The 54,762-nt window shown below is 71.6% G+C and carries 56 protein-coding genes (2 of these 56 only partly in view); 25 read left to right on the top strand and 31 right to left on the bottom strand.

The features are described 5' to 3' along the window. The 6 genes from ACZ3KP_RS10225 to ACZ3KP_RS10200 form a co-directional block, all read left to right on the top strand. Window positions 1–1,467: the 3' portion of an ABC transporter ATP-binding protein gene (locus ACZ3KP_RS10225; protein WP_132891301.1), read on the top strand. 204 nt of this gene lie to the left of the window's left edge; the window shows 1,467 of its 1,671 coding nt (coding positions 205–1,671); its start codon lies beyond the left edge, outside the window; it ends in the stop codon at window positions 1,465–1,467. Then, a complete protein-coding gene (locus tag ACZ3KP_RS10220) occupies window positions 1,464–2,585 on the top strand; it encodes an ABC transporter permease (RefSeq protein WP_358978695.1) in 1,122 nt (373 codons plus the stop codon). The genes ACZ3KP_RS10225 and ACZ3KP_RS10220 overlap by 4 nt, the downstream gene beginning before the upstream one ends. Continuing rightward, complete coding sequence (locus tag ACZ3KP_RS10215; protein ID WP_358978693.1) at window positions 2,585–3,847, top strand: ABC transporter permease; 1,263 nt, start codon at window positions 2,585–2,587, stop codon at window positions 3,845–3,847. The genes ACZ3KP_RS10220 and ACZ3KP_RS10215 overlap by 1 nt, the downstream gene beginning before the upstream one ends. Next, window positions 3,844–4,245 (top strand): cytidine deaminase, encoded by a 402-nt coding sequence (locus tag ACZ3KP_RS10210; RefSeq protein WP_358978691.1) that lies wholly within the window; start codon window positions 3,844–3,846, stop codon window positions 4,243–4,245. The genes ACZ3KP_RS10215 and ACZ3KP_RS10210 overlap by 4 nt, the downstream gene beginning before the upstream one ends. Before the next feature lie 71 nt (window positions 4,246–4,316). Next, window positions 4,317–5,600: a thymidine phosphorylase gene (locus tag ACZ3KP_RS10205; protein WP_360563820.1), complete on the top strand. Its 1,284-nt coding sequence runs from the start codon at window positions 4,317–4,319 to the stop codon at window positions 5,598–5,600. A 95-nt stretch (window positions 5,601–5,695) separates the two neighbouring features. Beyond that, window positions 5,696–6,280 carry a Uma2 family endonuclease gene (locus ACZ3KP_RS10200; protein WP_467497999.1) on the top strand — a complete coding sequence of 195 codons (585 nt, stop codon included), beginning with the start codon at window positions 5,696–5,698 and terminating at the stop codon, window positions 6,278–6,280. A gap of 8 nt (window positions 6,281–6,288) precedes the next feature. Here ACZ3KP_RS10200 and ACZ3KP_RS10195 read toward each other — a convergent pair whose 3' ends face one another. After that, entirely contained in the window at window positions 6,289–7,209 is a 921-nt protein-coding gene (locus ACZ3KP_RS10195) for an AEC family transporter (RefSeq protein ID WP_467497997.1), read from the bottom strand. A 143-nt stretch (window positions 7,210–7,352) separates the two neighbouring features. Here ACZ3KP_RS10195 and ACZ3KP_RS10190 point away from each other — a divergent pair, with 143 nt between their 5' ends. Continuing rightward, the gene (locus ACZ3KP_RS10190; RefSeq protein WP_467497995.1) at window positions 7,353–7,739 is read left to right on the top strand and encodes an STAS domain-containing protein; all 387 of its coding nucleotides are present in this window, start codon (window positions 7,353–7,355) and stop codon (window positions 7,737–7,739) included. Here ACZ3KP_RS10190 and ACZ3KP_RS10185 read toward each other — a convergent pair. Continuing rightward, window positions 7,623–8,636 carry a sigma-70 family RNA polymerase sigma factor gene (locus tag ACZ3KP_RS10185; protein ID WP_467497993.1) on the bottom strand — a complete coding sequence of 338 codons (1,014 nt, stop codon included), beginning with the start codon at window positions 8,634–8,636 and terminating at the stop codon, window positions 7,623–7,625. The two genes, ACZ3KP_RS10190 and ACZ3KP_RS10185, sit on opposite strands and share 117 nt — an antisense overlap. Window positions 8,637–8,837: 201 nt before the next feature. Then, complete coding sequence (locus tag ACZ3KP_RS10180) at window positions 8,838–10,106, bottom strand: MFS transporter (RefSeq protein ID WP_467497991.1); 1,269 nt, start codon at window positions 10,104–10,106, stop codon at window positions 8,838–8,840. A 62-nt stretch (window positions 10,107–10,168) separates the two neighbouring features. On the opposite strand from ACZ3KP_RS10180, the gene ACZ3KP_RS10175 reads away from it, so the two are divergent. After that, window positions 10,169–11,119 (top strand): LysR family transcriptional regulator, encoded by a 951-nt coding sequence (locus tag ACZ3KP_RS10175; RefSeq protein WP_467497989.1) that lies wholly within the window; start codon window positions 10,169–10,171, stop codon window positions 11,117–11,119. Window positions 11,120–11,202: 83 nt separating this feature from the next. Here ACZ3KP_RS10175 and ACZ3KP_RS10170 read toward each other — a convergent pair whose 3' ends face one another. Further along, entirely contained in the window at window positions 11,203–11,967 is a 765-nt protein-coding gene (locus tag ACZ3KP_RS10170) for a prolyl oligopeptidase family serine peptidase (RefSeq protein ID WP_467497987.1), read from the bottom strand. Window positions 11,968–12,090: 123 nt separating this feature from the next. Here ACZ3KP_RS10170 and ACZ3KP_RS10165 point away from each other — a divergent pair, with 123 nt between their 5' ends. After that, the gene (locus tag ACZ3KP_RS10165; protein ID WP_467497985.1) at window positions 12,091–13,248 is read left to right on the top strand and encodes an adenosine deaminase; all 1,158 of its coding nucleotides are present in this window, start codon (window positions 12,091–12,093) and stop codon (window positions 13,246–13,248) included. Between the two features lie 148 nt (window positions 13,249–13,396). Then, on the top strand, window positions 13,397–13,750 hold the full coding sequence (locus tag ACZ3KP_RS10160; protein WP_358978675.1) for an ATP-binding protein: 354 nt from the start codon (window positions 13,397–13,399) through the stop codon (window positions 13,748–13,750). An 84-nt stretch (window positions 13,751–13,834) separates the two neighbouring features. Here the strand turns inward: ACZ3KP_RS10160 and ACZ3KP_RS10155 are convergent, their stop codons facing one another. The 5 genes from ACZ3KP_RS10155 to afsQ1 all read right to left on the bottom strand — a co-directional run bounded on the left by ACZ3KP_RS10155 (window position 13,835) and on the right by afsQ1 (window position 17,751). Continuing rightward, the gene (locus tag ACZ3KP_RS10155) at window positions 13,835–14,032 is read right to left on the bottom strand and encodes a PspC domain-containing protein (RefSeq protein WP_132891288.1); all 198 of its coding nucleotides are present in this window, start codon (window positions 14,030–14,032) and stop codon (window positions 13,835–13,837) included. Between the two features lie 95 nt (window positions 14,033–14,127). Beyond that, on the bottom strand, window positions 14,128–14,679 hold the full coding sequence (locus ACZ3KP_RS10150; RefSeq protein ID WP_358978673.1) for a VanZ family protein: 552 nt from the start codon (window positions 14,677–14,679) through the stop codon (window positions 14,128–14,130). 203 nt (window positions 14,680–14,882) lie between these two features. After that, on the bottom strand, window positions 14,883–15,485 hold the full coding sequence (locus tag ACZ3KP_RS10145; protein WP_358978671.1) for a hypothetical protein: 603 nt from the start codon (window positions 15,483–15,485) through the stop codon (window positions 14,883–14,885). After that, window positions 15,485–17,077, bottom strand: coding sequence for an ATP-binding protein (locus ACZ3KP_RS10140; protein ID WP_467497982.1), 1,593 nt, complete (start codon window positions 17,075–17,077; stop codon window positions 15,485–15,487). Before ACZ3KP_RS10140 ends, ACZ3KP_RS10145 begins: the two co-directional genes overlap by 1 nt. After that, entirely contained in the window at window positions 17,074–17,751 is a 678-nt protein-coding gene (gene afsQ1 / locus ACZ3KP_RS10135; RefSeq protein WP_177232965.1) for a two-component system response regulator AfsQ1, read from the bottom strand. The genes ACZ3KP_RS10140 and afsQ1 overlap by 4 nt, the downstream gene beginning before the upstream one ends. Window positions 17,752–17,996: 245 nt before the next feature. On the opposite strand from afsQ1, the gene ACZ3KP_RS10130 reads away from it, so the two are divergent. Then, entirely contained in the window at window positions 17,997–18,731 is a 735-nt protein-coding gene (locus tag ACZ3KP_RS10130) for a SigE family RNA polymerase sigma factor (RefSeq protein WP_132891284.1), read from the top strand. Window positions 18,732–19,061: 330 nt separating this feature from the next. On the opposite strand, the gene ACZ3KP_RS10125 is transcribed toward ACZ3KP_RS10130, so the two are convergent. Then, window positions 19,062–19,706, bottom strand: a complete 645-nt coding sequence (locus tag ACZ3KP_RS10125; protein WP_358978667.1) for a uridine kinase family protein — start codon at window positions 19,704–19,706, stop codon at window positions 19,062–19,064. A 127-nt stretch (window positions 19,707–19,833) separates the two neighbouring features. Here ACZ3KP_RS10125 and ACZ3KP_RS10120 point away from each other — a divergent pair, with 127 nt between their 5' ends. Next, window positions 19,834–20,232: a hypothetical protein gene (locus ACZ3KP_RS10120; protein WP_467497979.1), complete on the top strand. Its 399-nt coding sequence runs from the start codon at window positions 19,834–19,836 to the stop codon at window positions 20,230–20,232. 64 nt (window positions 20,233–20,296) lie between these two features. On the opposite strand, the gene ACZ3KP_RS10115 is transcribed toward ACZ3KP_RS10120, so the two are convergent. From ACZ3KP_RS10115 to deoC, 5 genes are all read right to left on the bottom strand, one after another. Then, entirely contained in the window at window positions 20,297–20,548 is a 252-nt protein-coding gene (locus ACZ3KP_RS10115; protein ID WP_467497977.1) for a type II toxin-antitoxin system RelE family toxin, read from the bottom strand. Further along, window positions 20,545–20,799, bottom strand: a complete 255-nt coding sequence (locus tag ACZ3KP_RS10110; RefSeq protein WP_467497975.1) for a type II toxin-antitoxin system prevent-host-death family antitoxin — start codon at window positions 20,797–20,799, stop codon at window positions 20,545–20,547. The genes ACZ3KP_RS10115 and ACZ3KP_RS10110 overlap by 4 nt, the downstream gene beginning before the upstream one ends. Before the next feature lie 154 nt (window positions 20,800–20,953). Then, window positions 20,954–21,850: an aldehyde dehydrogenase family protein gene (locus tag ACZ3KP_RS10105; protein WP_467497973.1), complete on the bottom strand. Its 897-nt coding sequence runs from the start codon at window positions 21,848–21,850 to the stop codon at window positions 20,954–20,956. Next, window positions 21,843–23,279 (bottom strand): aldehyde dehydrogenase family protein, encoded by a 1,437-nt coding sequence (locus tag ACZ3KP_RS10100; RefSeq protein ID WP_467497971.1) that lies wholly within the window; start codon window positions 23,277–23,279, stop codon window positions 21,843–21,845. The genes ACZ3KP_RS10105 and ACZ3KP_RS10100 overlap by 8 nt, the downstream gene beginning before the upstream one ends. Window positions 23,280–23,299: 20 nt before the next feature. Beyond that, window positions 23,300–24,259, bottom strand: a complete 960-nt coding sequence (gene deoC, locus ACZ3KP_RS10095) for a deoxyribose-phosphate aldolase (protein ID WP_467497969.1) — start codon at window positions 24,257–24,259, stop codon at window positions 23,300–23,302. Window positions 24,260–24,385: 126 nt separating this feature from the next. Here deoC and ACZ3KP_RS10090 point away from each other — a divergent pair, with 126 nt between their 5' ends. Both ACZ3KP_RS10090 and ACZ3KP_RS10085 read left to right on the top strand, forming a co-directional pair. Further along, window positions 24,386–25,048, top strand: a complete 663-nt coding sequence (locus ACZ3KP_RS10090; RefSeq protein ID WP_467497967.1) for a PH domain-containing protein — start codon at window positions 24,386–24,388, stop codon at window positions 25,046–25,048. A gap of 58 nt (window positions 25,049–25,106) precedes the next feature. Next, window positions 25,107–25,730 carry a TetR/AcrR family transcriptional regulator gene (locus ACZ3KP_RS10085; protein ID WP_467497965.1) on the top strand — a complete coding sequence of 208 codons (624 nt, stop codon included), beginning with the start codon at window positions 25,107–25,109 and terminating at the stop codon, window positions 25,728–25,730. Window positions 25,731–25,859: 129 nt separating this feature from the next. On the opposite strand, the gene ACZ3KP_RS10080 is transcribed toward ACZ3KP_RS10085, so the two are convergent. From ACZ3KP_RS10080 to ACZ3KP_RS10050, 7 genes are all read right to left on the bottom strand, one after another. Continuing rightward, on the bottom strand, window positions 25,860–26,624 hold the full coding sequence (locus ACZ3KP_RS10080; protein WP_467497963.1) for an SDR family NAD(P)-dependent oxidoreductase: 765 nt from the start codon (window positions 26,622–26,624) through the stop codon (window positions 25,860–25,862). A 184-nt stretch (window positions 26,625–26,808) separates the two neighbouring features. Next, window positions 26,809–27,168, bottom strand: coding sequence for a hypothetical protein (locus ACZ3KP_RS10075; RefSeq protein ID WP_467497962.1), 360 nt, complete (start codon window positions 27,166–27,168; stop codon window positions 26,809–26,811). Continuing rightward, a complete protein-coding gene (locus ACZ3KP_RS10070) occupies window positions 27,165–27,644 on the bottom strand; it encodes a hypothetical protein (protein WP_467497960.1) in 480 nt (159 codons plus the stop codon). Before ACZ3KP_RS10070 ends, ACZ3KP_RS10075 begins: the two co-directional genes overlap by 4 nt. A gap of 104 nt (window positions 27,645–27,748) precedes the next feature. Next, window positions 27,749–28,933, bottom strand: a complete 1,185-nt coding sequence (locus tag ACZ3KP_RS10065; RefSeq protein ID WP_467497958.1) for a hypothetical protein — start codon at window positions 28,931–28,933, stop codon at window positions 27,749–27,751. A gap of 192 nt (window positions 28,934–29,125) precedes the next feature. Continuing rightward, window positions 29,126–30,757, bottom strand: coding sequence for a phospho-sugar mutase (locus tag ACZ3KP_RS10060; RefSeq protein ID WP_467497956.1), 1,632 nt, complete (start codon window positions 30,755–30,757; stop codon window positions 29,126–29,128). A 344-nt stretch (window positions 30,758–31,101) separates the two neighbouring features. Beyond that, window positions 31,102–31,926 (bottom strand): purine-nucleoside phosphorylase, encoded by an 825-nt coding sequence (locus tag ACZ3KP_RS10055; RefSeq protein WP_358978645.1) that lies wholly within the window; start codon window positions 31,924–31,926, stop codon window positions 31,102–31,104. Between the two features lie 145 nt (window positions 31,927–32,071). After that, window positions 32,072–32,512, bottom strand: a complete 441-nt coding sequence (locus ACZ3KP_RS10050; protein WP_467497953.1) for a gamma-glutamylcyclotransferase family protein — start codon at window positions 32,510–32,512, stop codon at window positions 32,072–32,074. A 97-nt stretch (window positions 32,513–32,609) separates the two neighbouring features. Here ACZ3KP_RS10050 and ACZ3KP_RS10045 point away from each other — a divergent pair, with 97 nt between their 5' ends. After that, on the top strand, window positions 32,610–34,058 hold the full coding sequence (locus ACZ3KP_RS10045) for an NAD(P)H-quinone dehydrogenase (protein WP_467497951.1): 1,449 nt from the start codon (window positions 32,610–32,612) through the stop codon (window positions 34,056–34,058). A 57-nt stretch (window positions 34,059–34,115) separates the two neighbouring features. Here the strand turns inward: ACZ3KP_RS10045 and ACZ3KP_RS10040 are convergent, their stop codons facing one another. Beyond that, complete coding sequence (locus ACZ3KP_RS10040) at window positions 34,116–35,912, bottom strand: hypothetical protein (RefSeq protein ID WP_467497949.1); 1,797 nt, start codon at window positions 35,910–35,912, stop codon at window positions 34,116–34,118. 479 nt (window positions 35,913–36,391) lie between these two features. Between ACZ3KP_RS10040 and ACZ3KP_RS10035 the strand changes: the two genes are divergently transcribed. Next, a complete protein-coding gene (locus tag ACZ3KP_RS10035) occupies window positions 36,392–37,360 on the top strand; it encodes a DeoR/GlpR family DNA-binding transcription regulator (RefSeq protein ID WP_360563845.1) in 969 nt (322 codons plus the stop codon). A gap of 664 nt (window positions 37,361–38,024) precedes the next feature. On the opposite strand, the gene ACZ3KP_RS10030 is transcribed toward ACZ3KP_RS10035, so the two are convergent. Next, the gene (locus tag ACZ3KP_RS10030; protein WP_467497946.1) at window positions 38,025–39,797 is read right to left on the bottom strand and encodes an acetyl/propionyl/methylcrotonyl-CoA carboxylase subunit alpha; all 1,773 of its coding nucleotides are present in this window, start codon (window positions 39,795–39,797) and stop codon (window positions 38,025–38,027) included. 372 nt (window positions 39,798–40,169) lie between these two features. Between ACZ3KP_RS10030 and ACZ3KP_RS10025 the strand changes: the two genes are divergently transcribed. After that, window positions 40,170–40,691, top strand: a complete 522-nt coding sequence (locus ACZ3KP_RS10025) for a hypothetical protein (protein ID WP_467497944.1) — start codon at window positions 40,170–40,172, stop codon at window positions 40,689–40,691. Here ACZ3KP_RS10025 and ACZ3KP_RS10020 read toward each other — a convergent pair. The 4 genes from ACZ3KP_RS10020 to ACZ3KP_RS10005 all read right to left on the bottom strand — a co-directional run bounded on the left by ACZ3KP_RS10020 (window position 40,663) and on the right by ACZ3KP_RS10005 (window position 43,343). Continuing rightward, window positions 40,663–41,265: a Maf family protein gene (locus tag ACZ3KP_RS10020; protein ID WP_467497942.1), complete on the bottom strand. Its 603-nt coding sequence runs from the start codon at window positions 41,263–41,265 to the stop codon at window positions 40,663–40,665. The genes ACZ3KP_RS10025 and ACZ3KP_RS10020 overlap by 29 nt on opposite strands. Before the next feature lie 37 nt (window positions 41,266–41,302). Further along, window positions 41,303–41,431: a morphogenic membrane protein MmpB gene (gene mmpB, locus ACZ3KP_RS10015; protein ID WP_358978637.1), complete on the bottom strand. Its 129-nt coding sequence runs from the start codon at window positions 41,429–41,431 to the stop codon at window positions 41,303–41,305. Window positions 41,432–41,520: 89 nt separating this feature from the next. Continuing rightward, window positions 41,521–41,733 (bottom strand): acyl-CoA carboxylase epsilon subunit, encoded by a 213-nt coding sequence (locus ACZ3KP_RS10010; RefSeq protein ID WP_358978635.1) that lies wholly within the window; start codon window positions 41,731–41,733, stop codon window positions 41,521–41,523. Window positions 41,734–41,750: 17 nt separating this feature from the next. Continuing rightward, the gene (locus ACZ3KP_RS10005) at window positions 41,751–43,343 is read right to left on the bottom strand and encodes an acyl-CoA carboxylase subunit beta (protein ID WP_467497939.1); all 1,593 of its coding nucleotides are present in this window, start codon (window positions 43,341–43,343) and stop codon (window positions 41,751–41,753) included. A gap of 110 nt (window positions 43,344–43,453) precedes the next feature. Here ACZ3KP_RS10005 and ACZ3KP_RS10000 point away from each other — a divergent pair, with 110 nt between their 5' ends. Together ACZ3KP_RS10000 and ACZ3KP_RS09995 are read left to right on the top strand one after the other, a co-directional pair. Continuing rightward, window positions 43,454–44,329: a biotin--[acetyl-CoA-carboxylase] ligase gene (locus ACZ3KP_RS10000; RefSeq protein WP_467497937.1), complete on the top strand. Its 876-nt coding sequence runs from the start codon at window positions 43,454–43,456 to the stop codon at window positions 44,327–44,329. Between the two features lie 257 nt (window positions 44,330–44,586). Beyond that, window positions 44,587–45,693, top strand: coding sequence for an adenylate/guanylate cyclase domain-containing protein (locus tag ACZ3KP_RS09995; protein ID WP_467497935.1), 1,107 nt, complete (start codon window positions 44,587–44,589; stop codon window positions 45,691–45,693). Window positions 45,694–45,807: 114 nt separating this feature from the next. Here ACZ3KP_RS09995 and ACZ3KP_RS09990 read toward each other — a convergent pair whose 3' ends face one another. Further along, window positions 45,808–46,338, bottom strand: coding sequence for a hypothetical protein (locus ACZ3KP_RS09990; protein ID WP_467497933.1), 531 nt, complete (start codon window positions 46,336–46,338; stop codon window positions 45,808–45,810). A gap of 215 nt (window positions 46,339–46,553) precedes the next feature. On the opposite strand from ACZ3KP_RS09990, the gene ACZ3KP_RS09985 reads away from it, so the two are divergent. The 3 genes from ACZ3KP_RS09985 to hutH all read left to right on the top strand — a co-directional run bounded on the left by ACZ3KP_RS09985 (window position 46,554) and on the right by hutH (window position 50,189). Beyond that, window positions 46,554–47,348 (top strand): enoyl-CoA hydratase/isomerase family protein, encoded by a 795-nt coding sequence (locus tag ACZ3KP_RS09985; protein WP_358978627.1) that lies wholly within the window; start codon window positions 46,554–46,556, stop codon window positions 47,346–47,348. Between the two features lie 80 nt (window positions 47,349–47,428). Next, window positions 47,429–48,574, top strand: a complete 1,146-nt coding sequence (locus ACZ3KP_RS09980) for a GGDEF domain-containing protein (RefSeq protein ID WP_467497931.1) — start codon at window positions 47,429–47,431, stop codon at window positions 48,572–48,574. 76 nt (window positions 48,575–48,650) lie between these two features. Beyond that, the gene (hutH, locus tag ACZ3KP_RS09975) at window positions 48,651–50,189 is read left to right on the top strand and encodes a histidine ammonia-lyase (RefSeq protein ID WP_467498089.1); all 1,539 of its coding nucleotides are present in this window, start codon (window positions 48,651–48,653) and stop codon (window positions 50,187–50,189) included. Window positions 50,190–50,280: 91 nt separating this feature from the next. Here the strand turns inward: hutH and ACZ3KP_RS09970 are convergent, their stop codons facing one another. Beyond that, window positions 50,281–51,063 (bottom strand): hypothetical protein, encoded by a 783-nt coding sequence (locus ACZ3KP_RS09970; protein ID WP_467497929.1) that lies wholly within the window; start codon window positions 51,061–51,063, stop codon window positions 50,281–50,283. A gap of 41 nt (window positions 51,064–51,104) precedes the next feature. Continuing rightward, window positions 51,105–51,422 carry an LAETG motif-containing sortase-dependent surface protein gene (locus ACZ3KP_RS09965; protein WP_360563856.1) on the bottom strand — a complete coding sequence of 106 codons (318 nt, stop codon included), beginning with the start codon at window positions 51,420–51,422 and terminating at the stop codon, window positions 51,105–51,107. Window positions 51,423–51,531: 109 nt separating this feature from the next. Between ACZ3KP_RS09965 and ACZ3KP_RS09960 the strand changes: the two genes are divergently transcribed. The 3 genes from ACZ3KP_RS09960 to ACZ3KP_RS09950 all read left to right on the top strand — a co-directional run. Then, a complete protein-coding gene (locus tag ACZ3KP_RS09960) occupies window positions 51,532–51,876 on the top strand; it encodes a hypothetical protein (protein WP_467497927.1) in 345 nt (114 codons plus the stop codon). Between the two features lie 223 nt (window positions 51,877–52,099). Continuing rightward, window positions 52,100–53,344 carry a L,D-transpeptidase gene (locus tag ACZ3KP_RS09955; RefSeq protein ID WP_467497925.1) on the top strand — a complete coding sequence of 415 codons (1,245 nt, stop codon included), beginning with the start codon at window positions 52,100–52,102 and terminating at the stop codon, window positions 53,342–53,344. 155 nt (window positions 53,345–53,499) lie between these two features. Then, on the top strand, window positions 53,500–54,762 hold the 5' portion of the coding sequence (locus ACZ3KP_RS09950) for an ABC transporter permease (protein ID WP_467497923.1). The gene runs 213 nt beyond the window's last position; 1,263 of the gene's 1,476 nt are visible here — the first part of the coding sequence; its start codon is at window positions 53,500–53,502; its stop codon lies beyond the right edge, outside the window.

Below are 54,762 nucleotides of genomic sequence, written 5' to 3'. Positions count from 1 at the left end.
GACGAGGGCACCATCGCGATCGACGGCGAGCAGGTCACCTTCTCGTCCCCGGCCGACGCCATCGCGCGCGGCATCGGCATGGTCCACCAGCACTTCATGCTGGCCGACAACCTGACCGTGCTGGAGAACGTGGTGCTCGGCAGCGAGAAGCTGTACGGCATCGGCGGCAACGCCAAGAAGAAGATCCGCGAGATCTCCGACCGCTACGGCCTCGGTATCCGCCCGGACGCCCTGGTCGAGGACCTCGGCGTCGCCGACCGGCAGCGCGTGGAGATCCTCAAGGTCCTCTACCGCGGCGCCAAGACCCTGATCCTCGACGAGCCCACCGCCGTCCTGGTCCCGCAGGAGGTCGACGCGCTCTTCGACAACCTGCGCGAGCTGAAGTCCGAGGGCCTCTCGGTCATCTTCATCTCCCACAAACTGGGCGAGGTGCTGTCCGTCGCCGACGACATCACCGTCATCCGGCGCGGTACGACCGTCGGCACCGCGATCCCCTCCGAGACCACCCCCCGCCAGCTCGCCGAGCTGATGGTCGGCAGCGAGCTGCCCACCCCGGAGACCGCCGAGTCCACGGTCACCGACCAGGCCGTCATCACCGTGCGGAACCTCACCGTCTACGCCGCCGGCGCCTCCCTCGGTCCCGAGGCGGAGCCCGCCCCCGCGGCCAGCGGCGGCACCGGCGTGTTGATCGCGGAGCCCGGCGACGGCGCCAAGCGTGTCCTCGACGACGTCACCTTCACCATCCACGCCGGCGAGGTCATGGGCATCGCCGGCGTCGAGGGCAACGGCCAGACCGAGCTGATCGACGCGCTCATCGGCACCCGGCACGCCGACTCCGGCGCGATCGAGTTCCTCGGCGAGGACATCACCGGCTGGGCCACCCGCAAGCGCCGCGAGTCCGGCGTCGGCTACATCCCCGAGGACCGGCACCGCCAGGGCCTGCTCCTGGAGTCCCCGCTCTGGGAGAACCGCATCCTCGGCCACGTCACCGAGAAGCCCAACGCGAGGGGCTTCTGGCTGGACATCAAGGGCGCCCAGGCGGACACCCGCCGGATCGTCGAGGAGTACGACGTCCGCACCCCCGGCATCGACGTCACCGCCGCCTCCCTCTCCGGCGGCAACCAGCAGAAGCTGATCGTCGGCCGCGAGATGAGCCACCGCCCGAAGTTCCTGATCGCCGCCCACCCCACCCGCGGTGTGGACGTCGGCGCCCAGGCGCAGATCTGGGACCGCATCCGCGACGCCCGCCGCGAGGGCCTGGCCGTGCTGCTGATCTCCGCCGACCTCGACGAGCTGATCGGCCTGTCGGACACCCTGCGGGTGATCTACGACGGAAAGCTGGTCGCGGACGCCGACCCGGCCACCATCACGCCCGAGGAACTGGGCTCGGCCATGACAGGTGCCGCCACCGGCCACCTGGAGCATCACGACTCCGACGATGTGTCCGGGGAGGACCAGGACCGATGAAGAAGTTCGACAAGGAGCGGGTGCTCCTCGCGCTGGCCGGCCCGGTCATCGCGCTCGTCCTGGCGATCGCGCTGACGTCGATCGTGCTGCTGGCCTCGAACCGCAACCCGTTCGAGCCGTACGTGCTGATGCTCCAGCAGCTGCCGTACTCGGACATCCAGGTCCTGATCGTCAACCAGGCGGCGATGTACTACATCGCGGCCATCGCGGTCGCCCTCGGCTTCCGCATGAACCTGTTCAACATCGGCGTCGACGGCCAGTACCGGCTCGCCGCCGTGATGACGGCCGTGGTCGGCGCCAACATCGGCCTGCCCGCCTTCCTGCAGATCCCGATGCTGCTCCTGGTCGCCATGTTCACCGGCGCCTTCTGGGCCGGCATCGCGGGTGTCCTCAAGGTCACCCGAGGGGTCAGCGAGGTCGTCGCCACGATCATGCTGAACGCCATCGCCACCAGCCTCATCGGCTACGTCACCCTCTCGAACGTGTGGGGCGTCCAGGTCGGCAACAATATGACGACCGGCGTGATGAAGAAGTCCGGGTGGTTCCCCGGCATCAACCTGGGCTCCGACGTCGGCGAGATCTACGGCATGGTCTTCGTCGCCATCGCCCTCGGCGTCGCCTACTGGGTGGTCCTCAACCGCACCCGCTTCGGCTTCGACCTGCGCGCCACCGGTGCCTCCGAGTCGGCGGCCGCGGCCTCCGGCGTCGACGCCAAGCGCATGGTCCTGATCTCCATGCTGATCTCCGGTGCCGTCTCCGGCCTCGCGGGCCTCCCGCTGCTGCTCGGCGACTCCCACACCTACAGCCTGGACTTCCCGGCCGGCCTCGGCTTCACCGCCATCGGCATCGCCCTGCTCGGCCGCAACAACCCCGGCGGCATCGCCTTCGCCGCCCTCCTGTGGGCCTTCCTCGACAAGGCCTCGCCCGCCCTCGACTACGCCACCCCGGTGGCGTACGAGAAGGAGATCGCCACGATCATGCAGGGCCTGATCGTCTTCTCCGTCGTCATCTCCTACGAAGCCGTACGCCAGTGGGGCCTGCGCCGCCAGCAGCGCCAGGTCGGCGCGGAGCTCGCCGCGGCCGCCGCCCAGAACACCAAGAAGGAGGTGGCGGCCTGATGTCCACCGCGACCATCGCCAAGCCGCAGGCGACCCAGCCCGGCAAGGGCGGCCGCCGAATGTCGCTCCCGGTACTCCTGCTGGTCATCGCGGGAGTCCTGGTCCTCACCTCGGCCGTGCGCATCATCACCGGCGCCGAGGGCATCACCTCGACCGGCCAGATGTCCACCGCGCTGCGCCTCGCCGTCCCGATCGGCCTCGCCGGTCTCGGCGGCCTGTGGGCCGAGCGCGCGGGCGTCGTCAACATCGGCCTCGAAGGCATGATGATCCTCGGCACCTGGTTCGGCGCCTGGGCCGGCTACCAGTGGGGCCCCTGGGTCGGCGTGCTCTTCGGCATCCTCGGCGGCGCGCTCGGCGCCCTGCTGCACGCCGTCGCCACCGTCTCCTTCAACGTCAACCACATCGTCTCCGGTGTGGCCCTGAACATCCTCGCCCTGGGCGCCACCCGCTACCTCTCCAAGTTCACCTTCGAGAACGCCCCCGGCGGCTCCTCCAAGCAGTCCCCGCCGATCGACTCACTGGGCACCTTCAGCGTCCCCGGCCTGTCCGACTGGCTGGACACGCTCAACGGGAAGCACTGGTTCCTGATCTCGGACGTCGCCGGCCTGATCGGCGGTCTGCTGACCGACCTCTCCCCGCTGACCGTCGTCGCGGTCGCCCTGGTCCCGATCACGTGGTGGGTCCTGTGGCGCACGGCCTTCGGCCTGCGGCTGCGCTCCTGCGGCGAGAACCCGGTCGCGGCCGAGTCCCTCGGCGTCAACGTCTACAAGTACAAGTACATCGCCGTGATCATCAGCGGCGGCTTCGCGGGCCTGGGCGGCGCGTTCCTCTCCATCGTCGCCTCCAACGTCTACCTGGACGGCCAGACGGCCGGCCGCGGCTACATCGGTCTCGCCGCGATGATCTTCGGCAACTGGATGCCGGGCGGCCTCGCCCTCGGCGCGGGCCTGTTCGGCTACACCGACAGCCTCAACCTGCGTGGCGGCACGGTGAACGTCCACGCGCTGATCCTGCTGATCGCGATCCTGCTGGTGTTCGGCGCGGCCTACCTGGCCTGGCGCAAGAAGTACGTCCCGGCCGTCGCCACGATCGTCATCTCGGCCCTGATGTTCGTCTGGTACGCCTCCACCAACGAGGTCCCGCGTCAGCTCGTGACCGCGACCCCGTACATCGTCACCCTGCTGGTGCTCTCGCTGTCCGCGCAGTCCCTGCGGATGCCGAAGGCGGACGGCCTGCCGTACCGGAAGGGGCAGGGCAAGTGACGCCCGGCGCCGGGTTCGACTGGGAGGCCCTGCGGGCCGAGGCACGGGAGGCCATGTCCCACGCCTACGCCCCGTACTCCGGCTTCCCGGTCGGCGTCGCGGCCCTGGTGGACGACGGCCGTACGGTCTCCGGCTGCAACGTGGAGAACGCGTCGTACGGCCTCGGCCTGTGCGCCGAGTGCGGACTGGTCTCCGAGCTCCAGCGCACCGGCGGCGGCCGGCTCACGCACTTCACCTGCGTGGACGGCACGGGCGGCCTGCTCGTCCCGTGCGGCCGCTGCCGCCAGCTGCTCTACGAGTTCGGCGGCCCGGACCTCCTCCTGGACACCCCGGAGGGCGTCCTGCCCCTCTCCGAGATGCTGCCCCAGGCCTTCGGCCCGGCCCATCTCACCAAGTAATCCCGTACGGCCCCTCCCCGCCCGTCCGCGCGGAGGGGCCGTGCGCTTCGCAATGCTTCGAAGGGAACGTCATGGCCATGGACGCCATCTCCGTCATCCGCACCAAGCGGGACCGCGGTGAACTCACCGACGAGCAGATCGACTGGGTCATCGACGCGTACACGCGGGGCGAGGTGGCCGACGAGCAGATGTCGTCGCTCGCGATGGCCATCCTGCTCAACGGCATGAACCGCCGTGAGATCGCCCGCTGGACCGCCGCCATGATCGCGTCCGGCGAGCGCATGGACTTCTCCGCCCTGTCCCGCCCGACGGCCGACAAGCACTCCACCGGCGGGGTCGGCGACAAGATCACGCTGCCGCTCGCCCCCCTGGTCGCCGCCTGCGGCGCGGCCGTCCCGCAGCTCTCCGGCCGCGGCCTCGGCCACACCGGCGGCACCCTGGACAAGCTGGAGTCGATCCCCGGCTGGCGCGCCCTGCTCTCCAACGAGGAGATGCTGAACGTCCTGGACACGACCGGCGCCGTGATCTGCGCGGCGGGCGACGGCCTGGCCCCCGCCGACAAGAAGCTCTACGCCCTGCGCGACGTCACCGGCACGGTCGAGGCGATCCCGCTGATCGCCTCCTCGATCATGTCGAAGAAGATCGCCGAGGGCACCGGCTCCCTGGTCCTGGACGTGAAGGTCGGCACCGGCGCCTTCATGAAGACCGTCGAGGACGCCCGCGAGCTGGCCTCGACCATGGTGGGCCTCGGCACCGACCACGGCGTGAAGACGGTCGCGCTCCTCACGGACATGTCCACCCCGCTCGGCCTGACCGCGGGCAACGCCCTGGAGGTCCGCGAGTCGGTGGAGGTCCTGGCGGGCGGCGGCCCGGCCGACGTCGTCGAGCTGACGATCGCCCTGGCCCGGGAGATGCTCGACGCGGCGGGCATCCGCGACGCCGACCCGGCGAAGGCGCTGGCCGACGGTTCGGCGATGGACGTCTGGCGCCGGATGATCGCGGCCCAGGGCGGTGACCCGGACGCGGTCCTGCCGGTGGCGAAGGAGCAGCACGTGGTGAAGGCCGCCTCCTCGGGCGTCCTGACCCGCCTCGACGCCTACGGCGTCGGCGTCGCCGCCTGGCGCCTCGGCGCGGGCCGCGCCCGCAAGGAGGACCCGGTGCAGGCGGGCGCGGGCGTCGAACTCCACGCCAAGCCCGGCGACACCGTCACCGCGGGCCAGCCCCTCCTCACCCTCCACACGGACACCCCCGAACGCTTCGAGTACGCACTCCAGGCGGTCGAGGGTTCCTACGACATCGAGGCGGCCGGTACGGACTTCACGGCGTCGCCGGTCGTGCTGGAACGTATCGCCTGACCAGGGGATTGCTCGATCGGGTGAACGGGATCGGTGGACCTGCGCCGGTCCCGTTCGGCATGCTGAGATCGGTGACGCAACCGAAGGGGACCGCCATGAGCGCACTCACCGTGGGCCACGACCCCGAGCAGAGCTGGGACGAACTCGTCCAGTTCTGGGAGGAGATGGAATGGCCCGAGGGCAGCAAGGTGGAGATCATCGAGGGGATCGTCACCGTGTCACCTGCTCCTGCCTCCCGCCACAACGTGATCGCGGCGCGCATCCAGCGCCGCCTCTACAGCGTGGTTCCCGAGGATTTGGGGATCTTCCAGACTCTCGCCATCGCGGTGCCGTCGCGTCTGGGCATGCTCATCCCGGACCTGGTGGTGGCACCCGTGCAGGACTGTGCGGAGGCGGAATCCCACATCCCGGCCGCGCTGGCCGAGTTGGTCGTCGAGGTGACCTCCAAGTCGAACGCCCGCCACGACCGCGTCAGCAAGCCCGCCGCCTACGCCACCGCGGGCATCCCGCTCTACCTCCTCGTCGACCGCTGGGCCCCCGGCGGCCCCACCGCGACGCTCTACGGTGAGCCGAAGGGTGATGTCTGCCGGGTCCTCAGCGCGGTCAAGTTCGGCGACCCCATCAAGCTGCCGGAGCCGTTCGACCTCACGATCGACACCGCGGAGTTCCCCGCCGACTGACCGGCGCGTCACCCCAGCAGCGCCGCCACGACCACCAGCACCGGCACGGCCAGCACCGTCGACAGCAGGATCGAGTCGCGGGCCAGTTCCTCGCCGACCCGGTAGGTGCCGGCGTAGGTGTACAGGTTCTGTGCGGCCGGTAGGGCCGAGGTCACCGTCACGTCCAGCAGGGGTGCGCCGTGCAGGTCGAAGACGGTCGACGCCAGGGCCCAGGCGGCCAGCGGCTGGCCCACCGACTTCAGGGCCACGGACAGGAACACCGGGTGGCGTTCGCGGCCCCGGCCGGGGAGCGTGCTGCCCCGCAGGGAGATGCCGAAGGCGAGCAGGACCGCCGGGACGGACATGTTGCCGATCAGGGTCAGGGGGTCCATGACCGGGCCCGGGACGTGGATCCCGAGACCCGAGACCGTGACTCCGGTGAGGGAGCCGACGGCGATCGGGTTGCGCAGCGGGGTCAGCAGGCGACGCCACCAGGGGCCCTTCTCGCCCGCTCCCGACAGGTCGAGAACCGTCAGGGCGACCGGAGTGAGCAGCACCACCTGGAACAGCAGCACCGGGGCCACCAGCGACGCGTCGCCCAGCACGTACACCGCGATCGGGATACCGAGGTTGCCGGAGTTGACGTAGCTGGAGCACAGCGCGCCGATCGTCGTACGGCCCACCCCCCAGCCCCGTACGACACCCACCGTCACGAACGCGCCCGCCGCCGCTGCCGTGGACAGGGCCGTCACCAGGAGGCGGCTGGAGAAGATCACCGCCAGGTCGGCCTTCGCGAGGGTGGTGAACAGGAGGGCGGGGGAGGCGACGTGGAAGGCGAGCTTCGTGAGGACCTCGCGGCCGTTCGCCCCGAGGTGGCCGCCGCGGCCGAGGACGTAACCGACGGCGATCACGATCGCGATCACCGCGAAGCCGCTCAGCACCCCTTGCACGGAACCCCCTCGGCGCGCGGAAGGCCGTCGGGTATGCGGGTGGGTGCCGGAGTGGGTGAGGATCTGTGGGGCATACACCTGACCCTCTGGTGCCGGTCAGGTGCAGGTCAACTTTGTGATCCTTGCGGGCACCGCGCGTACCGATGAGTTGCCGGGCCCTCACCGGTCTACCGCTCGTGGATGCCGTGACCCCCGCCGTGCTCGTGCTGGCCGGCCCCGTCGCCAGGGACGAGGTGCCGGGGCTCTGCGACGACCTGCGGGCGCTGCTGCGGGGCGACGGCACCCGGATCGTCGTCTGCGACGTCGGCGGCCTGGGACCGCCGGGCCTCGCGGCCGTCGACCTGCTGGCCCGGCTGGAGCTGACCGCCCGCCGGGCCGGTGGCCGGATACGGCTGCGCGACCCCGACCCCGCGCTACGCTCCCTGCTCCGGTTCGTCGGACTCCGCATCCAGCTGGAGGGGGAGGTCGAAGAGCGGGAACCAGCGCTTGGTGTCGAGGAAGAAGTGGAACCCGGTCAGCCGTCCGTCTGAGATCTCCAGGACCTGGATCGACCACGGGGTCCAGCCGCCGGTGTCCGGGTCGGGCTTGTACTGGGCGAACCCGGGCAGGCCGTTGACCTGGACCGGGAACAGCCGGGAGCCCTCGCAGGCCGAGCCGAGGGTGGTCATGAAACCGGCGATGTCGTCGTGACCGGTGAGCCACAGGTCGAACGGCGGCATCGTCATGATGGCGTCCTCGTGGAGGAGCGCCGTCAGCGCCGTCATGTCGTACCCCTCGAAGGCCGCGACGTAGCGCTCCAGGAGCTTCTGCTGCTCCTCGTCCAGCGGGTCGGAGACCTCGGCGGCGGCGCCCGACTGCTGCTGCTCCGCGAGCGTGGCCCGGGCGCGCTGCAGGGCGCTGTTCACCGAGGCGACCGAGGTGCCGAGCAGTTCGGCGACCTCGCTCGCCTTCCAGGCCAGTACCTCGCGCAGGATCAGCACCGCCCGCTGCTTGGGCGGCAGCTGCTGGAGCGCGGCCATGAAGGCCAGCCGGATGGACTCCTTGGCCACGGCCGCCTCCGCCGGGTCGTCCACGGTGGGCAGCACGCGCGCGTCGGGCACCGGCTCCAGCCAGGTGTTGTCGGGCCGGGGGGAGAGCGCCGCCTGGGCGAGCGGCGTCGACTCGCTGAGGTCCATCGGCCTGGCCCGCTTGTTGCCCGCGTTCAGCATGTCCAGGCAGACGTTGGTCGCGATCCGGTACAGCCACGACCGCAGGCTGGAGCGGCCCTCGAACGTGGCGTAGCTCCGCCAGGCCCGCACCAGGGTGTCCTGCACGGCGTCCTCGGCCTCGAAGGAGGAGCCGAGCATCCGGTAGCAGTACCCGGTCAGCTCGGTCCGGTGCTTCTCCAGTGCGACGTCCAGCTCCGCGGTCGCCGTGCTGTTGCTCATGCCGTCCACCCACCCCACGTGGCCTTCTCACGCGCCTTCGCGCTCCAGCACCTGAAAGCTAGCGCAGGGGACTGACAACGGCGTCCGAAGTCGCAGAACGTGCAGGTGGGGGTGGGTCGCCTAGGAGGGTGGGGTGCGGGGTGCGGTGGCGGGTGCGGTGCCGCCGGCCGGGGGGACCCCCAGCGCCCCTTCAGGAGCGCTTCAGTGGGCGTTGGCCATGACACTGCGGCGGGCTGCGAGTGAGCCGAGGACCGTGATGGTGACCACACCCGCTATCGCCAGGAGGCCGACGCTCACCGTGCCCGACCAGCCCTGGGCGTGGAACGCCAGCGCGCCGACCGTGCTGCCCGCGCTGGAGCCGATGTAGTACGCGGACTGGTAGAGGGCCGAGGCCTGGGCGCGGCCGTGGGTCGCCGTCCTGCTGACCGCGGAGGAGGCCACCGCGTGGCCCGCGAAGAACCCCGCGGTGATCAGGACGAGGCCGAGCAGGACCAGCGGGAGCGAGTCGGCCAGGGAGAGCAGCAGGCCGGTGGCCGTCGTACCGCCGCCCAGGTAGAGGGCGCCCCGGCGGCCGAGGCGGCCCACCAGCCGGCCCGCCGCGGACGCCGACACCGTGCCGACCAGGTACACCAGGAAGATCGAGCCGATGATGCCCTGGGGGAGCGAGAACGGCTCCTCGGTCAGGCGGTAGCCGATCACCGTGTAGACGCCGCCGAAGACGGTCATGAAGAGCGCGCCGATCGCGTACAGCCGGCGCAGCAGCGGGTTGGCGAGGTGGTCGCGGACCGTGCCGAGCAGGCGGCGCGGGTGCAGCGAGCCCGCCGTGAAGTGCCGCGGGGCGGGCAGCAGCAGCCGGAAGGCCACCGCGCAGCCGACGGCGACCACGCCGATGGTGCCGACGGCGACCCGCCAGCCCCACTCCTGTGCCACCCAGCCGGTGATGACCCGGCCGCTCATCCCGCCGACGCTGTTGCCCGCGACGAACAGGCCGATGGCCGTCACCAGGGCCTTCGGGCGGACCTCCTCCGCCAGGTAGGCCTGCGCCGAGGCCGGCAGGCCCGCCAGTGCCGCGCCCTGGACGCCGCGGAGCACGACCAGTACGCCCAGCGAGGGCGCGAAGGGGACCAGCAGGCCGACGGTCACCGCCACCGCCAGCGACGCCGTCATGACCGTACGGCGCCCGAAACGCTCGGACAGGGCGCTCATCGGGATGACGAACAGCGCCAGACCGCCGGTCGCCGCCGCCACCGTCCAGCTGGCGTCGCTCGCGGTCACCCCGAAGCCGTCGGAGATCAGGGGCAGCAGCGCCTGCGTGGAGTAGAGGAGGGCGAAGGTCGCGACACCGGCGAGGAAGAGCGCGAAGCTCATCCGGCGGTAGCCGGGACCGCCCGGGGTCAGCCGGGAGTCGGCGGGGGGAGCGGACGGGACGGCGACCACGGTGGTGGACGCCTCGGTACTGGCGGGAGACATGCTTCGAACGTACGGACCCCCTCTTGATCCGTCCAATGCATGGAATTGCCATAATCGTTCCCATGGAGCATCAGCACAGGTCGGCGGAGCGGCTGTCACCGTTCAGTGACACAGAAGACATGACGATGTCGCTGGCTCCCCGCCTCGCGTACTTCGCCGGAGTGGCCCGCACGGAGCACGTCACCAGGGCCGCGCAGGAACTCGGCGTCCCCCAGTCCACCCTCTCCCGCGCGGTGGCCCGCCTGGAGGAGGACCTCGGCGTCGACCTCTTCAGCCGCCACGGCCGCACCGTCTCCCTGACCCCCGCCGGCCGCACCTTCCTCACCTCGGTCGAACGTGCCCTCGCCGAGGTGCGGCGCGCCGCCGACGAGGTACGTGCCGACGCCGACCCCACCACCGGCAAGGTCGCCTTCGGCTTCCTGCACACCATGGGCGCGGAGACGGTGCCCGGCCTGCTCCAGGCGTTCCGGCTCGACCACCCCCGGATCCGCTTCAGCCTCGTCCAGAACTACGGCGAGGCGATGCTCGAGAAGCTCCGCGCGGGGGAGCTGGACCTCTGCCTGACCTCCCCGGTCCCGGACGCGCCCGACCTGGTGGCCCGCCGCCTGGACGAACAGAAACTCCGGCTGGTGGTCCCGGCCGACCACCGCCTGGCCACCCGCAGACGCGTCCGCCTGGCGGAGGCGGCCGACGAGACCTTCGTGACCCTGGAACCGGGCTACGGCCTGCGCCGCATCACCGACGACCTCTGCGAGGAGGCGGGCTTCCGGCCCCGTATCGCCTTCGAGGGGGAGGAGGCGGAGACCCTGAGGGGCCTGGTGGCCGCCGGGTTGGGGGTGGCGTTGCTCCCCCCGCCCGCCTTCCCCCGCCCGGGGGTCGTGGAACTGACGGTCACGGCCCCACGGGCGGCACGCGAGATCGGCGTGGCCTGGCTGGAGGGCCACCCGGACACCCCGCCGGTGGCGGCTTTCAAGAAGTTCCTGCTTTCAAGGCGGGGGAGTCTCCTTGCCTAGGGGCGTTGGGGGTCCCCCCGGCCGGAGGCTGGGGGAGGAACTGCGCGACCAGCCACGCACCACCCGCACCCCGTAACCGGACATCAGCCCTTACGGAGCGACCGCCCGAAGCCCGCGGCAAGTGGCATCCGCAACCCGATCGGCGGCGGCGCGGCCAGCGCGTCCTCCACCGGCCGCGACAGCGCACACCCGTACAACGCCCCCATCACGAAGTCCGAGGCCAGCGCGAGCACTTCGTCCCGGTGCTGATGCAACCCGTGCCCGTCGGAGTGCACCTCGAACCGGCACACCTCCCGGTTCGCCTTCTTCGCCCGCGCCGCCAGCCGGAACGACAGCTCCGGATCGGTCCGTTCGTCGTTCGTGCCGTGCACGATCAGCACCCGGCGGCCCGCCAGCTGCCGAACCGGTTCCTCAGGCGCCGCCACATCCGCCTCCGGCAGCCAAGGGGCGATGGACACCACCGAGTTGACGGCCTCGTGGCCCCCCGCACGCAGCGCCGCCCGGCCGCCCATCCCGACGCCCAGCAGGCAGACGGGCACGTCGCCGTAGCGTCGTACCACCTCGTCGGCCGCCCAGTTCGCATCGCACGCCAGGTGCGCCTCGCTGCCGTTCCAGCCGCGGTAGCGGTAGTGGACGACATGCGCGGCGAGGCCCTCGTCGCGGCCGTCGCGGGCGAGCCTGCGGCCGACCGCGCGGACGAACGCCGTCGCCCATACGAGGGACGGCTTGCGCGCGGAGTTCTCCTCGCCGCCCGGGAGCAGCAGGACCGCTCCGCTCACCGCCCTCGGCTCCTGGCCGACTACCCTGCCCAGTCTGGCCGTTCGCACCGGTGTCGCTTGCTGTGCCATGACAGAACAGTGTCAGAAGTCGCGGTGGACTTGACCCGTCCGTGGGGTCACCGTTGCGTATCGACGGAGAGGGAAAAAGTCGAGTGCCGGGTGATCTACGCGCGTAGGAGTTAGAGTGCGGAAATGACGAGCCAGAGCACCGCGAACACCCCGACGCCGGACCAGATCCGCCGGGCGCCCAAGGTTCTGCTGCACGACCACCTCGACGGCGGCCTGCGTCCCGGCACGGTCGCCGATCTCGCCCGGGAGACCGGGTACACCCACCTCCCGGAGAGCGACCCGGACAAGCTCGGCATCTGGTTCCGGGAGGCCGCCGACTCCGGCTCGCTGGAGCGGTACCTGGAGACCTTCTCGCACACCGTCGGCGTGATGCAGACCCGGGAAGCACTGGTCCGGGTCGCGCGCGAGTGCGCCGAGGACCTGGCCGAGGACGGCGTCGTCTATGCCGAGGTGCGCTACGCCCCCGAGCAGCACCTGGAACGGGGGCTGACCCTGGAGGACGTCGTCGAGGCCGTCAACGAGGGCTTCCGGCAGGGCGAGGCCCTCGCCCGGGAGAACGGCCGGCGGATCCGGGTCGGCGCCCTGCTCACCGCCATGCGGCACGCGGCCCGCTCCCTGGAGATCGCCGAACTCGCCAACCGCTACCGGGACCTGGGCGTCGTGGGCTTCGACATCGCGGGCGCCGAGGCGGGCTACCCGCCCACCCGGCACCTCGACGCCTTCGAGTACCTCAAGCGCGAGAACAACCACTTCACCATCCACGCCGGCGAGGCCTTCGGGCTGCCGTCCATCTGGCAGGCGTTGCAGTGGTGCGGCGCCGACCGGCTCGGGCACGGCGTCCGGATCATCGACGACATCCAGGTCCACGAGGACGGCACGGTCAGGCTCGGCCGGCTCGCCTCCTACGTCCGGGACAAGCGGATTCCGCTGGAGCTGTGTCCCAGCTCCAACCTCCAGACCGGAGCCGCCGACTCCTACGCCGGCCACCCGATCGGGCTGCTCCGCCGGCTCCACTTCCGCGCCACCGTCAACACGGACAACCGTCTCATGTCCGGTACCAGTATGAGCCGGGAATTCGAGCACCTCGTCGAGGCGTTCGGTTACACGCTCGACGACCTCCAGTGGTTCTCCGTCAATGCGATGAAATCAGCGTTCATTCCTTTCGATGAACGCCTTGCCATGATCAATGACGTCGTCAAGCCCGGATATGCAGAGCTGAAATCCGAATGGCTGTTCCGGCAGACCGCTTCCACCAGCGGCTCTGCCGACACGGAGGGCTGACGGGGCATCCGGGCGGGGTGCGGAATGCGGACGCGCTTTCACAAGCCGTCCGCATTTCGATGTTTGCGGTGGGCGGTCCGCCATGTTTACGGTCGTGGACCGCTCAACATGTTGTCGATCCCCACCGCATTCCAAGGACGCATTGACGATGAAGCAGTCTGCTGCCAAGACCCTCGGTGTCGCCGCCCTCGGTGCCGCCTTCGCCGCCGTCGGCGCGGGCGCGGCCAACGCGGCCCCGGCCGTCCCGGACTCCTCCCAGGCCCTGGACACCGTCACCAAGACGCTGCCGGCCGAGAACGTCTCCAAGGCGCTGCCGGGTGCCGGGGAGGCCGTGACGCAGGGGCAGAGTGCCCTCGGTGCCGGACTGACCGCCGTGCAGCCCGCCGTCCAGCAGGTCCTCGCGGGCGGCCCGACCAAGCCGGTGGCCGGCCTCCTCGGCGGACTGCCGGTGCAGGGCCTGCCCACCCACGGCCTGCCGGTCAACGGGATTCCGCTCGGCTGACCCTCTCCCCGGCCGGGCGGTGACACCGTCGGGGCGCCCCGGACCGCTCCGGAGCGCCCCGACGGCGTTGTCGTACCCGGGGGATCACCAGGCGGTGGCCTTCTCCTCCGAGGGGAGGAGGATCCACAGGGCTATGTAGAGCAGGAACTGCGGGCCGGGCAGCAGGCAGGACAGCAGGAAAACCACCCGCATCGTGGTGGCGGAGGTGCCGAAGCGCCGGGCCAGCGCGGCGCACACTCCGCCGATCATGCGGCCGTGGGTGGGGCGGGCGAGGCTGGACATCTGCGGCTCCTTCGTGAGCGTCCGGTGCGAGAGGACCCGTACGGCCCCTCGTCTGCCCACCACGGTACGGAGACGAACCGGGTCGAAGCGTCGCTCTACGGGGCGATCCCGACCCTGGGAATCGTCGGGGTACGACCCTGAGCCGGGTCCTCCTGGAGGACGGCGGCCGACCGCTCCCGCCGGTCCCTGCGGCGGAGCCGGGCACGGGCCGCCGGGACCACCGCGAGGTGCGCGACGACCACCCCGACGGTGTTCAGCAGGATCGAGTCGACGTCCACCACCCGCCCGGGCACCCCGGTCTGCAACAGGGCGATGCCCAGGGAGAGCAGGGCGGCCGTGGTGGCCGTACCGACCAGGGACCCGAGCGGGGAGACGCGGACCCTGCCGTGCGCCATCGGCAGCAGCACCCCCAGCGGCGCGAGCAGCGCGAGCCCCTCACCGATGCGGTGCGCCGCCTCGCGGGGTCCCAGCGCCAGGTCGGCCCGGATGCCGGCGAACGGGTGCAGGTTGGCGGGCATCACCCAGGGCACGTCCAGCGGGCGCAGCATCAGCCAGGCGACGAGCGCGAGGTGCGCGGCGAGGAGAACACCCCCCGCCGCACGGACCCGAATCCCGGCGCTCCCGCCGATGAACCCTTGACGCTGCACGCCCCCCAAGACGCCCGCGCGCACCCGAACGGTTCCGGACAGGGGCGTGAGCCCGCCAACACGCGCCCCCGACAGCGCCCCTGAAAGGGGCGCTGGGGGTGCCCCCGGCCGAAGGCTGGGGGAGGAACTGCGCGATCAACCGAATGCGACCCGCACCCGCCCCACAACCCGAGGTGGCACCCCACTGGGCGCCCCGACCCCCCTCACCCGGAAGCGACCTCACCGGACGGCGGCCGGTTCCCGCTCGGAGCGTTCCGCACCGCGTCCGTGCACGCGTACCGCCGCAACGGCTCCGGCCCCGGCCCCCCGAGGATCACCGACCCGTCGCCCTCCGCGGCCGCCGAGTCGGACAGCGTGCACACGATCTGGGCGAGGGCGTACGACGTCAGCTGCGGCGGCGACGTGCTCAGCCGCAGCGTGTCGTCGGGGTCCCCGCGCCGCGGCCCGCCGACGCTCATCCCGCCGCGCACGTACGTCGTGTAGCCCGCCTCCTTCTCGGCGGCCGACGGCGTCTCGGCGAGCTGGTCCAGCAGCCCCTGGGCGACGATCACCCGCCGCTTGGCGTCCGCCGTGCCGTCGGGGACGCGCACCTCCCGGTCGACGGTCACCAGCGAGGCCCCGCACAGCAGGAACACCTGCACCGGCACCCCCCGCGAGGACTGCGCCGACAGATCGGGCTGGGGCATCGAGCACGGCACCCGCGACGGCGCCCCGCCGAAGTCGGTCGGTACCTCGGTCGCCCGGATCCCGCACCCGGCGAGCGCGAGCGCGAGCGCGGCGACGCCCAGGAGTCTCGGTACGTGCATCACGCGCCCTTCTCCCCGGTCCTTCCGGCTTCCCCGGAGCCTCCGGCATCCTTCGTCTCCTCGGTCAGCGCCGAGGCGTCCCGGGGCAGCCGGAGCGTGAACACCGCGCCGCCCTCGGGGGAGTTGGCGGCGGTGATCGAACCGCCGTGGATACGGGCGTTCTCCGTCGCGATGGACAGGCCCAGGCCGCTGCCCTCGGAGCGCGGCCGGGAGGCGCTGGCCTTGTAGAACCGGTCGAAGACGTGCGGGAGCACGTCCTCGGGGATACCGGGACCGTGGTCGCGGACCGCGATCACCAGTTCGCCGCCCTCCTGCTGGTCCATCCGCACCGACACCCGTACCGGGGAGCCGCCGTGCTTGAGCGCGTTGCCGATCAGGTTGGCGAGGATGACGTCGAGGCGGCGCGGGTCGAGACGGGCGTGGATGCCGCGCTCGGCGTCCAGGTCCACCGCGTCCAGCCAGGCGCGGGCGTCGATGCAGGCGGTGATCTGGTCGGCGATGTCGACGTCGTCGAGGACGAGACGGGCCGTGCCGGCGTCGAAGCGGGTGACCTCCATCAGGTTCTCGACGAGGTCGTTGAGGCGGCGTGTCTCGCTGACCACCAGCCGGACGGCGGGCTCGATCATCGGGTCGATCGAACCGGACTCCGCCTCCAGCTCCTCCTCCAGGATCTCCGTCACGGCGGTGATCGCGGTGAGCGGGGTGCGCAGCTCGTGGCTCATGTCGGCGACGAACCGCCGGGACGCCTCGTCCCGGGCGGCCATGTCGTCGACCCGCTTCTCCAGCGCCTCGGCGGCGTCGTTGAACGTCCGTGACAGGTCCGCGAGTTCGTCGGTGCCGGAGACCCGCAGCCGGGTGTCCAGCCGGCCCTCGCCGAGCCGCCGCGCGGCGACACCCAGCCGGTGCACCGGCTTCAGCACGGTCGTGGCGGCGGCCTGCGCGAGCAGCGCGGAGCCGATCAGCGCCAGCGCGGTGGCGATACCGAGCGACCAGGCGAGGGAGTTGAGGTCCTTCGCCTCCGGTTCGAGGGACTTCATCATGTAGCCGGTCGGTCCGCCGCCGCTCAGCCGCGTGCCGGCGACGAGATACGGCGTGCCGTGGTCGACGACCCGCTGCCAGTACAGGTGGTACGCCGACTTGTTGGCGTCGGTGATCTTCTGCTGCTTGTCGACGGCCTTGCGCAGCGACGCCGGCACCTCGTCCAGCGCGAACCCGCTGAGCCCGCCCGAATTGCCGTACACCACCTTGCCGTCGGCGCCGTCGCCGACCAGCAGGACGCTGAAGCGCTGGCTGCTGTTGGCCATCTGCCCGGCCGTGCGCTGCAGTTCGTCCTGGGTGGGGTGGACGGGCAGGGCGCCGGCCCGGTTCTGCATCTCCTGCTGGAAGTCGCGCAGCACCGCGTCCTGGGTACGGGTGAGCACGGCCTCGCGGTTGAGCCAGTACGCGATGCCGGACGCGGACACCGCGGCGGTCAGCGCGACGAGCCCGAAGACGACCACGAGCCGCAGCCGCAGACTGGTGAAACGCAGCCGGGACACGGCTCCCTTGCGATCCGCGGCCCAGCCGCGGAAACCCTCCTGCCGGTCCGTCACTGAGGGGCGTCCAGGCGGTAGCCGACACCACGCACGGTACGGATCAGGGTCGGGGACGAGGGCACGTCCTCCACCTTGGCGCGCAGCCGCTGCACGCACGCGTCCACCAGCCGGGAGTCACCGAGGTAGTCGTGCTCCCAGACCAGCCGCAGCAACTGCTGCCGGGACAGCGCCTGACCGGGACGCCGGCTCAGCTCCAGGAGCAGCCGCAGCTCGGTCGGGGTGAGCTGGAGGTCCTCGCCGTTCTTCGTCACGGTCATCGCCGACCGGTCGATGACGACGTTCCCGAACGTCGCCGAGTCGGTGGACTCCCGCTCCCCGCGCCGCAGCACCGCCCGGATCCGGGCGTCCAGCACCCGGCCCTGGACGGGCTTGACGACGTAGTCGTCGGCACCGGACTCCAGGCCGACCACCACGTCGATGTCGTCGCTGCGCGCGGTCAGCAGGATGATCGGCAACTGGTCCGTGCGCCGGATGCGCCGGCACACCTCGAACCCGTCGATCCCGGGCAGCATGACGTCGAGGACGATCAGATCGGGCCGCTGCTCACGCAACAGCTTCAGACCGTCCTCACCGGTCGCAGCGGTGGCCACCCGGTGTCCCTGGCGCGTCAGAGAGAGCTCCAGGGCCGTACGGATGGCGTCGTCGTCCTCGATCAGCAACAGGGAAGGCACGGGCTCATTCTGGCCCATGAGGGCCCTGTCGTACGACCTGTGCTGTTCGGAGCCGCCGGGATCGCATAGCCCCACCTCCTGTGCGCCCGCTGGGGACCGCCCGTGCCGGACCCCTGTGACAGGTCTGTGACAGTCGGCGGATACGGCCGTGAAGGTGGCCCGGCAGAGTTCTCGGCACGGGCAACCGAGCAAGTGGGAAGCCCGGGCAGACCGAACTACCGGAAGTCCACGACGGGGGGCGCGAGATGAACACGCTGATCGGTCACAGCACCAGCGCAGTGATCACGCGTCTGCACGACGTGCACCGGGGTTCCGAGAAGTCCGGTGCCGTGAGCGGGCGGGGGTGCGCTCGCGGCACCGGGCGGCAGCACACCGCCTACATGACGGTGGTCGACGGGGGGACGGGGGAGACCGGCGCAGCCGCGTACGGGGAGGACCAGGGGGAGCGCCGCTCGCTGACGGAGGCGGAGTTCACCGCCTACGTCCAGGAGCGCCGCGCCTCCCTGTACGCGACCGCCTACCACCTGACCGGCGACCGCTTCGAGGCCGAGGACCTGCTGCAGAGCGCGCTGTTCTCGACGTACCGGGCGTGGGAGCGGATCAGCGACAAGGCGGCCGTCGGCGGCTACCTGCGCCGGACCATGACCAACCTGCACATCAGCGCCTGGCGGCGCCGCAAGCTCAACGAGTACCCGACCGAGGAACTGCCGGAGACGCCCGGCGACACGGACGCGATGAGCGGCACCGAGCTGCGCGCGGTCCTGTGGCAGGCGCTCGCCCGGCTCCCCGAGCTCCAGCGCACCATGCTGGTCCTGCGCTACTACGAGGGCCGCACGGACCCGGAGATCGCGGAGATCCTCGACATCAGTGTCGGCACGGTGAAGTCCAGCATCTGGCGGTCGCTCCGCCGGCTGCGTGAGGACGAGGTCCTCAGCTTCGGCCGTGACGAGGAGGACGCCTTCGGGGAGCTCGTCGCCTGAAGGTAAGGGGATCCGGGGGGATCCCGACGGGGAAACCGGGGGAAACGGGGGCCCGGTGGAGGGTCCGGGGGGACCCACGGGGGAAACGAGTCCGGGGGGGGGCTCGAAAGCACGGGGGAGCTCCGCAACGGGGGACACGGGGGTGTTCGGCGGAGCGACGGGGGAAGCGGGACTGGAGGGCCGGGGGGTCCGTCCAGTCCCGCTTTCGTCATGCCTCGCTGTCGGCCCACTGCGGCGGTGGCCATCCGGCTGAGCGCCTCGTCGCGGTCGCAGGGATGCGCCGCGGGGCACTTGGCGGGCCACGTCTTTCCTTCGCCCGCCTGCGAACGGTCAGGCCGCCGGGGTCCGGGTGTGGTCCCTGCTCTGCCGGCCCACCGCGGCCGCCGCCATCCGGCTCAGCGCCTCGTCCCGGTCGCACGGGTGGGCGCCCAGGGACACCTGGCGGGCCACGATGGTGCGTTCCGCGCGCATCAGCCGCCAGCCGCGGCGCAGCAGGAACGGCACCGACTTGCGGCCCTCCCTGAGGTCGCGCAGGAAGCGGCGCCGGAAGGTCTTCAGCGGACCCCGGCTGAGACACAGCGCGTCGGCCAGCAGCCCCAGTTCGCGGCAGCGCTCCACGATCTCGGCGGCGAAGATGCCCTCCGCGATGAACAGCGGGGTGCGGCCGATGTGCAGCGTCTCCTCGCCGGTGCGGGCGCTCAGCGAGATGTCGTACACCGGCACACCCGCCGAACCCGTCGCGCACAGCCGGCCGATGGCCTCGACCGCGACCTCCGCGTCCCAGGACTGCGGGTGGTCCCAGTCGATGTCCGAACTCCCCGCCACGAGCGGCAGGGTCGGGTCGTCGCCCTCCTTGTAGAAGTCGTCGAGACGCAGCACGGGAAGCCCGGAACGGGCGGCGACGAGGGACTTGCCCGAGCCCGAGGGGCCGCACAGCAGCACGACGCGGGCGGGGGGCGGAGGATGAATGCTCACGGAACACCAGTTTGACGTATGGGGAGCCTCCTGCCGACCCCGCGGGTCGGCTTTTGAGCGTGAGTCTCACCTCAACTACCCTGTGTGCCGACACGATCACCCTGCGCACCCGAAGGTGGCACCTGCGATGTCCCGACCCGCGTCCTCCCCGAACCCGACCGTCCAGCGCGCGCTGATCGCTCTCGCGACCGCCTCCGTCGCGCTCGGCGCGGGCGCCGCGACGGCCGCCGCGGCCCCGCAGCCCGCGCAGGACGCGGTACGGCACCGGCCCACCTCCGTCGGCCCCGTCGACCCGCAGGCGGGACTGACCGCACTGGGCGGTCTGCTGCCCTACGTCACGGGACCGGTCGCGGGCCTGAAGCCCAACCCGCTCGCGGGCACGGGCGTCGACCCCCTGGACAACGGAGTCGGCACCCAGCTGGCCGACTTCAAGCCGCTGACCTCCAAGCCGCTGACGGAACCGGTGGCGGAGGCGCCGTCGATCGGGGACCTGCCGGTGGTGGGGCAGTTGCTCCTGGGAGGCTGAACGCAGGGGGAACCGCGGGCCCGTCGTGACCGGCCGACGGTTCCCCACGTCCCTGACGGGTGCTTCAGGCCGTACGTCCGAGGTGCGTCACCATGATGTGGATCACCCCTTCGTCAATGACGTACAGGACGCGATAGTCGCCGACACGGAGCCGGCGGATGTCGGCCGATCCGTACGGAGTCGACGCCGCCGGACGGGGGTCATCGGCCAGTTTGTCGATGGTGTCCAGGACCAGGGGCAGGCCGCTCGGATCTTCCTTCAGGGACCGAGCTGCCGAGTCGAGGGCGTGCGGCTCGAAGACGATCTCGTACTTCACCGCTGTTCGAGCCCCAGCCGTCGGCGAACCTCTGCCATCGGGATGCCGGGGCCGAGTGTTCCCTCGGCCTTGCGCCGCTGGTAGTCCGCCACCGCCAGGGCATCTTCGAAGTCCTCTATCACCTGCGGCGATACGAGGAGTGCGGCGACGTGGCCGTGGTCGGTGAGGGCGATGGTCTCGCGGCCGTGGGCGGCACGGCGGACCAGGTCGCCGAGCTGGGAACGGGCTGCGCTGATGGCGATCTCAACCATGTGCACATGGTTTCACATGATGCATCTTGTGAGCAATTCAGTCAGCGGTGTCGGGCTGTGGAGTCCCCCGGCGGCGCCGAGGGTGCGGGAAGGCGAAGAGCCGTGCTCCCCCTGGATGCGCGGGAAGCACGGCTCGCCGGTTTCGGGCTCGGGGTCAGTACGCGGAGCCCGACGCGCCCAGGGAACCCGTCGGGTGCCACACCGTCTTCGTCTCCAGGAACGCCGTCATGCGGTCGGTCCCGGGTGTCGCCGTCCAGTCGTCCACAGGCTGTGGACGCAGGACGCGCTTGAGGTTGTCGGCCGCCGCGATCTCCAGCTCCTTGGCCAGCGCCTCGTCGGCGCCCGCGAGGTCGATCGCGTTGACGTCCTGGTGGGACGCCAGGGTCGGCGCGATCTCCTTGGTACGGCCGGAGAGGACGTTGACGACACCACCGGGGACGTCGGAGGTGGCCAGCACCTCGGCGAGGGAGAGGGCCGGGAGCGGCGCCCGCTCGCTCGCCACCACCACCGCCGTGTTGCCGGTCGCGATCACCGGGGCGATCACCGACACCAGGCCGAGGAACGACGACTCCTGCGGGGCCAGGACGGCCACCACGCCGGTCGGTTCGGGGGAGGAGAGGTTGAAGTAGGGCCCCGCGACCGGGTTGCCGCCGCCGACCACCTGGGCGATCTTGTCGGTCCAGCCCGCGTACCAGACCCAGCGGTCGATCGTCGCGTCCACGACCACGGCGGCCTTGGACTTGCCGAGGCCCTCCGCGTCGGCGACCTCGCGCACGAACTGGTCCCGGCGGCCCTCCAGCATCTCCGCGACGCGGTAGAGGACCTGGCCCCGGTTGTAGGCGGTGGCCCCGGCCCAGCCGCCGAACGCCTTGCGGGCGGCGACGACCGCGTCCCGGGCGTCCTTGCGGCTCGACTGCGGCGCGTTGGCCAGCCAGTTGCCCTTTGCGTCGGTCACCTCGTACACCCGGCCGCTCTCGGAACGCGGGAACTTCCCGCCGACGTACAGCTTGTAGGTCTTGAAGACGCTCAGACGGTCGTTGCGGTCAGACATCGAGGTATGCCTCCAGGCCGTGACGACCGCCCTCGCGGCCGAAGCCCGACTCCTTGTACCCGCCGAACGGCGAGGTCGGGTCGAACTTGTTGAACGTGTTGGACCAGACGACGCCCGCGCGCAGCTTGTTCGCGACCGCAAGGATCCGCGACCCCTTTTCCGTCCAGATGCCGGCGGACAGGCCGTACTGCGTGTTGTTGGCCTTCGCCACCGCCTCGTCCGGGGTGCGGAAGGTGAGGACCGACAGGACCGGGCCGAAGATCTCGTCGCGGGCGATGGTGTGCGCCTGGGTGACGTTCGTGAACAGCGTCGGGGCGAACCAGTAGCCGGCGGACGGGAGTTCGCAGGTCGGGGACCAGCGCTCGGCACCCTCCGCCTCGCCCTGCTCGGCGAGCGCGGTGATCCGGGCCAGCTGCTCGGCCGAGTTGATCGCGCCGATGTCGGTGTTCTTGTCCAGCGGGTCGCCGAGCCGGAGCGTCGACAGGCGGCGCTTGAGGGAGTCGAGCAGCTCGTCGTGGATCGACTCCTGGACGAGCAGACGGGAACCCGCGCAGCAGACCTGGCCCTGGTTGAAGAAGATGCCGGTGACGATGCCTTCGACGGCCTGGTCGACGGGAGCGTCGTCGAAGACGATGTTCGCGCCCTTGCCGCCCAGCTCCAGCGTCAGCTTCTTGCGGGTGCCCGCGACCGTGCGCGCGATCTCCTTGCCGACGGCGGTGGAACCGGTGAAGGCGACCTTGTTCACGTCGGGGTGGGCGACGAGCGCGGCGCCCGCGTCGCCGTACCCGGGAAGGATGTTGACGACGCCCCTGGGCAGGCCCGCCTGGCGGCAGACGTCCGCGAAGAAGAGCGCGGACAGGGGGGTCGTCTCGGCGGGCTTGAGGACCACCGTGTTGCCGGTGGCGAGCGCCGGGGCGATCTTCCACGCGAGCATCAGCAGCGGGAAGTTCCAGGGGATGACCTGGCCGGCGACGCCCAGCGGCCGCGGGTTCGCGCCGTAGCCCGCGTGGTCGAGCTTGTCGGCCCAGCCCGCGTAGTAGAAGAAGTGCGCGGCGACCAGGGGGAGGTCCGCGTCGCGCGTCTCCTTGATCGGCTTGCCGTTGTCCAGTGTCTCCAGGACGGCCAGCTCACGGCTGCGCTCCTGGATGATGCGGGCGATGCGGAAGAGGTACTTGGCCCGCTCGGAGCCCGGCAGCGCGGACCACTTCTCGAACGCCTTGCGGGCGGCCTTGACGGCCCGGTCCACGTCCTCGGCGCCGGCCCGGGCGACCTCGGAGAGGACCTCCTCGGTGGACGGGCTGACCGTCTTGAAGACCTTGCCGTCGGCCGCGTCCGTGAACTCGCCGTCGATGAAGAGGCCGTAGGAGGGCGCGATGTCGACGACGGAGCGGGACTCGGGCGCCGGTGCGTACTCGAATGCGGTGGTCATCTTTTCCTTGGCCATGGTGATCAGTCCACCGTCACGTAGTCGGGACCGGAGTAGCGGCCGGTGGCCAGCTTCTGACGCTGCATCAGCAGGTCGTTCAGGAGCGAGGAGGCGCCGAAGCGGAACCAGTGGCTGTCCAGCCAGTCCTGGCCCGCGGTCTCGTTGACCAGGACGAGGAACTTGATCGCGTCCTTGCTGGTACGGATGCCGCCGGCGGGCTTCACGCCGACCTGGACGCCCGTCTGCGCACGGAAGTCGCGCACGGCCTCCAGCATCAGGAGGGTGTTCGCGGGGGTGGCGTTGACGGCGACCTTGCCGGTGGAGGTCTTGATGAAGTCGGCGCCCGCCAGCATGCCGAGCCAGGAGGCCCGGCGGATGTTGTCGTACGTCGACAGCTCGCCGGTCTCGAAGATGACCTTGAGTCGGGCGGCGGCCCCGCAGGCCTCCTTCACGGCGACGATCTCGTCGTACACCTTGCGGTAGTTCCCCGCGAGGAACGCGCCGCGGTCGATGACCATGTCGATCTCGTCGGCGCCCGCGGCCACGGCGTCCCGCACGTCGGCGAGCTTCACCGGCAGGGCCGCGCGGCCCGCGGGGAAGGCGGTGGCGACGGAGGCGACCTTGACGGACGAACCGGCGACGGCCTCCTTCGCGGCGGCCACCATGTCGGGGTAGACGCAGACGGCGGCCGTGGCGGGGGTCGTACGGTCCGTGGGGTCCGGGTGGACCGCCTTGGCGCCGAGCGCCCGGACCTTGCCCGGGGTGTCCGCGCCTTCCAGCGTCGTCAGGTCGACCATCGAGATGGCGAGGTCGATGGCGTACGCCTTCGCGGTGGTCTTGATCGAACGGGTGCCGAGGGAGGCGGCGCGCGCCTCCAGGCCGACCGCGTCGACGCCGGGCAGCCCGTGGAGGAAGCGGCGCAGCGTGCTGTCGGACGCGGTGACGTCAGCAAGTGCGTGGGGTGCGGTGGTGGGCATGGTCACCAGCCGAGCATATCTACGCGCGTAGCGGCTGTACACCCCGAGGGAGTGGTTCTTGTGCGGGGCGAAGGGGCGCGGGGAGTGGAGGCGATCGGCCGTCCCCCGGCGGGCTGAGGCAGAATCGGCGGCATGACCACGCCCCTCGTCAAGGACCGCGTCTACCGCTCACCCATGGCGGTGGTCGGCGGTGTCCTGCTGCTCGCCATCATCTGCTGGCTCGGCGTCGACGCGCTGATCCGCGGGCACGGCCGCACCCCCTGGCTCGCCCTGGCCGGGATGATCCTCGTCGTGCCGCTGGTGATCGCCTTCACCCTGCGGCCCGCGGTGTTCGCGGGCGAGGACCGGCTGCGGGTGCGCAATCCGTTCCGGGTGGTCACGTTGCCGTGGGGGGAGGTCGCCGCGCTGCGCTCCGGCTACTCGAACGAGGTGATCGCCAAGTCGGGTACGAAGTACCAGCTGTGGTCGATCCCGGTGTCCCTGCGCGGCCGCAAGAAGGCGGCGCGCCGCACGGCCAAGGCGGAGGCGGACGCGCAGCGCGGGCGGCAGGGGGCCGCGGGGCGGATGCCCGGCGGGTTCGGCGGCGGGTTCCGGGCGCTGCGCGACACCGACGGCGCGACCGGGCCGACGCGCGCGGAGACCGACCGGGTCATGGACGACCTGCGGGAGCTGCTGGAGAGCAGGGAGGCGGCGGAGTCGGCGCAGGGCGAGGTGACGGTGCGGTGGGCCTACGAGGTGACCGCGCCGGTCGTCGCGGGCGCGGTGCTGCTGGCGATCCTGCTGGCGGTGGGGTAGGTCCGGGCGACCGGCCCGTACGGTGGACCGTACAGTCCATTCTCCGGAGGGCCGGTCGATGCGCAGGGAACTCACGGTCAAGGGCAAGGCCACCCGGCACCGGATCGTCGAGGGGGCTGCCGAGGTACTGCGGGAGCAGGGCGTCGGCTCGGTCACCCTCGACGACATCATGGCGCGCACCGGCACCAGCAAGAGCCAGCTCTTCCACTACTTCCCCGGCGGCAAGGACGAACTGCTGCTCGCCGTCGCGCACTACGAGGCGGACCAGGTGCTGGAGGACCAGCAGCCGTATCTGGGGTGCCTCGACTCCTGGGAGAACTGGGAGCGGTGGCGGGACGCAGTGGTTGCCCGCTACGAGATCCTGGGGGACACGTGTCCCCTCGGGTCGCTCTTCCTCCAGGTCGGGCGCTCGACGCCGGGGGCGCGGGCGATCGTCGCCGAGTTGATGCGGCGCTGGCAGGAGAGCCTGGCGGCCGGGATGCGGGCGTTGCGGGCGGCCGGGGGCCCGTCGGCCGAGTTCGACGTGGAGGCGCGGGCCGCCGCGCTGCTGGCCGCGATCCAGGGCGGGGTGTCCATCCTGCTGGCGACGGGCTCGTCCGCCCATCTGCGCGCCGCCCTCGACCAGGGGCTCGCGGACCTGCGCCGCGACCTGACCCCGGCGGAGGCCGTCGCGCCGAGGTGACCGCCGGACCGCGGGGCTCGGCACGCTGCGACGGCCGCGGGGCCGCGGGGCCGCCGGACCGCCGGACCGCCTGGTCGTAGGGCTCGTCGCGCCGCGACGGCCGCCGGGGCGGCCCGGTCGCGGGGATCGTCAGGCGGCGACGACCGCGACACCGGTACGGCCGCCGTCCACGTCCAGCACGGTCCCGTGCACGAACGTCGACTCGTCGGCGGCCAGGTACACCGCCGCGCTCGCGATCGCCTCCGGCGTGCCCATCCCGCCCGCCGGTGTCCCCTTCATCATGGCCCCGCCGATCTCGGCCACCTCGGCGTCCGACGGCAGGACCGCGCCCGGCGAGATCGCGTTCACCCGCACCCCCTGCGGCCCGAACTCGGCAGCCCAGGCGCGGGTCAGGGCCTCCACGGCCCCCTTGGTGGAGCTGTACAGCGCGCCGACGGGGATGCCCAGGCGTACGATCCACGAACTCAGGTTGATGATCGCGCCCGCGCCCGCCTCGGCCATGGCGGGTGCGACGGCCCCCGTCAGGAAGAAGGGGGCCTTGACGTTGACCGCGTAGACCCGGTCGAAGGTCTTCTCGTCGGTGGCGGGGGTGGGGTCGGCCGGGTAGATGCCGGCGTTGTTGACGAGTACGTCGATACGGCCGCCCAGCACCCGGGTCGCCTCCTCGGCCAGCCTGTGCGAGGCGGCGGCGCTGCCGTCCAGGTCGGCCCGCACGAACTCGGCGCGGCCGCCCCGTGCCCGGATCCCGTCGACCACCTCCGCCCCGCGCTCGGCACTCCGCCCCGAGACGACGACATGCGCGCCCTCGGCGGCGAACGCCTCCGCGATCGCCCGCCCGATGTTGCTGGTGGATCCGGTCACCAGCGCGGTCTTTCCTGCCAGTCGCGTACCCATGATCAGCCTCCGTGTGCTCGGTTTCCCGGTCAGGTGCGGACCACTGTGCGCTCAGAAAAATGGACCAGCAAGTCCAGAAAACGAGGCCTCGGCGGGGCGTGTCCGGGCAGGGAACAGACGGCTCCCTCGCTGGCCGACTCCCGCTACGGGCGGCTGGCGGGCGGCGTCGCCGTTCGGCGGGCTGTCAGCGTCGGTCCGTGGCCCGAGGGTGTCCTGTGCCCGCGAAGGTGATCCAGCAGGTCTCCTTCGCGACGTCGAGGAGATACCAGATCCGGCCCCCACCGGTCACCTCGATCTGCCATTGCTCACAGGTCTGCCCGCGGTGGGTGCCGTGCGCCAGGCTGCCCTTGAGGCGATGGTGCCGAGGTGTCTCGGCGGCCGGTCTCGGGGTGGTGCGTAAGGCGATCCAGGCGCGGTACGTGTTCTCGCGGGCTTGCTGGGCGAGGCTGTCCCAGCCTTTGGCGGAGGCGGCGTCGGCGAAGCGGACTTCCCAGTGGCCCTCGGGTGCCGGTGGTGCGGCGCGGTCGCCGCGGCCCGCGGTCATGCCGGGTCCCTGGGGTCGGGGGCCGGGCCGTAGTCCTCGTCGTGATCCCTGGTCAGTGCGGCCAGGAGTGCGGGGTCGGAGTAGACCTCGGCCGTGTGCTGCCAGGCGATGAGCAACTGGGCGACGGAGGCGACGTTGCCGACCGAGTCGGCGGCCCGCATGGTGTCGACCAGTTCGACGGCGAAGCCGTGGAGGTCGGGCTCCGGCAGGAATCTGACCCACGGGAACGCGTCGGGCAGTATGTCGAGGAGCAACTCCATGCTGCCGGGCTCCCGGCGGGCCAGCGCGACCAGCATGCGGGTGGCCGCCGACACCACGGTCCGGTCCTGCTCGGCCCGTGCGGCGGTGGTGAGGACCAGGTCCTCACCGTCTCTGCGGTGCAGGAGCAGTCTCGGAGATTCCTGGAGCCGGGCAAGTGTCTGCTTGTTCTTGTTCACCAGCTCGGAGAAGTTCACGGCTGCGCTCTCGGCACTCATGATTTTGAAAGTACTTCGAAACTCACTGCAGTGCCATCACCCGCACGGGTGGGGAACCGGTATGCAGGTGCGCTGTTGACGACGACGCCGGCGCCGTTGACCGCTCACGGCGCGCTCGGCCACACCAGCAGCATGTACGCGCCGCAGTACGCCGACCCCAGCACCGCCGTCGTCAGCACGAGCAGCCGCAGGCGGCGGGAGGCGCGGGCCAGATATCCGGCGAGCGGCAGCAGCAGCGGGAAACCCGGGAGGAGGAAACGGGCGCGCGGGAAGTACACCCCGCCGCTGGTCAGCACGATCACCAGCAGCACCCCGCCGAAGAGCAGCAGCGGCACCGGCTGCCGGTCCGCCAGCGCGCACCCGAACAGCACCACCGACACGAGCATCGTCACGCTCACCACGACCAGGAACAGCTCCGGCCGTGACACCTGCCCGAACAGCTGCCGCAGCCAGCGCACGGTCTCCGCGCCGCCGTCCACCTCGTTGTGCCACAACCGCTGGACGGCGAAGTAGCCGTCCCAGCGGCCGAGTCTGACGCCCACCCAGCCGACGTAGGCACACCAGCCGAGGGGGGCCAGCAGGGCCGCCGCCAGGGCGCGGGATGAGAAGCGGGTGCGCAGGGAGAGCAGCGCGGTGACCGTGACGGCCGCGGCCACGGCGATGCCCGTCGGCCGGGTCAGCCCGGCGAGCACCGCGCCCGCCGCCGCCCACCACCAGCGCTCGGCCAGCACCGCGTACAGCGTCCACGCGGCGAACGCCGTGAAGAGCGACTCGGTGTAGCCCATCCACTCCACGAGGCCCACCGGGTACGCCGCCCAGAGGACCGTGAGCAGGACGCCGACCCGGCGGCCTGCCAGCCGGTCGCCCACCGCGAACACCCCCCAGGCGGCGACCAGCGAGGCCAGCCACGCGAGCCCGAGGCCGGTACTGGCCCGGGTGCCCGGGGTCAGCACGGCGACCGCCTTGACCAGCAGCGGGTAGAGCGGGAAGAAGGCCAGGTTGTTGTGGTCGTAGGCCACGCCCAGGGTGTGCGCGTACCCGTGGTCGGCGATCCCGAGGTACCAGCGGGAGTCCCACTGCGTCGCCAGCATCGGCCAGATCCCGTGGTGCCGCCGGTGCGCCCAGACGGCCAGGAACGCCAGCCCGGTGAGCCGTACGGCGAGGTACCCGGCCAGGGCCGGGACCGCCCGGCGCAAGGCGGGGCGCGGCGCCGCCGCGGTCGGCGGGCCGGGTCGCCGGGTGCCCGGGATGTGCCCGCTGGGGACGGTGTCGGAGGCGGTCGAGGACACGGCGGCGGCTCCTGTACGACGGCGGGCGGGGCGGGCGTTACCGCACCACCGTTTCCCGGTCGTCGGGGCCGGACGTGGAGCCCGGGTCACCTACTGGTGGGAAATCACCCGATGGGGTGCCCCGGACTCGTACCTGGGTCCGTGGGGGAACCGGTCCGGTCGCCCGGCGGCGTCCCCGGCGGCCTCCGCCGGTCAGATGCCCGCCGCCGCGGAGAGGTCCCGCTTGATCGCCGCGAGCAGGTCGGCCGCCCTGGTGCGGGCCGCGGGCAGCTCGTGGTGGTCCGCGACGGGGACGACCACCTCGAGGTAGCACTTCAGCTTGGGCTCGGTGCCGCTGGGGCGGACGATCACCCGGGCGCCGGTCAGGGTGTAGCGAAGGCCGTCGGTGGGCGGGAGCGTGTCCGTGCCCCGGGTGAGGTCCTCGGCCCTGGTGATCGGGAGGCCGGCCAGTTCGGTCGGGGGGTGCTCGCGGAGGGTCCGCATGGCCTGGGCGATGACGGAGAGATCCTGGACGCGGACCGAGAGCTGGTCGGTGGCGTGCAGGCCGTGCTCCACGGCGAGGTCGTCGAGGAGGTCGAGGAGGGTACGGCCCTCCTCCTTGAGGACGGACGCCAGCTCGGTGATCAGGAGGGCCGCGGTGATGCCGTCCTTGTCGCGGACGCCGTCGGGGTCGACGCAGTAGCCGAGGGCCTCCTCGTAGCCGTAGCGCAGGCCGTCGACGCGGGCGATCCACTTGAAGCCGGTGAGGGTCTCCTCGTAGGGGAGGTGCGCCTTCTCGGCGATGCGGCCGAGGAGGGAGGAGGAGACGATCGACTCGGCGAAGACGCCGGTGGCGCCGCGGCGGACCAGGTGGGCGGCGAGGAGGGAGCCGACCTCGTCGCCGCGGAGCATGCGCCAGTCGCCGTCCTGCTTGACGGCGGCGGCGCAGCGGTCGGCGTCGGGGTCGTTGGCGATGACCAGGTCGGGGTCGGTCTCGCGGGCCTTCGCGAAGGCGAGGTCCATCGCGCCGGGCTCTTCCGGGTTGGGGAAGGCGACGGTCGGGAAGTCCGGGTCCGGGTCGGCCTGTTCGGCGACGAGGGTGGGGGTGGGGAAGCCCGCGCGGGCGAAGGCGGCGAGGAGGGTGTCCTTGCCGACGCCGTGCATGGCCGTGTAGACCGTGCGCGCCGTGCGGGGGGAGCCGGGGGACAGGACGGCGTCCGTACGGGCCAGGTAGGCCTCCAGGACGGTGTCGTCGAGGGTTTCCCAGCCGGTGTCGGGGCGGGGGACGTCGTGGAGGGTGGTGATGGTCTGGATCTCGGCTGCGATCTCCGCGTCGGCGGGCGGGACGATCTGGGAGCCGTCGCCGAGGTACACCTTGTAGCCGTTGTCGCGCGGCGGGTTGTGGCTGGCGGTGACCTCCACGCCCGCGACCGCGCCGAGGTGCCGGATGGCGAACGCGAGCACGGGGGTGGGGAGGGGGCGGGGGAGCACGACGGCCTTGAGGCCCGCGCCGGTCATGACCGCGGCGGTGTCGCAGGCGAAGTCGGCGGACTTGTGACGGGCGTCGTAGCCGATGACGACGGTGCCGGTGCCGTGGCCCTGCTTCTTCAGGTAGGCGGCGAGGCCGGCGGCGGCGCGGATGACGACGGAGCGGTTCATGCGCATCGGGCCGGCGCCGAGTTCGCCGCGGAGGCCGGCGGTGCCGAACTGGAGGGTGCCGCTGAAGCGGGCCTCCAGTTCCTCGGTGTCAGCTGCGTCGATGAGCTTGGCCAGCTCGGCGCGGGTGTCCGGGTCGGGATCCTCGGCGAGCCAGGTCCTGGCCCGGGCGGTGAGATCGTCGTGCACGGTCGGTCTCCTGGTCTCCGGTGGTGCGGGTGGATGCCTGCGGCGCATCCGCGGCTTCGGTGGGGGTGCGCGTAGCGCCTACGGGTGGTGCTGCGTCGGGGCCGGGGCGGGGAGTCCCCGTCCTCGGACCGGCGGTGTTGCATCTCGTGCCGCGCGGGTCGGCCGACGCCGGCCGCTGCGGGCGGGAACTCCCCACCCCGTCCCCTTCCCGCCCACGGCGGCCGCAGCGCCCCGAAAGGGGCGCTGGGGGTCCCCCGGCCGAAGGCTGGGGGAGGAACTGCGCGAGCGGGCGCGACGGGCCCGCGGACGCCGTCACAGCGTGGGTGGCGACCCGGACGGCGTCCTCAGAGCCTGCCCAGTACCTGCGTCAGCAGGGCGCCCATGCGTGCCGCCGAGTCGCGGCCCGCCTGGAGGACCTCCTCGTGGTTCAGCGGCTCGCCGGTCATCCCCGCGGCGAGGTTGGTGACCAGGGAGATGCCCAGGACCTCGGCGCCGGCCTCGCGTGCGGCGATCGCCTCCAGGACCGTCGACATGCCCACCAGGTCGGCGCCGATCACGCGGGCCATGCGGATCTCGGCCGGGGTCTCGTAGTGCGGGCCGGGGAACTGGGCGTAGACGCCCTCCTCGAGGCTCGGGTCGACCTCCTTGCACAGGGCGCGCAGGCGGGGGGAGTAGAGGTCGGTGAGGTCGACGAAGTTCGCGCCGACGATCGGGGAGGTCGCCGTGAGGTTGATGTGGTCGCTGATGAGGACCGGCTGGCCGGGACGCATCCCCTCGCGCAGGCCGCCGCAGCCGTTGGTGAGGATGATCGTCTTGCTGCCGGCGGCGACGGCCGTGCGGACGCCGTGCGCGACGGCGGCGACGCCTCGGCCCTCGTAGTAGTGCGTGCGGCCGAGGAAGACCAGCGCGCGCTTGTCACCGATGGAGTACGAGCGGATCTTGCCGCCGTGCCCCTCCACGGCCGGCGGCGGGAAGCCGGGCAGCTCGGTGACCTGGAACTCGGCGTCGGGGGCGCCCAGGGCGTCGACGGCCGGGGCCCAGCCGGAGCCCATCACGAGGGCGACGTCGTGGGTCTCGGCGCCCGTGAGCTCGCGCAGGCGAGCGGCGGCCGCGTCGGCGGCGGCGTGCGGATCGCCCTGGATGTCGTCCGGAAGAAGAGATGCGTTCACGCGGACGAGAGTAGCCGGTCTGGGCCTACGCGCGTAGATGACGGAGCTCACGGGTTGGCGATCGTTGTCTTGTCGTTTCCTGTGAGGGGGGCGACGATGAAGATCAGCCGGCGATGGCGGGCGGCTGCGGCCTGCACGCCGGCCGTCAGCAGGGGCGCTTGCGCAGCTCCATCACGTAATCGTGAGGTGCGCCCGCGGACTCGGCGGCGTCGGCGATCTCGCCCAGGTAGCGGGCGGACGGGAGGCCGCCCTCGTAGCCGTCCAGGACGTAGAGCCAGGCCGTCTCCTCGCCCTCCAGGGTGTGCACGCGCACCCGTGCCCGGCGGTAGATGCCCAGGCCGACGCCCTCCCAGCGGTCCATGGCCTCCTCGTCCATCGGCGCGATGTCGTAGAGGCCGACGAAGACCTGGGAGAGCGGGTCCTCGACGATCGTCGCCAGGGCGCCCTCCCAGCCCATCTGCTCGCCGCCGAAGGTCAGCCGCCATCCGTTCAGCCAGCCGGTGGCGCGCAGGGGCGAGTGCGGGGCGCGGCGCGACATCAGCCGTGCGTCGAGATTGCCGGCGTACGCGGCGTAGAGCGACGACATGGGGAGAGGGTACGGCAGCCGTCCCGTGCGCCACTCCTGTCCCAGGCGGCGCCGGGTGGCGGCCCCCGGGCAGTAGCACCTTGAAGCGTGCGGGACAATGGAGTACGTGACTCGGATCGTGATCATCGGTGGCGGACCCGGCGGCTATGAGGCGGCGCTGGTGGCCGCGCAGCTCGGCGCGGAGGTGACCGTCGTCGACTGCGACGGTCTGGGCGGGGCGTCGGTGCTGACCGACTGCGTGCCGTCGAAGACCCTTATCGCTACGGCCGAGGTCATGACGACCTTCGATTCGTCGTACGAAGAGCTGGGGATCATCGTCGCCGACGACACGCCGCCGCTGGAGCAGGCGGCGCGGGTGGTGGGGGTCGACCTGGGGAAGGTCAACCGGCGTGTGAAGCGGCTCGCGCTGGCGCAGTCGCACGACATCACCGCCTCGGTGACGCGCGCCGGTGCCCGGGTCATGCGGGGGCGGGGGCGGCTGGAGGGCATGCAGGCCCTCGACGGGTCGCGGAAGGTCGTCGTGAGCGCGGCGGACGGCAGTGAGGAGACGCTCGTCGCCGACGCGGTGCTGATCGCGACCGGCGGGCATCCCCGTGAGGTGCCCGACGCCCAGCCCGACGGCGAGCGCATTCTGAACTGGACGCAGGTGTACGACCTCGACGAGCTGCCCGAGGAGCTCATCGTGGTCGGGTCGGGTGTGACCGGTGCCGAGTTCGCCGGTGCCTACCAGGCGCTGGGGTCGAAGGTCACGCTGGTGTCGTCGCGGGACCGGGTGCTGCCCGGTGAGGACCCGGACGCGGCCGCCGTGCTGGAGGACGTGTTCCGGCGGCGTGGCATGAACGTCATGGCCCGGTCGCGGGCGGCCGCGGCCAAGCGGGTGGGGGACCGGGTGGAGGTGACGCTGGCGGACGGCCGCGTCATCAGCGGTTCGCACTGCCTGATGGCCGTCGGCGCGATTCCGAACAGTGCCGGGCTGGGACTGGAGGAGGCCGGTGTCAAGCTGCGCGACTCCGGGCACATCTGGACCGACAAGGTGTCGCGGACGACCGCGCCCGGTGTGTACGCCGCCGGTGACGTGACCGGTGTCTTCGCGCTCGCGTCGGTGGCCGCCATGCAGGGGCGCATCGCCATGTACCACTTCCTCGGGGACGCGGTGGCGCCGCTGAATCTGAAGACCGTCTCGTCGAACGTGTTCACCGACCCGGAGATCGCCACGGTCGGCTACACGCAGGCCGACGTGGACGCCGGGAAGATCGACGCCCGGGTGGTGAAGCTGCCGCTGCTGCGCAACCCGCGGGCGAAGATGCAGGGCATCCGGGACGGCTTCGTGAAGATGTTCTGCCGGCCGGGCACCGGGATCGTGGTGGGCGGGGTGGTCGTCTCGCCGCGGGCCTCGGAGCTGATCCATCCGATCTCGATCGCCGTCGACAACAATCTGACGGTCGAACAGATCGCGAACGCGTTCACCGTGTATCCGTCCCTTTCGGGGTCGATCGCGGAGGTGGCGCGACAGCTGCACACGCGGAAGACCGGCGCCGAACTCTGACCTCGCGGTGTGCAGGGACCCGAGCTTTGGGTCCCTGCGCCCGGTATGAAGCGTGGTTCAGTCTTCTTCTCGAACGTATTTGTCGATGTTTTTGGACAACCGGCTCGCCGTCCTGGCCTCCTCCCGCCACCTGTCGTCGGTGAGGGAGTCATAGGCCGGGTCCTTCAGCTCCCGGTACCGCTCAAGCGCGTCCCACGCGGACCGGAGCGACCGGAACAGCACCTGCTCCGGTTCCTCGGCCTCGGTGACCGGCGTGGTCACCTCGTCCCTCAGTACCTGTTCGCGCAGCCAGTCGTTGTTGTGCGAGGGAGTATTGCGCTGCGGGTCCGCGGGCAACTCCGTGCCTTGGGGGTCCAGCCGGGGGAACGCACGGCCGTCGCGCGAGGCTCGTACCGTGGCCATCAGTTGCCGGATTCCCCACTCGTTCTTCAGCATCCGGCTGATCACCACTGCCGGCTGGCCTCGGTAGCGGGCGGAACCCCGGTCGACACCAAGGCCGCCGAGCGCGAGGAGCGGCACGATGCCCCGCGCGGCGACCTCCTGGCAGTGGGGGCCGGGTTGGCCGTTGCGCACCTCGGCCAGCGCCTTGGCCTCCAACTCGTCGAGGGCGGCGTTGTCGGGGCGCGCGTCAACAGTCCAGGACGCGCTGCCCACGTCAGTCCACAGGGCGTTCACGGCGGCGTTGCGGGCGCGGGCCAGGTACTGGTTGTCATGTCCGGAGAACGAGCGCAGGGCCAGTTCGATGGTGGGACGGGAACGGTTCTTGGCTGAGAACGCCTTCGTGTTGAGGGCCTCGTTCAGTACCTTGCGCAGTCTCGGCTCGGGGGTCGTCATCAGGCGGATGAGCCAGGCGCAGCGCTCATCGCGGTGCTGGCTGAAGCCGAGCTTTCGTGCGACCTCCGCCACGTCCTCCCGGCCCAGGGCGTACACGAGCTCGGCCGGGTTGATCAGACCGTAGTCCGCGAGGGTGTTCACGGACCGCTCCGCAAGAAGGGTTCCCTGAGCCTCGGCCGAGAAGGATTTGGGCTCGATGTTCTGGGCGCCGAGGGCCAGATTCAGTGTGCTGGCATACGACGGCTCGTTATCAGAAGGGTGGCCGGCGACGCGGTCGTCCCAACCCCAGCCGACGATCAGGTCGGCCTCTGCGGTCAAGGCGTTCACCAGGCTCTCCGCCGCCAGAAGGCCCGTCGGATCCGGTTCGGTGACGGAGGCAAGCGCCTCGACGTCGTCCGAAAGCCTTTTCAGCAGTGCGGTGAGCCACTTGCGCTGGGACTCGGGTGCGGCTGCGTGCTCCGTCATGCCGCCGATTGCAGCGTTGTACGCGCCGGCTGCGATGTCAGCGGACCACAGCGCCGGCTCATCACCGCCGGGCTTGTGGTGCACGCGCAGCGTGGACGGCAGTATTCCGGACCGGCGCAGCCCTGCCAGCGCGGCCACGTCGGCTCGGTCCCGCTCGGGCCCACGCGACTCGAACAGCGCGTCACCCACGTGGCGCCTGCCCAGATCCAGCAGGAGGGGCTCCATGGCCTTGCGCCGGGCGCGCTCCTGCTTGTCAGGGCTGGTCCCGCACCAGGTGGCGACCACGATGTCGGCGCGCAGCGCGGCCAGGCCGGCGGCCGCCAGAGCTCGCCGGGGCGCCGATTCGTCACGCCAGTGCAGTTTCTTTCGCTGTCCGGGCGCTCGCAATTCGCTCATACGGTCACGGACGGCTGCCAGTGCGGCCGACGGCACGATGACCGCGGACAGCAGATAGATGGCGACAGCGCCGTAGCCACGGCGCATCGACCCGTCGCACAAGGCGATGGTCCCCGATTCGGGGTGTTCGGGGACGTGGTCCGCGTGGACGGCACGCATGCTGAGCCTTCTCGGAGCACATGGCGCTCGCGCATTCCAGTGATGGACCGAGGGAGTCGTACGCCTGCAACAGGCCCGATGAGAGCGGTTCCGTCAGGAACCGGTACGCCGAGCGTGCCGGAGAAGGAGTCTGACCGTGCGGATCCTTCTGGATCCGCTGGTGGGACTACCTCTTGCGGACGAGGTAGTCGCTCCAGGATGTGACGCTAGCCAACTAGCGTACAGCTGAAGGAGTTTGTGCGGGAATCGTTGATCGGTGGGGTGCGATTCGACGACGCCGGCCGAACATCCGGAGACCGGCGGCGACCTCTGACGGCCGGATTCGACTCCCCGCTGGTCACGGGGAGTTGTCGGACATGTGTACGGCATAGTCGGGTGGGTTAGGCCTTATATCACTCCCGGCCCTGCCGTGCGAACAACTTCTGCTATTCGGCGCAAACTGCTGAAAGCAGACGGTCGTTGGGGTTACTGTCAGTTTCGTGTTCGCTGCAGAACGTCGCCAATTGATCCTCGAAATGGTGCGAGCGAACGGGGCCGTGTCGCTCCGTGAGCTCGCCCGCGTCGTCCAGACCTCCGAAGTGACCGTACGGCGGGACGTGCGCGCACTGGAGGCAGAAGGACTCCTCGACCGCCGGCACGGCGGTGCGGTATTGCCGGGCGGGTTCACGCGGGAGTCCGGCTTTCCGCAGAAATCTCATCTCGCGACCGCCGAGAAGACGGCCATCGCCGATCTCGCCGCGGGTCTCGTCGAAGAAGGCGAGGCCATCGTGGTCGGAGCGGGTACCACCACGCAGGAACTCGCACGTCGGCTGGCGAGAGTGCCCGGCCTCACCGTCGTCACCAACTCGCTGCTGGTGGCGCAGGCCTTGGCGCACGCCAACCGGGTCGAGGTCGTGATGACCGGCGGCACCCTGCGGGGCTCCAACTACGCTCTCGTCGGCTCCGGCGCGGAGCAGTCCCTGCAGGGGCTGCGCGTGTCGCGGGCCTTCATCTCCGGGAGCGGTCTGACGGCCGAACGGGGGCTGTCCACGTCCAACATGCTGTCGGCGTCCGTCGACCGGGCGCTGGTGCAGGCCGCCGCGGAGGTGGTGGTCCTCGCCGACCACACCAAGCTCGGTACGGACACCATGTTCCAGACGGTGCCGACCGACCTCATCACCCGGCTGGTCACGGACGAGCCGCCGGCCCATGACGACCGCGCCGCCACCGAGCTCCAGGCCCTCGCCGACCAGGGGGTGCAGATCGCCGTGGCCGGGGCGGCCGGGAACCCGGGGGGTGACCAGGTCCCGACGCGACAGCAACAGCACCAGCAGCGTCGGGACGTGTCCCTTCCGGGGCCGCGACGGGGAGTGCCCGGGGCGGGCCTGCGGTCGGCCTCGGTGCTCGGGGCGGAACAGCCGACGGGGGCCGAACAGCGGGGTCGGGTCGCCGACATGCGGCGGCGATGAGGGACGGGCGCGCGGTTTCCGGTGCTCCCTGCGGGTGCGCCGGCCCCTGAGCCCCGGGGCGTCTCACCTGCCAGGGCGATGGCAGGGGTGAGCAAGCGTCCTGAGCGCGGCGCGTGGCAGGGCCAGCGGGGTAGGTGTCGGGGCGGCGCGCAGACAGCGGTCCCGGGTGAGGAGCCCGGCCACCTGTCTTTCGAAGACCCACGCTCGGCAGAGTGTGCCGGTTCGGGAAGCGGTGGTGGAGGGGCCCGGCGCCCACCAGCAACCGGCGGGCCGGGTCCTCCAACGAGGCGACGGTGCCGCGCTCGGCACGGACGGCGCAGGCTTCGGTGCGCGGCTGGTCGCGGCTGCGGTCGGCGTGGGCGCGCGGGGCTTGGTGGGGGCCGGTCGCTTGTCGGTCGGTGCGGTAGGCGCGGGGCTCCTGGTGAGCGGCCGGGTGTGGTTGTGGCCGGCGGGGGGCGTGCGGGCCTCAGTGGGCAGTCGGTCGTGCCGTATCGGCCGTGCGTGCCGACGCGCGCCGCGATCACGGCCGGCGGGTTGCGCCGGCCGGGTGAAGCGGCTGATTCCTGGGCGAGCTGTCCTCCGACGGGGGCATGACCCGGCGTGCACACACCGACGCCCGGCGAACGGTGGGTGTCGTTCGCCGGGCGTCAGGGGTCGGGCTTCGTCAGTCCTTGATCTCGCAGATCACGGCGCCGGACGTGAGGGACGCGCCGACCTCGGCGGCGAGGCCCTTGACGGTGCCGCTGCGGTGCGCGTTCAGGGGCTGTTCCATCTTCATCGCCTCGAGTACGACGATCAGGTCACCCTCCTTGACCTCCTGGCCCTCCTCGACCGCGACCTTGACGATCGTGCCCTGCATGGGCGAGGCGAGGGTGTCGCCGGAGGCGACCGGGCCGGACTTCTTGGCGGCGCGGCGCTTGGGCTTGGCGCCGGCGGCCAGACCGGTGCGGGCCAGGGTCATGCCCAGGGAGGCGGGCAGGGAGACTTCCAGGCGCTTGCCGCCGACCTCGACGACCACGGTCTCGCGGCCGGTGTCCTCCTCGGCCTCCGCGTCGGCGGGGGCGGCGAAGGGCTTGATCTCGTTGACGAACTCGGTCTCGATCCAGCGGGTGTGGACCGTGAAGGGGTCCTCGGAGCCCGTCAGCTCGGGAGCGAAGGCCGGGTCACGGACGACGACGCGGTGGAAGGGGATCGCCGTGGCCATGCCCTCGACCTGGAACTCGTCCAGCGCGCGGGCGGCCCGCTGCAGCGCCTCCGCACGGGTGCGGCCGCTGACGATCAGCTTGGCGAGGAGGGAGTCCCAGGCGGGGCCGATGACCGAGCCCGCCTCGACGCCCGCGTCCAGGCGGACACCGGGGCCGGTGGGCGCGTCGAAACGGGTGACGGTGCCGGGGGCGGGCAGGAAGTTGCGGCCCGGGTCCTCGCCGTTGATCCGGAACTCGAACGAATGACCCCGCAGCTCGGGGTCGTCGTAGCCGAGCGCCTCGCCGTCGGCGATGCGGAACATCTCGCGGACCAGGTCGATGCCGGCGACCTCCTCGGTCACCGGGTGCTCGACCTGGAGGCGGGTGTTGACCTCCAGGAAGGAGATCGTGCCGTCCTGGCCGACCAGGAACTCGCAGGTACCGGCGCCCACATAGCCGGCCTCCTTGAGGATGGCCTTGGAGGCGCGGTACAGCTCGGCGACCTGGGCCTCGGAGAGGAACGGCGCCGGGGCCTCCTCGACGAGCTTCTGGTGCCGGCGCTGGAGCGAGCAGTCGCGGGTGGAGACGACGACCACGTTGCCGTGGGTGTCGGCCAGGCACTGGGTCTCCACGTGCCGGGGACGGTCCAGGTAGCGCTCCACGAAGCACTCGCCGCGACCGAACGCGGCCACCGCCTCACGGACGGCGGAGTCGTAGAGCTCCGGGACCTCTTCGAGGGTGCGGGCGACCTTCAGGCCGCGTCCGCCACCGCCGAAGGCGGCCTTGATGGCGATCGGCAGGCCGTGCTCCTCGGCGAAGGCCACCACCTCGTCGGCGCCCGAGACCGGGTCCGGGGTGCCGGCCACCAGCGGGGCGCCGGCGCGCTGGGCGATGTGACGGGCCGCCACCTTGTCGCCGAGGTCACGGATCGCCTGCGGCGGGGGGCCGATCCAGGTCAGCCCCGCGTCCAGGACGGCCTGCGCGAACTCCGCGTTCTCGGAGAGGAAGCCGTAGCCCGGGTGGACGGCGTCCGCCCCGGCCTCGCGGGCCGCGTTCAGGATCTTGTCGATGACCAGGTAGCTGGTGGCCGGGGTGTCACCGCCCAGGGCGAACGCCTCATCCGCGGCGCGGACATGCAGAGCGTCCCGGTCCGGGTCCGCGTAGACGGCCACGCTCGCGATCCCAGCGTCCCGGCAGGCCCGGGCCACGCGGACAGCGATTTCGCCACGGTTGGCGATGAGCACCTTGCGCACGATTGAGGCTCCCTCCTTGAAACAAGCCGAGTTTAGGGAAGGCCGACACGGCACTTCGACCCGTCCCCAATGGTGAGCTTGCCCACACGGAGCGTGATGCGAGGCTCGCCCGACCCGCGAAAGCCCTTGTCGCACCTTGGTACGCAGGACTCCTTCGGGAAACCCTAGCCCCGCCGTGTGGTCAAGGTCTCTGTGAGAGCGTGCCGCGCCCCACTCCGTTTCTTTGTTGAGTCCCTACGAATGGCCCAACGATTCTTTGCCGGCGACCGGACCCTTGTCCCCGGGTTTACCCGTTAGTAGCGTTCGCGATGTCTTGAACGAACTTCAAGGAACGCCGGCTCGGTCGGGTCGGGGACGAAAGTGGGTGGACCGGTGGTGCGCAGACCGGTGGCGTGGATCGTGGCGGTCGTACTCCTCGGCGAGGCGCTCGGCATCGCGGCGCTGAACTGGTTCATGGCGACGGCCGTCGACCGCCAGCACATGTCCCTGGCCGGCCTCGACCCGGACCGGATGTCGATGTCCGCGCGGATCGGCGCCGTGGTCTTCGGCCTCTACTTCGCGCTGTGCGCCCTGGTGGCCCTGCTGGTGGCGGTACGCAACCGCCCGCCCGCCGGCCTCGGCCGCGTGCTGCTGGTCAGCGCGGCGGTCGTGCACGCCCTGCTGGGCGCCGTGCTGTGGGGGCTGAGCGGGTGGCCCGCGTTCCTGTACATGGTGGCCGTCCTCGCCCTCATCGTGCTGCTCCTGATGACGTACGACCACCCGGACGGCGTAGGGGCGGAGGACGGCGGGGACGCTTCCGGGCCGGGCCCGCAGGAGGGCCCGGAACCGGAGCACCGCGAGGACGACACGCCGGCCGCCGGACCGGTCATCCCGCCGGCGCCCACAACTCCGTGATGCCGACGCCCAGCTCGGCGAGCAGCCGCCGGACCAGGGGCAGGCTGATGCCGATGACGTTGCCGTGGTCGCCGTCGATGCCCTCGACGAACGGCGCGCTGCGGCCGTCCAGCGTGAAGGCCCCCGCCACGTAGAGGGGTTCGCCGGTGGCGACGTACGCGGCGATCTCCTCGTCGGTGGGCTCGCCGAACCGTACGACGGTGGACGCGGTCGCCGACACCCAGCGCTCGGCCGCCGTGTCCCACACGCAGTGCCCGGTCTGCAGGGTGCCCGCCCGGCCGCGCATCGACTTCCAGCGGGCCGTCGCCTCCTCGGCGTCGCCCGGCTTGCCGAGCGCCTGCCCGTCGAGGTCCAGCACCGAGTCGCACCCGATCACGATCGCGCCCCGCACGTCCGGGCGGGCGGCGACCACGGACGCCTTGGCCTCGGCGAGGGCGAGCGCCAGGTCGGCCGGGGTGGGGGCGGTGACGGCGTCCTCGTCGACGCCGCTGACGATCACCTCGGGGGCGAGGCCCGCCTGACGCAGGAGGTTCAGCCGGGCGGGGGACTGGGAGGCGAGGACGAGTCTGCGCATGGGTGCAGCGTATCGGTGGGGCCCGGCGGGGCGTTCGTCATCTCACGCCCAGGACGAACATCAGTACCAGCATCACCAGCGCCAGGAAGACGCCGAGCCGCCGGAGGGTGTTCTGCATGTCCCGCAGTTCCTTCGGCGGCTCGTCCTCGGGGTCCGACCAGAGCATGGCACCAGCGTGCGGCCCGGACGGGGGCGGGCGCCTGAGTAGGGATACTCAAATCGGAGCCCGATCTCGCACTTCCGGCCGTGTCGCTCCTAGCTCGGCCAGTACGTGCGGGTCCACGCGGTCTGGCTCGGCAGCGGGATCCGGCGCTGGGCGATCCGTGCCGGGTCGGACCACGCGTCCTTCGCCCCCGTGCCCTGCTCGGGTACGGCCGCCGCCATGGCCGCCGCGCGTGCCCTTACGACCGCCAGTGCGGCGGCCAGCTCCTCCGGGGTGGGGTTGCCCCGTACGACCTTGATCGTCACCGTGGCTCCTTGGGTCCTTAGAGGGGGATGTTGCCGTGCTTCTTCGGGGGCAGGGACTCGCGCTTGGTGCGCAGCTGGCGCAGGCCCCGTACGACGTGGCGGCGGGTGTCCGAGGGCATGATCACGGCGTCGACGTAGCCGCGTTCGGCCGCCGTGTAGGGGTTGAGGAGGGTGTCCTCGTACTCCTGGATGAGCCGCGCCCGGGTGGCCTCACCCTTTTCTGAGTCCTCCGCCTCGGCGATGGTGCGGCGGTGCAGGATGTTGACGGCGCCCTGGGCGCCCATGACGGCGATCTGGGCGGTGGGCCAGGCGAGGTTGAGGTCGGCGCCCAGGTGCTTGGAGCCCATGACGTCGTAGGCGCCGCCGAAGGCCTTGCGGGTGATCACGGTGATCAGGGGGACGGTGGCCTCGGCGTAGGCGTAGATCAGCTTGGCGCCGCGGCGGATGATGCCGTCGTGCTCCTGGTCGACGCCGGGCAGGAAGCCGGGGACGTCGACGAAGGTGAGCACCGGGACGTTGAAGGCGTCGCAGGTGCGCACGAAGCGGGCCGCCTTCTCGCTCGCCTTGATGTCCAGGCAGCCGGCGAACTGCATCGGCTGGTTGGCGACGATGCCGACCGGGTGGCCCTCGACGCGGCCGAACCCGGTGACGATGTTCGGCGCGAACAGGGCCTGGGTCTCGAAGAACTCCCCGTCGTCCAGGACGTGTTCGACCACCGTGTGGATGTCGTACGGCTGGTTGGCGCTGTCCGGGACCAGGGTGTCCAGCTCCAGGTCCTCGGCGGTGACCGAGAGGTCGGCCTCCTCGGGGAAGAGCGGGGGCTCGGAGAGGTTGTTGGACGGCAGGTAGGAGAGCAGCTGCTTGATGTACTCGACGGCGTCCTTCTCGTCGCCCGCCATGTGGTGGGCGACGCCGGAGACCGCGTTGTGGGTGCGGGCGCCGCCGAGCTCCTCGAAGCCGACGTCCTCGCCGGTGACCGTCTTGATGACGTCCGGTCCCGTGATGAACATGTGCGAGGTCTGGTCGACCATGACCGTGAAGTCGGTGATGGCCGGGGAGTAGACCGCGCCGCCCGCGCAGGGACCGACGACGAGGGAGATCTGCGGGATGACACCGCTGGCGTGGGTGTTGCGGCGGAAGATCTCACCGTAGGCGCCGAGCGAGGCGACGCCCTCCTGGATGCGGGCGCCGCCGGAGTCGTTGATGCCGATGACCGGGCAGCCGGTCTTCAGGGCGAAGTCCATCACCTTGACGATCTTCTGGCCGTAGACCTCGCCCAGCGCCCCGCCGAAGACGGTGAAGTCCTGGGAGAAGACGGCGACCGGGCGGCCGTCCACCGTGCCGTAGCCGGTGACGACACCGTCGCCGTAGGGGCGGTTCTGCTCCAGGCCGAAGTTGGTGGAGCGGTGCCGGGCGAACTCGTCCAGCTCGATGAAGGAGTCCTCGTCGAGGAGCAGTTCGATCCGCTCACGGGCCGTCAGTTTGCCCTTGGCGTGCTGCTTCTCGACCGCGCGCTCCGAACCGGCGTGTGTCGCCTCGTGGACACGACGCTGGAGATCCGCGAGCTTCCCCGCGGTCGTGTGAATGTCGATCTCTTCCGGCTCGGACATCGGGATGCGGCTCCCTGCCTGCTCAAAAGGGGGGACGGTTACTCATCCGTAGCGTAGTGGGGCACCTACCAAACGGCAGTGCGGCGTACAACACACCTAGGGTGGCTTGCATGACGCCGCGAGACGCAGCAGACGAGAACAACAATCGCTGGTCCGACCTGGACCGTCCACCGCTCCAGCGGACCGGGCTGCGCAGGGCCCTGGTGCGGGACGGCGGCCAGGGGGGTCTCTACCGCGACGTCGTGGTCGTGCAGCGCACCGGCTCCACCAACTCCGACCTCGTCGCCCGCGCCCTCGCGGGGGAGGCGGACGAGGGTGTCGTCCTGGTCGCCGAGGAGCAGACGGCGGGGCGCGGGCGGCTGGACCGCCAGTGGACGGCGCCGGCGCGCTCGGGGCTGTTCTTCTCGGTGCTGCTGAAGCCCGCGGAGGTGCCGGTGGCCCGCTGGGGCTGGCTGCCGCTGCTCACGGGCGTGGCGGTGGCGACGGGGCTGGCGCGGGCGGCGGGCGTCGACACGGCCCTCAAGTGGCCGAACGACCTGCTGGTCACCGTGGGCGGCGAGGAGCGCAAGGCCGGGGGCATCCTCGCGGAGCGGGCCGGCGAGGACGGTGTGGTGGTGGGCGTCGGCATCAACGTCACGCTCCGCGCGGCGGAGCTGCCGGTGCCCCAGGCGGGGTCGCTGGCGCTGGCCGGGGCGGTCAGCACGGACCGGGAGACCCTGCTGCGGGGCGTTCTGCGGTCCCTGGAGGACTGGTACGGCCGCTGGCGGGCGGCGGGCGGCGATCCGGGCGTGAGCGGGCTCCAGGAGGCGTACGCGGCGGGCTGTGCGACGCTCGGCCGGTCGGTGCGGGCGGAGCTGCCGGGGGACAGGTCGCTGACCGGTGAGGCGGTGGCGATCGACGGCGACGGGCGACTGGTGATCGCCACGAAGGAGGGCGTGCAGGAGCCGGTGGGGGCCGGGGACATCGTGCACCTGCGTCCGGCGTGAGGGTTGCGGCGGCGGTGGGGACGCTCACCGGTGCTGTGCAGCCGACGCGGCTGCGGCGTCCCGTGAGGGGCGCTGGGGGTCCCCGGGCCGAAGGCTGGGGGAGGAACTGCGCGAGCGGCCCCCCACCCACCCGCGACCGGGAATCCACCCCTCACCACCCCGAGGTCGGCTTACCTCACGAAGTGAGCTACCGCACACCTGCCGTAGAGTTGAGGCCGGTCGGTATGCGACCGCGGTAGATCGGAAGGGCAGCAGGCGTGACCGTCGACGACACGGGCTCCGGCGAGGGCGCGGACGCCGCCGACTCCGGCGAGGACCCCCTCGCGCTGCGCCTCGAAGGCCTGATCCTCGGGGCCGAGCGCCGCTACACCCCGTTCCAGGCGGCCCGCAGCGCGGGTGTCTCCATGGAGCTTGCGTCGAGGTTCTGGCGGGCGATGGGCTTCGCGGACATCGGGCAGGCCAAGGCGCTCACCGAGGCCGACGTGCTGGCCCTGCGCCGGCTCGCGGGCCTCGTCGAGGCGGGGCTGCTCAGCGAGGCCATGGCGGTGCAGGTGGCGCGGTCGACCGGGCAGACCACCGCCCGTCTGGCGGAGTGGCAGATCGACTCCTTCCTGGAGGGGCTGACCGAGCCCCCGGAGCCGGGCATGACCCGCACCGAGGTCACGTATCCCATCGTCGAGCTGCTGCTGCCCGAGCTGGAGGAGTTCCTCGTCTACGTGTGGCGCCGCCAGCTGGCCGCCTCCGCGGGCCGGGTCGTGCAGGCCGCCGACGACGAGGAGATGGTCGACCGGCGGCTGGCCGTCGGCTTCGCCGATCTCGTCGGGTTCACCCGGCTGACCCGGCGGATGGAGGAGGAGGAGCTCGGCGAGCTGGTCGAGGCCTTCGAGACCACCGCCGCCGACCTGGTCGCGGCCCGTGGCGGCCGGCTCATCAAGACCCTCGGCGACGAGGTCCTGTACGCCGCCGACGACGCCGGTGTCGCCGCGGACATCGCGCTGCGCCTGGTGGAGACCATGGCGCACGACGAGACCATGCCGGAGCTGCGCGTCGGCATGGCCTTCGGCACCGTCACCACCCGGATGGGCGATGTCTTCGGTACGACCGTGAACCTCGCCTCCCGGCTCACCTCCATAGCCCCCCGCGACGCCGTGCTCGTCGACTCCGCCTTCGCCGAGGAGCTGATCCGCAGCGGCGAGGCGCCCGCCTCGGAGGCGGAGGCCGCCGAGGCCGCCGCGGCGGCGGAGAAGGAGGGCGAGGAGCCGCCCACCTACCGCTTCGCGCTCCAGCCGATGTGGCAGCGTCCGGTACGCGGCCTCGGCGTCGTGGAACCGTGGCTGCTGAACCGCCGCGACGTGGAGCCCTAGGGGCTCCGCCAGGTCCCGTCTCCGGCCCCCGCCCGGTGCGCCGGGCCCCCGTGCCGTGACCGGAACGGTCCCGCGGCCCCCTCCGGCCGGTAGCACCTCTTTCCGGTGACAGCCTCAGCCTGCCGCGAGCGGGGTCACGCACAGTCCCACGATCGGCAGGCAGACGTCGTCGGCCGGCGGGTGCGTCCCCGGTGCCGGGGTGGCGGGCGGGGCGCTGGTGGCCGGTGGGGGCGGTGGGTCCGCCGGCCCGGTCGGGGCCGCCGGGGCGGCCGTCGGGACCGGGACCGTGCGGGGTACGGCGGTGGGGGAGGTGGAAGGCGACGCGGCGGGCGTGGTGCGCGCCGCGGTGGCCGAGGGTGTGGGGCTCGCCGCTTCCGTCGTGGCCGCCGCGGAGGGAGCGGCCGCGGGCGCCGGACCGATGGTGGCGGCCGCGTTCGCCGAGCGGGCCGTCGTCGCGTCGGCGGTCGGATCCAGCCGGGGCTCGGCCTCCGCCGCGCCGGGCGCGCCGCCCCCGCCGTCGGGCGCCAGCCGTACGAGGCTCAGCACACCGGCGGCCAGCGCGAGCCCTCCGGAGGCGAGCAGCGCCTTGCGGGGGCGGGGCTTGCGGTGCCGCCCCCGGCCACCGACTGCGGACGTCACCGTCATGACCTTCCCCTCCCCGCCGTGTCCCCCGATGCGCCATGGCGAGCGCACGTTATGCGTTCCTGTGGGGTGTGCGCCGGGAGTCTCCGGGGATGTCACCCGAACGGGGGTCTGCCGGGCCGATCGGTGCCCGGGACCCGCCGCTGCCCCTTTCCCCGGCCCGCCCCGGCTGCGATGATCGGGCCCAAGCTGTTAACCCGCGTTAACCGGAGGATGTCGTGAGCGAGGAGCGGTTCGGGGAGTTCGTGCTGGTGCGACGGCACGGTCAGGTCGCGGAGCTGGTCCTGGACCGGCCCAAGGCCATGAACGCGGTGTCGGCGGACATGGCTCGCTCGATCGTGGCCGCGTGTGCCGCGCTGAGCGCCGACCGGGACGCCCGGGTGGTGGTGGTGACCTCCTCGCACGAGCGGGCGTTCTGTGTCGGCGCCGACCTCAAGGAGCGCAACTCCATGACCGACGCGGAGCTGGTCCGGGCGCGGCCGCTGTCGCGCGGGGCGTACACGGGCGTGCTGGAACTGCCGATGCCGACGATCGCCGCCGTGCACGGCTACGCGCTCGGCGGGGGCTTCGAGCTGGCGCTGTCCTGCGACGTGATCGTGGCCGACGGCACGGCCGTGGTGGGCCTGCCGGAGGTGTCGGTGGGCGTGATTCCGGGGGGCGGCGGCACGCAGCTGCTGCCCCGCCGGGTCGGCGCGGCCCGCGCGGCCGAGCTGATCTTCTCGGCGCGGCGGGTGGAGGCGCCGGAGGCGCACGAGCTGGGCCTGGTCGACCAGCTGGTGGAGGCGGGGCAGGACCGGGCGGCGGCGCTGGCACTGGCGGCCCGGATGGCGGCGAACTCGCCGGTGGGGCTGCGGGCGGCCAAGCGGGCGCTGCGGCTCGGGCAGGGGCTGGACCTGAGGGCCGGCCTCGAGGTCGAGGACGCGGCCTGGCGGTCGGTGGCCTTCTCGGGCGACCGCGCGGAGGGCGTCGCGGCCTTCAACGAGAAGCGGAAGCCGCAGTGGCCGGGCGAATAGGCGAACGATGCCCTCGTCCGGCAACACCTGTTCGCCGCACCCACGTCCCGAATGCATCAAATCATCCCTAACCTGGAGTAATGGGTGATGACAACCGCCTCGCCGCCATAGTGGCGCTGGCGCAGGGCATGGCCGCCGCGCACACCCCGCGTGAGTGCTGGCACGCCGCCGCGACCGGTGCCTGCCGCGCCCTGGACGGCAGCTTCGCCGCACTCTCCGTGTGGGAGCGCGAACTCGGCCGGCTGCGGGTCCTCGTGAACGTCGGCGAGCGCGCCCCGGACGAGGAGGAGTTCCCGGAGACCGAGGCCTATCCGGTGCACCAGTTCCCGGAGATCACCGAGTTCCTGCACGAACGCTGGGCGGGCGGCGGCAGCCCCAACGCCTGGGTCGAGACGGCCGAGGGCACCGCCGCCGGCCGCCCCGGCTACTCGCACCGCCGCGTCGACGCTCTGCGCCGCCGGGGCCGCGGCTGCTGCCTGGTCGCCCCGATCGTGCTGCACGGCAGGGCCTGGGGCGAGCTGTACGTCGCCCGCGCCGTGCACGCCCCCGTCTTCGCCCGCGCCGACGCCGGCTTCGCCACCGTCCTCGCCTCCGTCGTCGCCGCCGGGATCGCCCAGACCGAGCGCCTTGAGGAGGCCCGCAGGCTCGCCTACACCGACGCCCTCACCGGGCTCGCCAACCGCAGGGCCGTCGACGCGCGCCTCGACGAGGCGATCGACCGGCATCGCGCGGACGGCGCCGTGGTCAGCCTGGTCGTCTGTGACCTCAACGGGCTGAAGATGGTGAACGACACCCGCGGGCACGCCGTCGGCGACCGGCTCCTCGAACGCTTCGGCTCGGTGCTGTCCCTGTGCGGGGCGATGCTGCCGGGCGCCCTCGCCGCGCGGCTCGGCGGTGACGAGTTCTGTCTGCTGACGGTCGGCCCGCCGGCCGACGACGTGGTCAAGGCGGCCGACGAACTCTGCCGCCGCGCCGGGGAGCTGGAGCTGGGGGAGGGGGTCGCCTGCGGGGTCGCCTCGACCGCGGACCCGATCGGCCCCGTGCGGTCCGCCCGCCGTCTGTTCCGGCTCGCGGACGCCGCCCAGTACCGCGCCAAGGCGCTGCGCGCGGACCGCCCGGTGGTGGCCGGACGGGAGGGGCCGGACGACCCCGTCGTACGGCTGGCGGACGCGCCCCCGCCGGAGCGGGCCGAACGGCGCAGCTTCCGCGGACGCCGGGGGCTGTGACGTAGAAGTAAGGGGCAACCCCATACCCCACTAGTGACAGCGGCCGCATTCAGTGCTTACGATCCTGAATATGGATATGCACACTGTGGTGGTGGGGACGTCCGGTGTCACCGCGTCCGACGTTCTCGCCGTGGCACGCGGCGGCGCCCGCGTCGAGCTGTCGGCGGAGGCGGTCGCGGCGCTCGCGGCGGCCCGGGAGATCGTGGACGCGCTGGCGGCCAAGCCGGAGCCCGTCTACGGCGTCAGCACCGGCTTCGGCGCCCTCGCGACCCGGCACATCAGCCCGGAACTGCGGGCCCAGCTGCAGCGCAACATCGTCCGCTCGCACGCCGCCGGCATGGGGCCGCGGGTCGAGCGCGAGGTCGTACGGGCCCTGATGTTCCTGCGGCTGAAGACCGTCTGCTCCGGGCACACCGGTGTGCGTCCCGAGGTCGCGGGGACCATGGCCGACGTGCTCAACGCCGGCATCACCCCCGTCGTGCACGAGTACGGCTCCCTCGGCTGCTCCGGCGACCTGGCCCCGCTGTCGCACTGCGCCCTCACGCTCATGGGGGAGGGCGACGCCGAGGGCCCGGACGGGGTCGTACGGCCCGCCGGTGAGCTGCTCGCCGAGCACGGGATCGCCCCCGTCGAACTGCGCGAGAAGGAGGGGCTCGCCCTCCTCAACGGCACCGACGGCATGCTCGGCATGCTGGTCATGGCCCTCGCCGACCTGGACATGCTGTACAAGTCGGCCGACGTCACGGCCGCGTTGAGCCTTGAGGCACTGCTCGGCACGGACAAGGTGCTCGCGCCCGAACTGCACGCCATCCGCCCGCACCCGGGGCAGGGCGACAGCGCCGCCAACATGCTCGCCGTGCTGCGGGGGTCCCAGCTGACCGGGCATCACCAGGACGACGCGCCGCGCGTCCAGGACGCGTACTCCGTGCGGTGTGCTCCGCAGGTGGCCGGGGCGGGCCGGGACACGCTCGCGCACGCCCGGCTGGTCGCGGAAAGGGAACTGGCCGCCGCCGTCGACAACCCGGTCGTACTGCCCGACGGGAGGGTCGAGTCCAACGGCAACTTCCACGGGGCGCCGGTCGCCTACGTCCTCGACTTCCTCGCCATCGCCGTGGCGGACCTCGGGTCCATCGCCGAGCGGCGGACGGACCGGCTGCTGGACAAGAACCGCAGCCACGGGCTGCCGCCGTTCCTCGCGGACGACGCCGGTGTCGACTCGGGTCTGATGATCGCCCAGTACACGCAGGCCGCGCTGGTCAGCGAGTTGAAGCGGCTGGCCGTTCCGGCGTCGGCCGACTCGATCCCCTCCTCGGCGATGCAGGAGGACCACGTGTCCATGGGATGGTCGGCCGCGCGCAAGCTGCGCACGGCGGTGGGGAACCTGGCGCGGATCATCGCGGTGGAGCTGTACGCGGCCGGCCGCGCGATCGAGCTGCGCGAGGGGCTGTCGCCGGCGCCGGCGTCGCGGGCGGTCATCGAGGCGGCGCGCTCCGCGGGGGTGCGGGGGGCCGGGCCCGACCGGTTCCTGGCGCCGGACCTCGCGGCTGCGGAGGAGTTCGTGCGGGGTGGGGGAGTCGTCGCTGCGGCGGAGACGGTGACCGGGCCGTTGCGGTAGGTCGTTCCGTGCGGGTGCGTGGGAGCTGGTCGCGCAGTTCCTCCCCCAGCCTTCGGCCGGGGGCACCCCCAGCGCCCCTTGAGAGGTGCCGTCAGTTCAGCTTTGCCGACTGGGCCTTGATGACCGGCAGCGGGATCGTGTACGTCTTGCCGGCCATCATCGCGCCGATGTTCATCGTGAAGTACGTCGCGAGGGTGTTGCCGTGGCGGACCACCTCCGCGTGCAAGGGGGCTTTGTCGCCGTCCATGTCGGTGGTCGCCGTGAAGGCCACCGCATCGTCGCCCGTGCCCGAGGGCTTGACCGCCGTCACCTTCGTGATCTTCTGCTCGTCGCCGGCGGTGCCGCCCGTGAAGCCGGTGGCGCAGTCCTTCAGCGCGGCGGAGACCGCCTTGACGGCGTCCTCGGCGCCCCGGCCGTCGTACGACGACAGGTCCAGGGACGTCACGTCCAGGTTCAGCGAGTCCTTGAGCGCGCTCGTGAACTTGCCGTCGGACAGGTCGTCGAGGGAGGTCGCGTCGTCGGTCGGGTCCTTCCTGTCCTCCCGTACGGTGCGGCCGATCTCGGCGGGCGCGTCGGTGGGGGCGAGGCCGGTGAGGACGTAGGCCAGCGGACGGCACTTCTCGTCGCTGGTCTTTATCTTGCCCCTGACCGCGGCCCCCTCGCCGACCGCGTTGACCTTGTAGCCGTCCACCTCGCCCTGGGTGAGGATCCGCTGCTTCAACTGCGCGGCGGTCAGGGCCCGTACGGACGGCGAGGCGGCCTTCGAACCGGGGTCGTCCTTCGAACCGCCCCCGGAGCAGCCCGTGATGAGGGCGAGGGACAGTGCGCCGCCGACGGCGAGGACGCGGATCCGCACGCCCGATGATCTCTTCATGTGAGGACTGTGGGACCCCGGTCAAGGGACGGTCAAGTTCTTTAGAACTCCAGCCGTTCCCGGCGTACCGAATAGACCACGAAGCCCGCGCCGACCGCGAGGAAGAGGCTGCCGCCGACGACGTACGGGGTGGTGTTCGGGCTGCCTGTGTCGGCGAGCCGGGAGGCGTCCCCGGTGGCCTCGGACGTCGCCTCGGACAGCGCTCTGGCCTGCTGCGTGACCTGGGTCGCGGCGCCCTCCGACGTGCTGGTTCTCGCCGGGGCGTCCTGCGACGCGTGGGCGGACGGGACGAACCACAGGGCGCACAGGAGCGTGCCTGCGGCGGTGGCGGTCAGCAACGGGCGGCGAGCGGATGACACGGAATATCGATCCCCTTGTGACGCTGGCGAATTGGCCGTGTGGGCAGATGTTAGTGAAAATCGCGGGTCACAGGAAAGTCACGGGAGGTTTCAGTCGTACGCTCCGGAGATGAGCACTCCAGAGACATCGCGTTTTGTACGGCTTCGGGTGGAGCTGGTCCTCGAGGTCGAGGACGCCGGCGAGGTCGCCAAGGCCGCGTTGCGCCGTATCGCCGAGGACCCCGAGCTGCCCGCCGAGGAGCGGACGCACGCCGAGGCCGCTGTGACGGAAGACACCGCCGAGGCCGTTGCCTATCTGGTGGATCCGTTCGACCTGGTCAGCGAGGTGCCCGGCGTCGAACTCCAGCAGGCGTCCTGGTCCAGCGAGCGGATTTCCTACGATCCGGATTCGCCGGAGTGGGATCTCGACGAGGATGATGACGAGGGCGACGAAGAAGAGGACGGCATCGGCTGAGCGATCCGGGGAACCAGTGACCCCGGACGGCGGTCGCCGTCCGGGGTCTTGTCGTCCCAGAGGGCGCTCGGACCGGCCCCTCGCGCACCAGCCGCCCCCGCGGACGTGGTGTGCCCCACAGATCCGAAGAATGCGGAACGGGACGACGCAGCCGTAGCGTTGAGACTTTCCGGCGGGGACTCCCGGTGTGTTCGCGGACTCGGCAACGATGGAGAAGCGTGTGATGACGGACAGTAAGCGGCGCAAGAGCCTGATGGCCGCGTCCGCACTGCTCGGTGGTGTTCTGGTGCTCACGGCGTGTTCCGGGAGCGACGACAAGGCGTCCGGCGGTGGCAGCAGCACCCAGGCCCAGGCGGACGAGGCAGCGGCCAAGAAGTCGTCGCAGGCCGACATCACGATCACACCCAAGGACGGGTCGAGCAACGCGTCCATCAACAACTCGGCCGCCGTCACCGTGAGCAAGGGCACCCTCACCGGTGTCACCATGACCACCGCCGACGGCAAGGCGGTCTCCGGCACGCTGTCCGCCGACAAGAAGAGCTGGAAGCCGTCCGTCCAGCTGGAGCGGTCCACCACCTACAAGGTCGCCGCCGAGGCCAAGGACTCCGCCGGACTGGTCGCGCACGAGAACGCGTCCTTCACCACGGTCTCCCCGGCCAACAGCTTCATAGGCACCTTCACGCCGGAGGACGGTTCGACCGTCGGCGTGGGCATGCCCGTGTCGATCAACTTCGACAAGCAGATCACCAACAAGGCCGCGGTCCAGAAGGGCATCACGGTCAGCACCACCAGTGGCCAGGAGGTCGCTTGCCACTGGTTCTCCACCCAGCGCATGGACTGCCGTCCCCAGGACTACTGGAAGGAGAACTCCACCGTCACGCTGAAGCTGGCGCTCGACGGTGTCGAGGGCGCCTCCGGTGTCTACGGCGTCCAGCAGAAGACGGTCACCTTCCACATCGGCCGCAACCAGGTCTCCTACGTCGACGCGAAGACCAAGGAGATGAAGGTCACCCAGGACGGCAAGACCATCAAGACCATCCCGATCTCCGCGGGTTCGCCGGAGCACAAGACGTACCAGGGCGTCATGGTGATGTCCGAGAAGTTCAAGGAGACGCGCATGAACGGCGCGACCGTGGGCTTCACCGACAGCGACGGCAAGGGCGAGTACGACATCAAGGACGTGCCGCACGCCATCCGCCTCACCAGCTCCGGCACCTTCCTGCACGGCAACTACTGGGGCGCCAAGTCCGTCTTCGGCAGCGTGAACACCAGCCACGGCTGCGTCGGTCTGTCCGACACCAAGGGCGCCAACGACACCAGCACGCCGGCCTACTGGATGTACAGCCACTCGATCGTCGGTGACGTCGTGGTCATCTCCCACACCGGCGACAAGACCGTGGCCCCCGACAACGGCCTCAACGGCTGGAACATGAACTGGGCCGCCTGGAAGGCCGGTTCGGCCGTCTAGACCCGTCCGGGCGGCCTCGACGCACAGCCGCCGCACAGCTCGCCGGTGCCGCCCCCAGGGGCGGCACCGGCATTTCCAGGGTTCGTCACAGCCTTCTCATGGTTCTTTTATTTCGGCCTTAGTGAGCCATCACGGTGCGTCCCTACCGTGCGGGCATGTTCTTCACCTACCTGAGGCGCGAACTGCGCCGCCGCAGAAAGGCGGCTCTCGTCGTCGCCTCCGGCCTCGCGCTGGGCATCGCACTGGTCATCGTGGTCACCTCCGTGTCCAACGGCATGGGGAAGGCGCAGGACAAGGTCCTCCAGTCGCTGTACGGCCTGGGTACGGACATGACGGTCACCAAGGCCGCCTCCGCGACCACGGGCAGCTCCCAGCGGCCGCGTTTCAACTTCGACGCGCAGAACAACGGTTCGTCGAAGACGCAGAGCAGCGACCGCGTCCTGGTGCAGGGCTTCACCACCCTCGCCTCCTCGACCGTCAGCAAGGTCGCCGGCCAGAAGGGCGTGTCGACCGCGGTCGGCGGACTGAGCCTCAACGTGGTGAAGATCAGCGGTCAGTTCACCCGCGGCCAGTTCCAGCAGAACCGGAACTCCGGTGGCGGCGGGGGGTTCGGCGAGCGCGGCGGTGGCACCGGGGCGCCGCAGGGTGAGGTCCGCGGCGGCGGCGCCAATTTCGACGTCAACAGCTACAGCGTCTTCGGCACCGACGTCGCCCACGCCGACCTCGGCCCGCTGACCTCGTCGAAGATCACCAGCGGCCGTACCTTCAGGACGAGCGAGGCCGACGCGAAGGTCGCCGTGGCCGACTCGGCCTACGCCAAGGAGAAGAAGTACAAGGTCGGCTCCACGGTCACCGTCAAGGGCGTCACGTTCAAGGTGATCGGCATCGCCACCGCCACCTCCGGTGACTCCGCGGCGAACCTCTACATCCCGTTGCAGCAGGCGCAGACGCTGGCCGCCGAGAAGAACAAGGTCACCACGATCTACGTCAAGGCGACCGACTCCCAGCAGATCGACAGCGTCAAGAGCGCGATCCAGAAGAACGTCTCGGGTACGACCGTCACCACCTCCGCCGACCTCGCCAAGACGGTCTCCGGCTCGCTGTCCACCGCCTCCACCCTCGCCACCAATGTCGGCAAGTGGCTGTCCGTCGCGGTGCTGGTGGCCGCGTTCCTGGTGGCCGGTCTGCTCACCTCCTCGGCGGTCTCCCGGCGCGTCCGCGAGTTCGGCACGCTGAAGGCGCTGGGCTGGAAGTCCGGCCGCGTCACCCGGCAGGTCGTCGGCGAGGCCATGGTCAACGGCCTGGTCGGCGGCGCCCTCGGCATCGCGCTCGGCCTGGCGGGCGCGTACGTCGTCACCGAGATCAGCCCCACCCTGCAGGCCTCCCTCGGCGGCGGGAACGCGGGCGGCGGCCCCGGC

The sequence above is a fragment of the Streptomyces sp. NPDC020958 genome, assembly GCF_055562175.1.
The sequence above is the reverse complement of the archived record's forward strand: the minus strand, read 5'-3'. Positions and strand labels throughout refer to the sequence as shown.

What these genes read in the sequence shown, in the direction of transcription:
- ACZ3KP_RS10220 (WP_358978695.1), top strand. Translation starts at nt 1,464, where the DNA reads ATGAAGAAGTTCGACAAGGAGCGGGTGCTCCTCGCGCTGGCCGGCCCG.
- ACZ3KP_RS10215 (WP_358978693.1), top strand. Translation starts at nt 2,585, where the DNA reads ATGTCCACCGCGACCATCGCCAAGCCGCAGGCGACCCAGCCCGGCAAG.
- ACZ3KP_RS10205 (WP_360563820.1), top strand. Translation starts at nt 4,317, where the DNA reads ATGGCCATGGACGCCATCTCCGTCATCCGCACCAAGCGGGACCGCGGT.
- ACZ3KP_RS10200 (WP_467497999.1), top strand. Translation starts at nt 5,696, where the DNA reads ATGAGCGCACTCACCGTGGGCCACGACCCCGAGCAGAGCTGGGACGAA.
- ACZ3KP_RS10190 (WP_467497995.1), top strand. Translation starts at nt 7,353, where the DNA reads ATGAGTTGCCGGGCCCTCACCGGTCTACCGCTCGTGGATGCCGTGACC.
- ACZ3KP_RS10185 (WP_467497993.1), bottom strand. Translation starts at nt 8,636, where the DNA reads ATGAGCAACAGCACGGCGACCGCGGAGCTGGACGTCGCACTGGAGAAG.
- ACZ3KP_RS10180 (WP_467497991.1), bottom strand. Translation starts at nt 10,106, where the DNA reads ATGTCTCCCGCCAGTACCGAGGCGTCCACCACCGTGGTCGCCGTCCCG.
- ACZ3KP_RS10175 (WP_467497989.1), top strand. Translation starts at nt 10,169, where the DNA reads ATGGAGCATCAGCACAGGTCGGCGGAGCGGCTGTCACCGTTCAGTGAC.
- ACZ3KP_RS10170 (WP_467497987.1), bottom strand. Translation starts at nt 11,967, where the DNA reads ATGGCACAGCAAGCGACACCGGTGCGAACGGCCAGACTGGGCAGGGTA.
- ACZ3KP_RS10165 (WP_467497985.1), top strand. Translation starts at nt 12,091, where the DNA reads ATGACGAGCCAGAGCACCGCGAACACCCCGACGCCGGACCAGATCCGC.
- ACZ3KP_RS10160 (WP_358978675.1), top strand. Translation starts at nt 13,397, where the DNA reads ATGAAGCAGTCTGCTGCCAAGACCCTCGGTGTCGCCGCCCTCGGTGCC.
- ACZ3KP_RS10155 (WP_132891288.1), bottom strand. Translation starts at nt 14,032, where the DNA reads ATGTCCAGCCTCGCCCGCCCCACCCACGGCCGCATGATCGGCGGAGTG.
- ACZ3KP_RS10145 (WP_358978671.1), bottom strand. Translation starts at nt 15,485, where the DNA reads ATGCACGTACCGAGACTCCTGGGCGTCGCCGCGCTCGCGCTCGCGCTC.
- ACZ3KP_RS10130 (WP_132891284.1), top strand. Translation starts at nt 17,997, where the DNA reads ATGAACACGCTGATCGGTCACAGCACCAGCGCAGTGATCACGCGTCTG.
- ACZ3KP_RS10120 (WP_467497979.1), top strand. Translation starts at nt 19,834, where the DNA reads ATGTCCCGACCCGCGTCCTCCCCGAACCCGACCGTCCAGCGCGCGCTG.
- ACZ3KP_RS10110 (WP_467497975.1), bottom strand. Translation starts at nt 20,799, where the DNA reads ATGGTTGAGATCGCCATCAGCGCAGCCCGTTCCCAGCTCGGCGACCTG.
- ACZ3KP_RS10105 (WP_467497973.1), bottom strand. Translation starts at nt 21,850, where the DNA reads ATGTCTGACCGCAACGACCGTCTGAGCGTCTTCAAGACCTACAAGCTG.
- ACZ3KP_RS10100 (WP_467497971.1), bottom strand. Translation starts at nt 23,279, where the DNA reads ATGACCACCGCATTCGAGTACGCACCGGCGCCCGAGTCCCGCTCCGTC.
- ACZ3KP_RS10090 (WP_467497967.1), top strand. Translation starts at nt 24,386, where the DNA reads ATGACCACGCCCCTCGTCAAGGACCGCGTCTACCGCTCACCCATGGCG.
- ACZ3KP_RS10085 (WP_467497965.1), top strand. Translation starts at nt 25,107, where the DNA reads ATGCGCAGGGAACTCACGGTCAAGGGCAAGGCCACCCGGCACCGGATC.
- ACZ3KP_RS10080 (WP_467497963.1), bottom strand. Translation starts at nt 26,624, where the DNA reads ATGGGTACGCGACTGGCAGGAAAGACCGCGCTGGTGACCGGATCCACC.
- ACZ3KP_RS10075 (WP_467497962.1), bottom strand. Translation starts at nt 27,168, where the DNA reads ATGACCGCGGGCCGCGGCGACCGCGCCGCACCACCGGCACCCGAGGGC.
- ACZ3KP_RS10070 (WP_467497960.1), bottom strand. Translation starts at nt 27,644, where the DNA reads ATGAGTGCCGAGAGCGCAGCCGTGAACTTCTCCGAGCTGGTGAACAAG.
- ACZ3KP_RS10050 (WP_467497953.1), bottom strand. Translation starts at nt 32,512, where the DNA reads ATGTCGTCGCTCTACGCCGCGTACGCCGGCAATCTCGACGCACGGCTG.
- ACZ3KP_RS10045 (WP_467497951.1), top strand. Translation starts at nt 32,610, where the DNA reads ATGGAGTACGTGACTCGGATCGTGATCATCGGTGGCGGACCCGGCGGC.
- ACZ3KP_RS10040 (WP_467497949.1), bottom strand. Translation starts at nt 35,912, where the DNA reads ATGCGTGCCGTCCACGCGGACCACGTCCCCGAACACCCCGAATCGGGG.
- ACZ3KP_RS10020 (WP_467497942.1), bottom strand. Translation starts at nt 41,265, where the DNA reads ATGCGCAGACTCGTCCTCGCCTCCCAGTCCCCCGCCCGGCTGAACCTC.
- mmpB (WP_358978637.1), bottom strand. Translation starts at nt 41,431, where the DNA reads ATGCTCTGGTCGGACCCCGAGGACGAGCCGCCGAAGGAACTGCGGGAC.
- ACZ3KP_RS10005 (WP_467497939.1), bottom strand. Translation starts at nt 43,343, where the DNA reads ATGTCCGAGCCGGAAGAGATCGACATTCACACGACCGCGGGGAAGCTC.
- ACZ3KP_RS10000 (WP_467497937.1), top strand. Translation starts at nt 43,454, where the DNA reads ATGACGCCGCGAGACGCAGCAGACGAGAACAACAATCGCTGGTCCGAC.
- ACZ3KP_RS09990 (WP_467497933.1), bottom strand. Translation starts at nt 46,338, where the DNA reads ATGACGGTGACGTCCGCAGTCGGTGGCCGGGGGCGGCACCGCAAGCCC.
- ACZ3KP_RS09980 (WP_467497931.1), top strand. Translation starts at nt 47,429, where the DNA reads ATGGGTGATGACAACCGCCTCGCCGCCATAGTGGCGCTGGCGCAGGGC.
- hutH (WP_467498089.1), top strand. Translation starts at nt 48,651, where the DNA reads ATGCACACTGTGGTGGTGGGGACGTCCGGTGTCACCGCGTCCGACGTT.
- ACZ3KP_RS09970 (WP_467497929.1), bottom strand. Translation starts at nt 51,063, where the DNA reads ATGAAGAGATCATCGGGCGTGCGGATCCGCGTCCTCGCCGTCGGCGGC.
- ACZ3KP_RS09960 (WP_467497927.1), top strand. Translation starts at nt 51,532, where the DNA reads ATGAGCACTCCAGAGACATCGCGTTTTGTACGGCTTCGGGTGGAGCTG.
- ACZ3KP_RS09955 (WP_467497925.1), top strand. Translation starts at nt 52,100, where the DNA reads ATGACGGACAGTAAGCGGCGCAAGAGCCTGATGGCCGCGTCCGCACTG.